This window comes from Demequina sp., assembly GCF_049841215.1.
GTDB lineage: Bacteria > Actinomycetota > Actinomycetes > Actinomycetales > Demequinaceae > Demequina.
Genome location: NZ_JASGEO010000010.1, coordinates 171,501 through 229,171, shown reverse-complemented (window position 1 = coordinate 229,171; position 57,671 = coordinate 171,501). Strand labels below are relative to the sequence as shown.

At 66.1% G+C, this 57,671-nt stretch carries 41 protein-coding genes (2 of these 41 cut by a window edge); 13 read left to right on the top strand and 28 right to left on the bottom strand.

What is annotated here, in order from left to right:
- Window positions 1-620, top strand: the 3' portion of a protein-coding gene (gene dapD, locus QM618_RS04560) for a 2,3,4,5-tetrahydropyridine-2,6-dicarboxylate N-succinyltransferase (protein ID WP_428095275.1). Its footprint begins 322 nt before the window's first position; the window shows 620 of its 942 coding nt (coding positions 323-942); its start codon lies beyond the left edge, outside the window; it ends in the stop codon at window positions 618-620.
- Entirely contained in the window at window positions 620-1,498 is an 879-nt protein-coding gene (locus tag QM618_RS04555; protein WP_428095274.1) for a hypothetical protein, read from the top strand. Before dapD ends, QM618_RS04555 begins: the two co-directional genes overlap by 1 nt.
- Window positions 1,499-1,520: 22 nt before the next feature.
- Here QM618_RS04555 and QM618_RS04550 read toward each other — a convergent pair whose 3' ends face one another.
- From QM618_RS04550 to QM618_RS04505, 10 genes are all read right to left on the bottom strand, one after another.
- On the bottom strand, window positions 1,521-1,976 hold the full coding sequence (locus tag QM618_RS04550; protein WP_428095273.1) for a hypothetical protein: 456 nt from the start codon (window positions 1,974-1,976) through the stop codon (window positions 1,521-1,523).
- Window positions 1,973-3,268: a citrate synthase gene (locus tag QM618_RS04545; RefSeq protein WP_428095272.1), complete on the bottom strand. Its 1,296-nt coding sequence runs from the start codon at window positions 3,266-3,268 to the stop codon at window positions 1,973-1,975. Before QM618_RS04545 ends, QM618_RS04550 begins: the two co-directional genes overlap by 4 nt.
- Window positions 3,269-3,308: 40 nt before the next feature.
- A complete protein-coding gene (dapC, locus tag QM618_RS04540) occupies window positions 3,309-4,421 on the bottom strand; it encodes a succinyldiaminopimelate transaminase (protein WP_428095271.1) in 1,113 nt (370 codons plus the stop codon).
- 3 nt (window positions 4,422-4,424) lie between these two features.
- Window positions 4,425-4,748 carry a ferredoxin gene (fdxA, locus tag QM618_RS04535; RefSeq protein ID WP_428095270.1) on the bottom strand — a complete coding sequence of 108 codons (324 nt, stop codon included), beginning with the start codon at window positions 4,746-4,748 and terminating at the stop codon, window positions 4,425-4,427.
- Between the two features lie 61 nt (window positions 4,749-4,809).
- A complete protein-coding gene (locus QM618_RS04530) occupies window positions 4,810-6,927 on the bottom strand; it encodes a VanW family protein (RefSeq protein ID WP_428095269.1) in 2,118 nt (705 codons plus the stop codon).
- Window positions 6,911-7,309: a hypothetical protein gene (locus tag QM618_RS04525; protein ID WP_428095268.1), complete on the bottom strand. Its 399-nt coding sequence runs from the start codon at window positions 7,307-7,309 to the stop codon at window positions 6,911-6,913. Before QM618_RS04525 ends, QM618_RS04530 begins: the two co-directional genes overlap by 17 nt.
- A gap of 71 nt (window positions 7,310-7,380) precedes the next feature.
- On the bottom strand, window positions 7,381-9,291 hold the full coding sequence (gene typA / locus QM618_RS04520) for a translational GTPase TypA (RefSeq protein WP_428095267.1): 1,911 nt from the start codon (window positions 9,289-9,291) through the stop codon (window positions 7,381-7,383).
- Window positions 9,292-9,374: 83 nt separating this feature from the next.
- Window positions 9,375-10,091: a class I SAM-dependent methyltransferase gene (locus QM618_RS04515; protein ID WP_428095266.1), complete on the bottom strand. Its 717-nt coding sequence runs from the start codon at window positions 10,089-10,091 to the stop codon at window positions 9,375-9,377.
- Between the two features lie 9 nt (window positions 10,092-10,100).
- On the bottom strand, window positions 10,101-28,967 hold the full coding sequence (locus QM618_RS04510) for a DUF7507 domain-containing protein (protein WP_428095265.1): 18,867 nt from the start codon (window positions 28,965-28,967) through the stop codon (window positions 10,101-10,103).
- A 234-nt stretch (window positions 28,968-29,201) separates the two neighbouring features.
- A complete protein-coding gene (locus QM618_RS04505) occupies window positions 29,202-30,233 on the bottom strand; it encodes an EamA family transporter (RefSeq protein WP_428095264.1) in 1,032 nt (343 codons plus the stop codon).
- A gap of 38 nt (window positions 30,234-30,271) precedes the next feature.
- Here QM618_RS04505 and QM618_RS04500 point away from each other — a divergent pair, with 38 nt between their 5' ends.
- On the top strand, window positions 30,272-30,808 hold the full coding sequence (locus QM618_RS04500) for a CGNR zinc finger domain-containing protein (protein ID WP_428095263.1): 537 nt from the start codon (window positions 30,272-30,274) through the stop codon (window positions 30,806-30,808).
- A gap of 20 nt (window positions 30,809-30,828) precedes the next feature.
- On the top strand, window positions 30,829-32,037 hold the full coding sequence (locus QM618_RS04495; protein WP_428095262.1) for a low temperature requirement protein A: 1,209 nt from the start codon (window positions 30,829-30,831) through the stop codon (window positions 32,035-32,037).
- Here the strand turns inward: QM618_RS04495 and QM618_RS04490 are convergent.
- Together QM618_RS04490 and QM618_RS04485 are read right to left on the bottom strand one after the other, a co-directional pair.
- The gene (locus QM618_RS04490; protein WP_428095261.1) at window positions 31,979-33,715 is read right to left on the bottom strand and encodes an amidase; all 1,737 of its coding nucleotides are present in this window, start codon (window positions 33,713-33,715) and stop codon (window positions 31,979-31,981) included. The two genes, QM618_RS04495 and QM618_RS04490, sit on opposite strands and share 59 nt — an antisense overlap.
- Window positions 33,712-34,719, bottom strand: coding sequence for an agmatine deiminase family protein (locus QM618_RS04485; protein ID WP_428095260.1), 1,008 nt, complete (start codon window positions 34,717-34,719; stop codon window positions 33,712-33,714). The genes QM618_RS04490 and QM618_RS04485 overlap by 4 nt, the downstream gene beginning before the upstream one ends.
- 17 nt (window positions 34,720-34,736) lie before the next feature.
- On the opposite strand from QM618_RS04485, the gene QM618_RS04480 reads away from it, so the two are divergent.
- Window positions 34,737-35,174: a hypothetical protein gene (locus QM618_RS04480; RefSeq protein WP_428095259.1), complete on the top strand. Its 438-nt coding sequence runs from the start codon at window positions 34,737-34,739 to the stop codon at window positions 35,172-35,174.
- A gap of 166 nt (window positions 35,175-35,340) precedes the next feature.
- On the opposite strand, the gene QM618_RS04475 is transcribed toward QM618_RS04480, so the two are convergent.
- The 9 genes from QM618_RS04475 to QM618_RS04435 all read right to left on the bottom strand — a co-directional run bounded on the left by QM618_RS04475 (window position 35,341) and on the right by QM618_RS04435 (window position 41,330).
- Window positions 35,341-35,676 (bottom strand): hypothetical protein, encoded by a 336-nt coding sequence (locus tag QM618_RS04475; protein ID WP_428095258.1) that lies wholly within the window; start codon window positions 35,674-35,676, stop codon window positions 35,341-35,343.
- A gap of 41 nt (window positions 35,677-35,717) precedes the next feature.
- Entirely contained in the window at window positions 35,718-36,134 is a 417-nt protein-coding gene (locus QM618_RS04470; RefSeq protein ID WP_428095257.1) for a hypothetical protein, read from the bottom strand.
- Entirely contained in the window at window positions 36,131-36,757 is a 627-nt protein-coding gene (locus tag QM618_RS04465; RefSeq protein WP_428095256.1) for a mismatch-specific DNA-glycosylase, read from the bottom strand. The genes QM618_RS04470 and QM618_RS04465 overlap by 4 nt, the downstream gene beginning before the upstream one ends.
- Before the next feature lie 62 nt (window positions 36,758-36,819).
- Window positions 36,820-39,408: a carbohydrate-binding protein gene (locus QM618_RS04460; protein ID WP_428095255.1), complete on the bottom strand. Its 2,589-nt coding sequence runs from the start codon at window positions 39,406-39,408 to the stop codon at window positions 36,820-36,822.
- Between the two features lie 146 nt (window positions 39,409-39,554).
- Window positions 39,555-39,971 carry a type II toxin-antitoxin system VapC family toxin gene (locus tag QM618_RS04455; RefSeq protein ID WP_428095254.1) on the bottom strand — a complete coding sequence of 139 codons (417 nt, stop codon included), beginning with the start codon at window positions 39,969-39,971 and terminating at the stop codon, window positions 39,555-39,557.
- Window positions 39,968-40,207 carry a type II toxin-antitoxin system Phd/YefM family antitoxin gene (locus QM618_RS04450; RefSeq protein ID WP_428095253.1) on the bottom strand — a complete coding sequence of 80 codons (240 nt, stop codon included), beginning with the start codon at window positions 40,205-40,207 and terminating at the stop codon, window positions 39,968-39,970. Before QM618_RS04450 ends, QM618_RS04455 begins: the two co-directional genes overlap by 4 nt.
- Window positions 40,208-40,260: 53 nt before the next feature.
- Complete coding sequence (locus QM618_RS04445; RefSeq protein WP_428095252.1) at window positions 40,261-40,698, bottom strand: GNAT family N-acetyltransferase; 438 nt, start codon at window positions 40,696-40,698, stop codon at window positions 40,261-40,263.
- A gap of 35 nt (window positions 40,699-40,733) precedes the next feature.
- Complete coding sequence (locus tag QM618_RS04440) at window positions 40,734-41,033, bottom strand: HigA family addiction module antitoxin (protein WP_428095251.1); 300 nt, start codon at window positions 41,031-41,033, stop codon at window positions 40,734-40,736.
- Between the two features lie 9 nt (window positions 41,034-41,042).
- Complete coding sequence (locus tag QM618_RS04435; protein ID WP_428095250.1) at window positions 41,043-41,330, bottom strand: type II toxin-antitoxin system RelE/ParE family toxin; 288 nt, start codon at window positions 41,328-41,330, stop codon at window positions 41,043-41,045.
- 153 nt (window positions 41,331-41,483) lie between these two features.
- Between QM618_RS04435 and QM618_RS04430 the strand changes: the two genes are divergently transcribed.
- On the top strand, window positions 41,484-41,846 hold the full coding sequence (locus QM618_RS04430) for a hypothetical protein (RefSeq protein WP_428095249.1): 363 nt from the start codon (window positions 41,484-41,486) through the stop codon (window positions 41,844-41,846).
- A gap of 5 nt (window positions 41,847-41,851) precedes the next feature.
- Here QM618_RS04430 and ychF read toward each other — a convergent pair whose 3' ends face one another.
- A complete protein-coding gene (ychF, locus tag QM618_RS04425) occupies window positions 41,852-42,940 on the bottom strand; it encodes a redox-regulated ATPase YchF (protein ID WP_428095248.1) in 1,089 nt (362 codons plus the stop codon).
- 250 nt (window positions 42,941-43,190) lie between these two features.
- On the opposite strand from ychF, the gene QM618_RS04420 reads away from it, so the two are divergent.
- Window positions 43,191-43,394, top strand: a complete 204-nt coding sequence (locus QM618_RS04420; RefSeq protein WP_428095247.1) for a hypothetical protein — start codon at window positions 43,191-43,193, stop codon at window positions 43,392-43,394.
- A 136-nt stretch (window positions 43,395-43,530) separates the two neighbouring features.
- Here the strand turns inward: QM618_RS04420 and QM618_RS04415 are convergent, their stop codons facing one another.
- The 4 genes from QM618_RS04415 to QM618_RS04400 all read right to left on the bottom strand — a co-directional run bounded on the left by QM618_RS04415 (window position 43,531) and on the right by QM618_RS04400 (window position 49,787).
- Window positions 43,531-45,174, bottom strand: a complete 1,644-nt coding sequence (locus tag QM618_RS04415; RefSeq protein ID WP_428095335.1) for an ABC transporter ATP-binding protein — start codon at window positions 45,172-45,174, stop codon at window positions 43,531-43,533.
- A gap of 155 nt (window positions 45,175-45,329) precedes the next feature.
- On the bottom strand, window positions 45,330-46,361 hold the full coding sequence (locus tag QM618_RS04410) for an ABC transporter permease (protein ID WP_428095246.1): 1,032 nt from the start codon (window positions 46,359-46,361) through the stop codon (window positions 45,330-45,332).
- The gene (locus tag QM618_RS04405; protein ID WP_428095245.1) at window positions 46,358-47,896 is read right to left on the bottom strand and encodes an ABC transporter permease; all 1,539 of its coding nucleotides are present in this window, start codon (window positions 47,894-47,896) and stop codon (window positions 46,358-46,360) included. Before QM618_RS04405 ends, QM618_RS04410 begins: the two co-directional genes overlap by 4 nt.
- 79 nt (window positions 47,897-47,975) lie before the next feature.
- Window positions 47,976-49,787, bottom strand: coding sequence for an ABC transporter family substrate-binding protein (locus QM618_RS04400; protein WP_428095244.1), 1,812 nt, complete (start codon window positions 49,785-49,787; stop codon window positions 47,976-47,978).
- A gap of 244 nt (window positions 49,788-50,031) precedes the next feature.
- Here QM618_RS04400 and QM618_RS04395 point away from each other — a divergent pair, with 244 nt between their 5' ends.
- The gene (locus tag QM618_RS04395; RefSeq protein ID WP_428095243.1) at window positions 50,032-51,381 is read left to right on the top strand and encodes a DNA recombination protein RmuC; all 1,350 of its coding nucleotides are present in this window, start codon (window positions 50,032-50,034) and stop codon (window positions 51,379-51,381) included.
- A gap of 91 nt (window positions 51,382-51,472) precedes the next feature.
- Here QM618_RS04395 and QM618_RS04390 read toward each other — a convergent pair whose 3' ends face one another.
- On the bottom strand, window positions 51,473-52,435 hold the full coding sequence (locus QM618_RS04390) for a 4-hydroxy-3-methylbut-2-enyl diphosphate reductase (protein WP_428095242.1): 963 nt from the start codon (window positions 52,433-52,435) through the stop codon (window positions 51,473-51,475).
- Between the two features lie 31 nt (window positions 52,436-52,466).
- Here QM618_RS04390 and xseA point away from each other — a divergent pair, with 31 nt between their 5' ends.
- On the top strand, window positions 52,467-53,735 hold the full coding sequence (gene xseA / locus QM618_RS04385; protein WP_428095241.1) for an exodeoxyribonuclease VII large subunit: 1,269 nt from the start codon (window positions 52,467-52,469) through the stop codon (window positions 53,733-53,735).
- A 21-nt stretch (window positions 53,736-53,756) separates the two neighbouring features.
- On the opposite strand, the gene QM618_RS04380 is transcribed toward xseA, so the two are convergent.
- Window positions 53,757-54,203 (bottom strand): hypothetical protein, encoded by a 447-nt coding sequence (locus tag QM618_RS04380; RefSeq protein ID WP_428095240.1) that lies wholly within the window; start codon window positions 54,201-54,203, stop codon window positions 53,757-53,759.
- A gap of 85 nt (window positions 54,204-54,288) precedes the next feature.
- On the opposite strand from QM618_RS04380, the gene QM618_RS04375 reads away from it, so the two are divergent.
- The 4 genes from QM618_RS04375 to QM618_RS04360 form a co-directional block, all read left to right on the top strand.
- On the top strand, window positions 54,289-54,516 hold the full coding sequence (locus QM618_RS04375) for an exodeoxyribonuclease VII small subunit (protein ID WP_428095239.1): 228 nt from the start codon (window positions 54,289-54,291) through the stop codon (window positions 54,514-54,516).
- The gene (locus QM618_RS04370) at window positions 54,513-55,454 is read left to right on the top strand and encodes a carbohydrate kinase family protein (RefSeq protein WP_428095238.1); all 942 of its coding nucleotides are present in this window, start codon (window positions 54,513-54,515) and stop codon (window positions 55,452-55,454) included. The genes QM618_RS04375 and QM618_RS04370 overlap by 4 nt, the downstream gene beginning before the upstream one ends.
- A 185-nt stretch (window positions 55,455-55,639) precedes the next feature.
- The gene (locus tag QM618_RS04365; RefSeq protein ID WP_428095237.1) at window positions 55,640-57,028 is read left to right on the top strand and encodes a class II fumarate hydratase; all 1,389 of its coding nucleotides are present in this window, start codon (window positions 55,640-55,642) and stop codon (window positions 57,026-57,028) included.
- 67 nt (window positions 57,029-57,095) lie between these two features.
- Window positions 57,096-57,671: the beginning of an NAD(P)/FAD-dependent oxidoreductase gene (locus tag QM618_RS04360; RefSeq protein ID WP_428095236.1), read on the top strand. It continues 747 nt past the right edge of the window; 576 of the gene's 1,323 nt are visible here — the first part of the coding sequence; its start codon is at window positions 57,096-57,098; its stop codon lies beyond the right edge, outside the window.

Below are 57,671 nucleotides of genomic sequence, written 5' to 3'. Positions count from 1 at the left end.
GGCCGTGCGCAGTGGAAGGCTTCGAAGAGGTGCGCGCGCGCCTGCGCGCGGCCGGCCACCACGTGACGGTGTTCGGTGTGGACAAGTTCCCGCGCATGGTGGACTACGTGGTGCCGAGCGGTGTGCGCATCGCCGACGCTGACCGCGTGCGGTTGGGCGCCCACCTCGCGCCTGGGACGACGGTCATGCACGAGGGCTTTGTGAATTACAACGCGGGCACGCTCGGCGTGAGCATGGTCGAGGGACGCATCAGCGCCGGCGTTGTCGTTGGCGACGGGTCGGATGTTGGCGGCGGCGCCTCCATCATGGGCACGCTCAGCGGCGGTGGCAAAGAGGTCATCTCGATCGGCGAGCGCTCGCTGCTAGGTGCGAACTCCGGCCTCGGCATTCCGCTTGGCAACGATTGCGTCGTGGAGGCCGGCCTGTACGTCACGGCTGGAGCCAAGGTGCTGCTCGTCGGTCAGAGCAATGACGACGGCACGCCGCGCATCGTCAAGGCGCGCGAGCTCGCGGGCCTTGACGGCATCCTCTTCCGTCGCAATTCGCAGTCCGGCGCGCTCGAGGCCGTGCAGCGTCAGGGTGTTGGCGTAGAACTCAACGCGGCGCTGCACGCGAACTGATGTCCCGCTCGGGAGGGTTCTGGGCCGGGGTCGTCTTTGGCGGCGCTGCGCTTGGCGCCGTGATCGCCACCGCCTACTTCGTCTCCACCAACGAGCCCGTCACGCATGACGACCTGTGCTTCGTGACAGACGCTGAAGGCGAGACGTACGCGCGCACCTCTGAGGCCGCGAACAACGCGGCGCTCGTGGCGGCCGTTGGGCACCGGCGCGGGCTCAGCACCTACGCCTCCACGATCGGAGTGGCAACGGCCATTCAGGAATCGGGCCTGCGCAACCTCGACTACGGAGACCGCGACTCCCTTGGGCTGTTTCAGCAGCGCCCCTCGCAGGGCTGGGGAACGATCGAGGAGGTCACGGACCCCCACTACGCGTCGCTCGCGTTCTACTGGCGCCTCAAGAAGACCGACGGCTGGGAGGACATGCGCGTCACCGATGCCGCGCAGGCCGTGCAGCGCAGTGGCTTCCCCGAGGCGTACCAGGACCACGCGGACGAGGGCGCCGCGTGGGCGGAGGCCATTCGCGGCGACACCCCGTTTGCGGCGGTGGATTGCGACCTCGCGGCCGTCACCGAACCGAACACCGCCGCGGCGCTTGCGGAGCGCATCTCGAAGGACTTTGGCGACGACGCGTACACGGTTGCCGTGCTCGCGAAGAATGACAAGGCAACGCTGCTGGGTATTCAGGCCACCTCTGGCGAGCCTAAGGAACTCGACGGGTTGGCGAACTGGGGGGTCGCCGTGGCTGCCGAGCAGTCCATCGCGTCCGTGCGCCTTGGAGACACCCAGTGGTTGCGCGAGCAGGGCGTGAGCCCCAATACCGGCATCGATGAGTTCGATGGCGTGCTGATTGGCGTTGTGACGTCCGTTCCCACGGATTAGCAGGCCCGACGGCGTGGCTGGGTTAGCGCGTTGCTTCCACTTTGGCGGCGCGAATGGCCTCCACCCAGCCGTCTACCGTGTCCTCGGACCCGGCCGCGCCCGACTGCATCTTGAGCGCGACGATGTCGCGCTCAACCCCGTCGCGGTAGACCATCTGCACCCCAACGAAGCGCACGCGGCCTTGCGATAGCGACTTGCGCACCTGGCGAATGTCGCTCCACGGGGTGACGTACGTGAGGCGGAACGGGTTGGGCTCCCACACTCCGTCGGCGTCGAGGCGCACGCGCAGGGTCGCAGTGCGAATGCTCATGTAACCAAAGAACAGCGCGGGAATGGCGAGCACCAACGCGAACAGCTTGAGCGCGCCGTCATAACTGACGAGCCCTAGGAGCGCCAGGAAGCTCGTGATGAGCGCCAACGCTCCCATGAGCAGCGACTGCCTCGTAGCGCGCGGGTGCCGCAGGGTGACGGGGGTCATTCGTCGCGGTCGGCGAGCGCCACGTAGTCGCGCTCCACTTCACCCACGTAGATCTGACGCGGGCGGCCGATCTTGGTGCGGGGGTCGCGCAGCATCTCGCGGTAATGCGCGATCCACCCTGGCATGCGCCCTAGTGCGAACAGCGGGGTGAACATCGACGTGGGGAAGCCCATCGCCGAGTACAGCAGGCCCGTGTAGAAGTCCACGTTGGGGTAGAGCTTGCGCTCGATGAAGTACTCGTCACTGAGGGCGATCGCCTCGAGCCGCTTGGCCATCTCGAACGTCTCACCGTCCGCGCCGAGGTGATCGAGCACCTGGTCCGCGACCTTCTTCACCACGGCACCGCGGGGGTCGTAGGACTTGTAGACGCGGTGGCCAAAGCCCATCAGGCGGGCACCCTCCGCCTTGTCCTTGACCTTGGCAACGAACTGCTCAACGGTGTCGCCGGACGCCTTGATCTCGTCGAACATGCGCAGCGCCGCCTCGTTGGCGCCGCCGTGCAGGGGCCCAGAAAGGGCGCCGACGCCTGCGGCTACAGATGCGTAGATGTTCGCGTGCGAAGAACCGACGATGCGCACGGTGGAGGTGGAGCAGTTCTGCTCGTGGTCCGCGTGGAGGATCAGCAGGAGGTCGAGCGCGCGGCGCACCACGGGGTCAACATCGAGCGCGCCCGCGTCGTTAGAGAAGCCAATGCGCAAGAACTCGGTGACGTAGTGGCCGCCCGCGATGGGCTCGATGAGGTCGCGGCCCGTCTGGCGGCGCTGCAGGTAAGCGATGACCGTTGCGGTCTTCGCGAGCAGCAGCACGGTGGCGAGCTCGATGGCGTGCTCGTCTTGCCCAACGGATTCCGGGTAGAACGTGGACAGCGCGCTGATGGCTCCCGAGAGGATCGCCATGGGGTGGGCGTCGCGTGGGAACGCCTCAAGGAAGGCCTTGATTCCCGAGTGCACGTGCATGTGCCGCGCAACGCGGTTGTTGAACGCCTGCAGCTGGTCAACGGTTGGCAGTTCGCCGTGAATCAGCAGGTACGCGACCTCGAGGAAGGTGGAGTGCTCCGCGAGCTGCTCGATGGGGTACCCGCGATAGCGCAGGATGCCCGCGTCGCCATCGATGTAGGTGATCGAACTCTCGCACGATGACGTGTTCATGAAGCCCGGGTCAACGGTCACCAGACCGGTGTCGCGAAGCAGCGTGGTGATTGCGATGCCGTCGTTGCCAACGGTGGCGCGCTCAAGCCCGAGTTCCTTTGTGCTGCCGTCGACGGTGAGTCGAGCATCAACCACGGTGCCCATGCAACCTCCCGGCCTACCTGACGCTGAATTTGTGGTTAGTTTACCTGGCGTTGGTGAGCCGCAAAGACGCGGCCAGCACCCGCTCGTCGGTAGCGGTAAGTGCGATTCGCACGTGCTTGGCGCCCGCGTCCCCATAGAAAGCGCCGGGCGCGGCCACGATACCCAGCTCCGCGAGCCACGCGATGGTGTCCCAACAGTCCTCACCGCGAGTAGACCACAGATACAGGCCCGCACTCGAGTGGTCGATGCGAAAGCCCACCTTTTCCAGGCCCGACGCTAGGGTCGCCCGCCTGCGTGCGTACAGTTCGCGCTGGGTCGCCACGTGCGCGTCATCACCGAGCGCTGCAGCCATCGCCGCTTGGACGGGGCCCGGGACAATGAAACCCGCATGCTTGCGCACCTCGAGGAGTCGCGAGATCACCCCCGCGTCGCCCGCGGCGAAGGCCGCGCGATAGCCCGCAAGGTTGGACTGCTTGGACAGCGAGTAGACCGCCACGACCCCGTCGGTAGAGCCGCCACACACTTCAGGGTCCAGGATGGACGGCGCCGTTCCGGAGCCGTCCCAGGTGAGTTCCGCGTAGCACTCGTCGGAGAACACCACGGCGCCGATTGAGCGCGCCGCGTCCACCATCGCAGCGAGTTGTTCGCGGCTCGCCACGGCACCCGTGGGATTGGACGGCGAGTTGACCCACACGAGTTTCACGCCGGCAACGTCCACCCATTCCGCGGGGACGTCCGACGGCAAAGGTGTGGCTCCCGCGAGCCGCGCCCCCACGTCGTAGGTGGGGTACGCAACGGTCGGGTGAACGATGACGTCGCCCGCGCCAAAACCAAGCAAAGCGGGAGCGAGCGCGACGAGCTCCTTGGACCCCACCGTCGGCAAGACTGCTGAAGGATCAAGGCCCTCCACGCCACGGCGTCGGGCAAACCAGGCGACCACGGCCTCCCTGAGCGCGGCCGTGCCGTGCGTCGTGGGATAGCCAGGCGAATTCGCAGCGGCACGTAAGGCCTCCTGGACCACCACAGGCGTGGGGTCTACAGGGGTGCCAACGGAGAGGTCCACGAGGCCATCTGGGTGCTGCGTGGCTCGCGCGCGATACGGGGTCAGCGAGTCCCAGGGAAAGTCCGGGAGAGCGGCGGGCTTGAGGCCCATGGCCTACTCGTGGCTCTGGAGTGGAAGCGCCTTGATGATGTCGTGATCGTGCTCGATGAGACCCATCTTGGCGGCACCGCCAGGCGAACCGATCTCGGAGAAGAACTCGACGTTCGCGGTGTAAAACTCGGCCCACTTGTCGGGGACGTCGTCCTCGTAGTAGATCGCCTCGACGGGGCACACGGGCTCGCACGCGCCACAGTCCACACACTCGTCTGGGTGGATGTACAACGAACGCTCGCCCTCGTAGATGCAGTCCACGGGACACTCGTCGATGCATGCCTTGTCCTTGACGTCCACACAGGGCAGGGCGATGACGTACGTCACTTACGGTCTCCTCGAATTGGGGTTGGCCTTGAGCCAACGGCCACCGCCATCATATCGAAGGTCAGCCAACGCACTTAATGGCGTTGTCGGGCCGGTACGTCCACGTCCACGAGCGCTTCTCCTTGAGTTCGTCTCCCAAGTACACCCAGCGCGTATTGGTGATGGTGAAGCCCGGCTCCCCCTTGCCCTTCGCCTCGCAGTTTTCTGCGCTGGACTCGGTGACGCCCGGCTGGCGGATGTTGGTTTTGTCCGATGCCTTGGTCTTCACGGTGTAGTACGGCGTTGACCAGATGTCGACGTTAAGGTACCCGCCAGAGACGTACGAGTTCATGATCATCGCGTACGGGGTGGTGTTTTCGAAGACGACGTTGATGGAACCGTTCACCACCGTGCTCTCGCGCCCCGCGGGATAGCGCGGGAACCATACTGAGTGGGGGCGGTGCTCGATGTCGTCATAGCCCGCGAAGTAGCCCGCGTTGAAGGTGGTGGTGGCCATCTGCGACAGACCGCCGCCGATGCCGGTGGTGAGCACGCCGTTCACGATGACGTGCGCGTCGTAGTAGCCGTTCTGCTTAGTGATGGGGCCAATCGTGTCCGTCAGATTGAAGCGCTCCCCCGGCTTCACGATGGTGCCCGTAACCAACTCCGCGGCACGCGCCAGGTTGCGCGTGCGGATCGGCTCGGGCGTGAGGGGGGTGCGGAAGTGCGACACCCTGTCCGTGAAGTCTTGCGTGGGAAGCTCTTCTGCGGTGACATCCGGCGGCGTCTCGATGTACGGGATGGGGGCGGACCGTGACGTGGACTTCCCCGCCGCAACCACCGCATCGCCAACGCTTTCGACGTCAAGCACGCGGCCCGGCTCGCCCTCGGTGACTTTGAGCTTGTGCGCCGAGGTGAACGTGTACGACGCGTCCACCGGATCGTTCTCAAGCTTGGGGTACTTTCCGAGCATCCACTCGGAAAGCGCCGCGCCGTCAACCTGCCATTGCAGCGCACCGTCCACGGCACCTACCGTCGAGTTGCCCGCCACCCTAGCTGCGGGGATGACCACGTTGCCGTTGTCTCCCGTGAGCGACGTTGGCCCTGCGAACACGTGCGCATTGAGGCCGGCAGCAAGCGCCTGCGCCTGACGCGTGGTGATTTGGGGCTCCTCGACCGTAGCCGTGACCTCGATGGGCTGCTTGGTTGGCCAGGCGTCGAGCACGTCGTCGTGAGCCGCGTCGCGGTCCACCGCAACGCTTTGGCTGCCGTCCGTGACCACCGCTGTGGTGCCGTCGATCGCGACGCTTGCGTCGGCGGCCGTGGAATCCAGCGCATCCGCCGCGGCGTCGATCGCCGCGGAGAACGCCGCGTCGTCAACCACCACCACAACGTCGTGATCGGTTCCTTCACCGCGCACCCGGTTCCACAACGCGGTGGGATCCAAGGTGAAGCCGCCCGCGTTCGCCACCGTGGCGTCCACGTCTACGCTCAAACCGGCCGACGCTGGCTCAAGTTCGGTGCTGTTGTCACCTGCCGTGAGGGTCACCGGGGTGCTGTTCGCGACGGCCGCGAGTTCCGTGGCGGTCTTCCTCGCCTCACCAACCGTGTCCCCTGCCGGCACGCCCTCGATGGTGGTCCCCGTAGGAACCGTGTCACGCAGCAGGAACGCCGCCACCAGGTAGGCGACCGCGATGAGAAGCAAGATGACGAGGGCAGTGACCCAACCCCGTCGCTTCTTCTTCTCAACCGGACCGGCAACCACCGCCGCGAAGGCCTCTGTTGGCGTGGGCTCCGTGAGCGGAGCGGCCGCTGGCGCCTCAACCGCGTAGGGAGAGACCGCCACCGGCTCGAGCACCTCGGTGGGCGCGTCTGCGGGCTCCGCGAGCACGGGCTCTGGATCGGGGGCTACAACTGGCGTGACCAGAGAGGTGCGGACAGGGACCGGAGCCGGCTCTGGCTCTGGCTCTGGCTCAGGCTCAGGCTCAGGCTCAGGCTGCGGCACCTCAGCGGTGACGACCGCCTCCTCAAGCACCTCCACAGGCGCCTCGACGGCCTCGGCGACCACAGCGTCGGGCATATCGCCTAACGCCGAACGCGACTGGGCGCGCTTGCGCAACCCACGGTGGGCTGGCGAGTTGCGCCGGGCGGCTACCTCACGCTCAAACTGCGCGCGCTGCGAGTCACGGGCCTTGGACACTCGTCGCCTCCCCCTCGCCGGCGGCCGGCGTTAGCGCGGGCGCTTTGGACGCCCCAAGAAGTCGCGGCGGAAGCAGGCACGCCACGATCACAGCAGCCGAGCCTCCCCACAGCCAGCTGTAGCCAAGCCCGTCACCCGCGACGAGCAACGACCCACCTGGGCCGGGCCTGCTGAACACGATGGTGAGGATCACAAAGGGCACGGCGAACGCGAGCACCCCAATCCACCCGCCCCACGTGCGAACGAAGATCATGGCGGCAAGAACCAAGGCGATGCTGAGGATCACGCCGAGCGGTGGAATGCTCCGGTGCGCGATCGCACCAACCACCGCAACCACGGCGCCAAGGATGGCCGAAACGACTATCTCGATGGCGCGGCGCATGCGGTCAAGAATAGGCGAGGCGCTTGCCCCAACCCGCCAGGCGACGTGCGCGCCGGGCGGCTTGGTTGGCGCTACTTGGCGGCCGCGTCCTGGCGCTTGGCGCGGCTTGCGGCGCGCGCGCGGTCCGTCTGGTTGAGGATCACCTTGCGGATACGCACCTTTTCCGGGGTCACCTCGACGCACTCGTCGTCGTTGGCGAACTCGAGCGACTCCTCAAGCGTCAGCTTGCGCGGAGGCGCCATGCGCTCCAGCTCTTCGCTCGTGGACGAGCGAATGTTGTTGAGCTTCTTCTCCTTGGTGATGTTCAGGTCCATGTCTTCGCCACGGTTGTTTTCGCCGATGACCATGCCCTCGTAGACATCGTCTGCGGGGCTCACGAAGAAGGTTCCGCGCTGCACGAGCTCGGTGAGCGCGTTGCTCGTGACCACACCCTGACGGTCGGCGACGAGCGAACCGGAGCTGCGGTACTCGATCGCGCCCGCCCACGGCTCGTAGCCGTGCGCGATGGAGCTCGCGATGCCCGTTCCGCGGGTATCCGTGAGGAAGGTGGAGCGGAAGCCGATGAGGCCACGAGCAGGGACGATGAACTCCATGCGCACCCAGCCGGTGCCGTGGTTGGACATCGACTCCATGCGGCCGCGGCGGCCCGCGAGGAGCTGCGTGACGGCGCCGAGGTGCTCCTCTGGAACGTCGATCGTCATGTGCTCCATGGGCTCATGAACCTTGCCGTCGACGGTCTTGGTGACCACCTGCGGCTTGCCAACGGTGAGTTCGAAGCCCTCGCGACGCATCTGCTCCACGAGGATCGCGAGCGCGAGCTCGCCGCGGCCCTGCACCTCCCACGAGTCGGGGCGCTCCGTGGGCAGCACGCGCAGCGAGACGTTACCGATGAGCTCGCGGTCGAGGCGGTCCTTCACCTGGCGCGCGGTGACCTTGGCACCCTTCACGCGGCCGGCGAGCGGGGACGTGTTGATGCCGATCGTGACCGAGATAGCAGGGTCATCCACCGTGATGAGCGGGAGCGGGCGGGGGTCGTCGAGATCGGTGAGCGTCTCGCCGATGGTGATGTCCTCGATGCCGGCGACGGCAACGATGTCACCCGGGCCCGCGGACTCAGCGGGGACGCGCTCCAGACCCTTGGTCTCGAGCAGTTCGGTGATCTTCACCTGCTTGGTGGTGCCATCCGCGCGCACCCACGCCACCTGCTGGCCCTTGCGGATCTCGCCGTTATAGACGCGCAGCAGCGCAAGGCGGCCAAGGAACGGGGAGGCGTCGAGGTTGGTCACGTGCGCCTGCAGCGGGTGGCCCTCCTCATACGACGGGGCGGGGATGCGCTCCATGATCGTCTCGAACAGGGGCTCGAGGTTCTCACCGTCGGGAAGTGTGCCGTCCGCGGGCTCTTTGAGCGAGGCGATGCCCGCCTTCGCGGACGCGTAGATGACGGGGACCTCAAGCAGCGCGTCGACGTCGAGGTCAGGAACCTCGTCGTGGAGGTCGCTCGCGAGGCCAAGCAGAAGGTCGTGGGTCTCTTCAACAACCTCGGCGATGCGGCTGTCGGGGCGGTCCACCTTGTTCACCACGATGATGACGGGCAGGTGCGCGGCGAGCGCCTTGCGCAGCACAAAGCGCGTCTGCGGCAGCGGTCCCTCGGACGCATCGACGAGCAGCACTACGCCGTCCACCATGGACAGGCCGCGCTCCACCTCGCCGCCAAAGTCGGCGTGACCAGGGGTGTCGATGACGTTGATGGTGACCCCGCCGTCGGCCGCCGCCTTGCCGGTGTACCGGATAGCGGTGTTCTTGGCGAGAATCGTGATGCCCTTTTCGCGCTCAAGGTCGCCGGAGTCCATGGCACGTTCGTTCACGTGGGCGTGCTCGCCGAAGGCGCCGCCCTGCCACAGCATGGCGTCCACAAGCGTGGTCTTTCCGTGGTCAACGTGGGCGACGATTGCGACATTGCGCAGGTCTGAGCGCAAGGGCATGCGAGGACTCGTTTCGTTTTTCAGGGGGTTGGCGGCGGTTGCCAGCAGTCCATTCTACCGGCCCGACGCTACGGACGGTAGTTCTATGGGCGCAGCGCCCTGTACGCGTGCGTTGCGTAGGGCATCTGGATTGGTCCGTCGGCGAGCGTCCCGAGCACGGTGTCCACGTCACCATCGACGCGCCGCTTGAAACCCTCATCACCCGCGATGTAGTAGCTACGTGAACGCACCATGGCGCGGATGTCGTTGCGCGACATGGACTTCTGCCAGTGCCAGATGCGCTCCTCGACCTCACCAAAAGGGGCCGCGACGTCGACGTCATCGGACGAGATCAGCGACTCCGCCGCCGAGGCTCCCATGGCCGCGCCGAGCGCAGCCACCCATGGCACGGACTCGTCGCGCACGTTCCAGATGAGGCCAAGCACTCCCCCGGGCACGAGCACGCGCGCGATTTCCGCGCTCGCGCGGGAAACGTCAACCCAATGCCACGCCTGCCCCAAGGTCACGGCCCCACACGAGCCGTCCGCGAGCGGAAGCGACTCCGCTGTACCGACAGCGCGCGGCACCTGCGGGAGGTGATCGGCCAAGGCGGCGAGCATGCCCTCGTCGGGATCGATAGCCGTGACCTGGAACCCCTGGGCCACGATCTCGGCGGTCAGCTTGCCCGTGCCCGCGCCGACGTCGGCAACGACCCCGGTGACGCCCGCGAGAAGCCATGCCACAGCGTCGGGCAGATACCCGGGCCGTCCCCGCTCGTAGTCAGCCGCTGCCGTGCCAAAACTGGTGCCGAGTGAAGCCATGCCACCAGGTTAGGCGGCGTCCTCCTCGTCGCGGCGCCTGCGCGTCACGAACATGATGAAGAAGCCTGCGATGACGAACGCGGCCGCCCACGGGATGAGCGCCATCACCGTGGCACCGGTGTGGGACAAGTGGTCGGGGACGTCGGGGACGTCGGGATCTGCGTCCTCCGCAGGCGGGTTGGCGCACAGCGCCGTTGCCTGCGGGTACTGGACGATGACGGTGACCTCGGGGTTGACCTTGAAGATCACCTCTACTCCGTCGCGCGTCCACGCGAAGTTGCCGTCAGTCTCCACATACGTGCCGTCCTCGAGCTGCATCCACCCAGGCCACTGCTGGGGATCGTCGGCAGAGGCTCCTGGCCACAGCATGGTGCCCTCGAGTGGCAGGCCCGTCACCACGTAGTCCTCGCCGTCCGGATCTGGGTTCACGAACGTGATGGTGAGCGGGTTCGCACCTTGGCTGGGGAAGCCTGCAGGAAGCGCGAGGTCCCAATCGAGGTACGGAACGTCCGCCTGGCACAGCGCGTGGGGCCGCGTCTTCACCACGAGAGGCAGATCCTCTGTCACCACAATCGTGAGAACCGCGTTCGCCTCGTCGCCGTCCTCATCCTCGATCGTGTACGGGATCTCCACGGTGCCGTGGAACCCGGGCACCGGGGTGAAGGTGAACGAACCGTCGGGGTTCAGAACGATGCTGCCCTTCGCCGGGTCCGGCTGCGTGTAGTCGGTGACCTTGATCTCGTCACCGCTGTCATTGCTGAGCACACCGTGGGTCGCGTCGACGGTGATGGGCACGCCACCGGTGGTGGTCGCGTCATCGTGCGTGGCCGTGGGGGGCTTCGGCGGCGACTGCGGCTCCGGCGGGTTGGCGCAGACGCTCGAGGCCTCTGGGTATGCGACCGTGATCGTCACCTGCGGGTTGACCTTGAACTGCACCTCCACGCCAGCGCGAGTCCAGGCGTAGTTGCCGTCGGTCTCGACGTAGGTGCCGTTCTCGAGGCGCTCCCAACCGGGCCACTGCTTTGGTGTCTCGTCGGACGCGCCCGGCCACAACAGCGACCCGGTGAGCGGGAGACCCGTCACCACATAGTCGTCGCCATCCTCATCAGGGTTGAGGAACGTGACGGTGAGCGGCGTGGCGCCCTGGCTGGGGAAGCCCTCAGGGAGCGCGAGGCTCCAATCGAGGTAGGGCATGTCGCCAACGCACATGGGCCGAGGCTGGGTCGTCACAACCAGCGGGAGGTCGTCGCCAACGGTAATGGTGAGAGTCGCGGACGTGGTCTGGTCGTACTCATCCTCGATCGTGTACGTGACCACCACAACGCCGTGGAAACCAAGCACCGGCGTGAACGTGTAGCCGCCGTCAGGCGCAATCGTGAGGCTGCCTTGCGCTGGGGTGGGGTCAGTGTGGCCGATGACCGTGATGCCCGTGCCGGAGTCGTTGCCGAGAACACCCTCGTCCGAGGCGCGCGTGATGGGCGTGCCGCCCGTGGTGGAGTCGACATCGTCGTCCGCGGCGATCGGGGGAATCTCCGGAGTGATCGTCACAGTGTTGGTATCGGTGTCAGTCACCGTGTCGCCTACCGGCGGCTTGCCCGACGCAGTGGCCGAGTTGGTCACGGAGCCCGCCTCAACATTCGCTTGCGTCACGGCGTACGTCACGTCGCACGAGACGGTTTCAGCGGGTGCGAGTTCCGCAAGTGGCGTTGCGAAGTCACACGGAGCCACGAAGGCGGCGCCCGCGAGTGCGTCGGTGACGGTCACGTTGGTGAGCGTCACGTTGCCGGTGTTCTCCACCGTGACGGTCCACTCCACGACGTCGCCCGCCTTCGTGGGCGCGCCCGACTTCTTGACCTTTGTCACCGTGAGCTCGGGGTCAGCAGCGATCGTCACCGTGTTGCTGTCCGTGTCGGTGATGGCGGGGCCGGTGGGCGGCGTGCCAGACACGCTCGCCGAGTTGGTGACTCCTCCCGCGTTCACGTTGGCCTGCGTGACGTCGTAGGTGACATCGCACGCCACGGATGCGCCAGGCAAGAGAGTGGCGATGGTGCCCGTGAACGCGCAGGGCGACTCAAAGCTCGCGTCCGCGAGGGCATCGGTCACCGTGACATTGGTGAGAGCCACGTTTCCGGTGTTTTCCACCCTGACGGTCCACACCACGGGGTCGCCCGCCTTGGTGGGCGTGCCGGACTTCTTCGCCTTCGTGACCTCGATGCCCGCGGAGCGCGCGATGGTCACGGTGTTGGAGTCCGTGTCCGTCACGGCGGGGCCGGTGGGCGGCGTGCCGGTTGCCGTGGCCGAGTTGGTCACTTCACCGTTGTTGACGTTCGCCTGGGTCACCGTATACGAGACGTCACACGCCACCGACTCGTTGGGCGCCAAGGCCGGAATCGCGCTTGCGAAGCCGCAGTCAGCGGGAACCTCCACGCCGGGCAGCGCATCCACAACGGACACGTTGGTCAGCGTCACGTTTCCGGTGTTCTTGACGGTGATGGTCCACACCACGGGGTCACCAGTGGCGGCGGGGACGCCGGACTTCTTGACCTTCGTGAGCTCGATCGCCGGGGCGGCCGCGATGAAGACCGTGTTGGTGTCGGTATCCGTCACGTTGGCGCCCGTTGGCGGGGTGCCCGTTGCGGTCGCGGAGTTCGTGACGGAGCCCGCGTTGACGTTTGCCTGTGTCACGTCATAGGTGACGTCGCACGTTGCCGACGCTGCAGGGGCCAGCGAGGCGATCGGCGTCTCGAAGTCACACGGCGAGACGAACGCGGCGCCGGCCAGAGCGTCGGTCACCGTGACGTCCGTCAAGGTGACGTTGCCCGTGTTGGTGACGCTTACGGTCCAGACCACGGGGTCGCCTGCCTTCGCAGGCGACCCCGACTTCTTCGCCTTGGTGACCTCCAGCGCAGCCGCGGCGGCGATGGTCACGGTGTTGGAGTCCGAGTCCGTCACATTGGGGCCGGTGGGAGGCGTGCCCGTGACGGAAGCGGTGTTCGTGACGGAGCCAGCGTTGACCTTGGCCTGCGTCACCGCGTAGCTCACGTCGCACGAGGCGGTCGCGCCCGGTGCCAGGGAGGGCATCGCCGAAGCGAAAGCACACGGCGAGACGAACACGGCACCAGCAAGAGCGTCGGTCACAGTGACGTCCGTGAGGGTCACCGTGCCCGTGTTCTCGATTGTCACCGTCCAGACCACGGGGTCGCCGGCCTTGGTGGGTGTTCCCGACTTCTTGACCTTGGTGAGTTCGATGCCGGCGCTCGTTCCGATCGGCACCGTGCTCGACGCGGCTTCGCTCACTGCCGGCCCGGTGGGCGGCGTGCCACTTGCGGTGGCGGAGTTGGTCACCGTGCCAGCGTTGACGTTCGCCTGGGTTACCTCGTAGGTGACGTCGCAGGTCACCGTCGCGCCAGGCGCGAGCGACGAGATCGGGTCAGCGAAACCGCACGGCGAGACGAACGCAGCGCCAGCCAGAGCGTCGGCCACCGTGACATCCGTGAGGGTGACTGTTCCCGTGTTGGTGACCGTGACGGTCCACACCACAGCGTCGCCCGCCTTTGTGGGCGTGCCCGACTTCTTGGTCTTGGTGATGTCAATCGCGGCGACAGGGGTGATCGTCACGGCGTTGGAGTCGCTGTCCGTGACATTCGCGCCGGTTGGCGGGGTGCCCGTGGCGCTCGCGGAGTTGGTCACGGAGCCCGTGTTCACGTTTGCCTGGGTGACGGCGTAGGAGACGTCACACGTCACGGAGGCGTTGGGGGCAAGCGTGGGGATGGGGTCAGCGAAGCCACAGGCGGAGTCAATGACCACGCCGGCGAGCGCATCCGTCACCGCCACGTTGGTCAAGGTCACGTTGCCAGTGTTGGCCACCGTCACGGTCCACACCACGGGGTCGCCCGCCTTCGTGGGCGCTCCCGACTTCTTTACCTTCGTCACCTCAAGTGCGGGCGCCGAGGCGATAGTCACGGAGTCCGTGGCGGTGTCAGTAACCGCGGGGCCAGTAGGCGGAGTGCCCGACGCCGTGGCGGAGTTTGTCACGCCGCCCGCGTTTACGTTCGCTTGGGTCACGGCGTACGTGACATCACACGAGGCGGAGGCGTTGGGGGCCAAGCTGGCGATGGGGTTGGCGAACGCGCACGGCGTCACGAACGTGGCGCCCGCGAGCGCGTCGGTCACAGTCACGTTCGAGAGGGTGACGGTGCCGGTGTTGGTGACAGTGACGGTCCACACCACGGGGTCGCCGGCCTTCGCAGGTGTCCCAGACTTCTTCACCTTGGTGACGTCGATGGCAGAGGTGCCTGCGATGGTGACGGTGTTGGAGTCGTCATCCGTCACGGTGGGGCCGGTGGGGGGCGCGCCGACTGCCGACACGGTGTTGGTGACCGCGCCAGCGTTGACGTTGGCCTGCGTCACCGCGTAGCTCACGTCGCACGAGACGGAGGCGTTGGGCGCGAGCGAGGCGATGGGCGCCGCGAACGCGCAGCCCACGGGGATGGCCACACCAGCGAGTCCCTCAGTCATCACGACGTTCGCGAGGGACACGTTGCCCGTGTTGGTCACGGTGACGGTCCACACCACGGGGTCGCCCGCCTTGGTGGGGGTGCCGGACTTCTTGACCTTCGTCACGCTGATGCCAGCGGCGGCACCGATGCCCACAAAGTTGTTCGAGGTGTCGGTGACATTGGGGCCCGTGGGGGGCGTGCCGGTGGCCGTGGCGGTGTTGGTGACACCACCCGCATTCACGTTGGCCTGCGTCACCGAGTAGGTGACGTCGCACGTCACCGTCTGCGCTGGGGCCAGCGAGGCGATCGGCGTCTCGAAGTCACACGGCGAGACGAACGCGGCGTCAGCCAGAGCGTCGGCCACGGTGACGTCCGTCAAGGTGACGTTGCCGGTGTTGGTGACGCTCACGGTCCAGACCACAGGGTCACCGGCCTTGGTTGGCGTGCCCGACTTCTTGACCTTGACCACGTCGATCGCCGCAGCGGGGGTGATCGTCACCGCGTTCGCGTCGCTGTCGCTGACATTGGGGCCCGTGGGGGGCGTGCCGGTGGCGCTCGCGGAGTTCGTGACGCCACCCGCGTTCACGTTGGCCTGCGTCACCGAGTAGGAGACGTCGCACGAGAGGCTCGCGCCCGGAGCGAGCGACGCAACCGTCGACGACAAGGGGCACGGCGAGACGAACGCGGCGCCAGCCAGAGCGTCGGTCACCGTAACGTTCGCGAGGGTGACGCTACCGGTGTTGGTGACCGTGACCGTCCACACCACGGGGTCACCCGCCTTGGTGGGCGTACCCGACTTCTTGACCTTCGTGACGTCGATGCTTGCGGAAGGCGTGATCGTCACGGTGTTGGAGTCCGTGTCGGTCACCACAGGGCCGGTGGGAGGCGTGCCCGTGGCGGTGGCGGAGTTCGTCACCGCGCCCGCGTCCACATTGGCCTGCGTGACCGCGTAGCTTACGTCGCAAGAGACGGAGGCACTGGGCGCGAGCGTGGCGATCGGAGACGCGAAGCCACATGGCGTCACGAGCGTGGCGCCCGCGAGGGCATCCGTAACGCTCACGTTGGTCAGCGTCACGGTGCCGGTGTTGGTCACCGTGACGGTCCACACCACCGAGTCGCCCGCCTTGGTGGGCGCCCCGGACTTCCTCACCTTCGTGACGTCAATGCCGGGCGTCACACCAATGGGAACGGTGTTCGCGTCCGCGTCGGTCACGGTGGGGCCGGTGGGCGGCGTGCCCGTGGCGCTCACGGAGTTCGTGACCGCGCCGGCGTCCACGTTCGTTTGCGTCACCGCGTACGTGACATCGCACGTGAGCGACGCGCCGGGCGCGAGCGACGCGATGGGGGTTGCGAAGGGGCACGGAGAGACAAGCGAAGCGCCAATGAGCGCATCCGTCACGATGACGCTAGACAGCGTGACGTTGCCGGTGTTGGTGACCGTCACGGTCCACACCACGGGATCACCCGCCTTCGTTGGCGTCCCAGACTTCTTCACCTTGGTCACGTCGATGCCAGCAGCGGGCGTGATTGTGACGGCGTTCGAATCCGTGTCGCTCACGGCCGCCCCGGTTGGAGGCGTGCCGGTTGCCGTGGCGGAGTTAGTGACTCCGCCGGCGTTGACGTTCGCCTGCGTCACGGAGTAGGTGACGTCGCACGTCACCGTCTGCGCTGGGGCCAGCGAGGCGATCGGCGAAGCGAAATCACAGGGCGAGACGAACGCGGCGCCAGCCAGAGCGTCGGCCACCGTGACGTTCGTGAGCGTCACGTTGCCCGTGTTGGTGACCGTGACGGTCCACACCACGGGGTCACCCGCCTTCGCAGGCGTGCCCGACTTCTTCACCTTCGTGATGTCAATAGCCGGGGCTGCCGCGATGGTGACCGTGGTGGAGTCCGCGTCCGTGACATCGGCGCCGGTGGGCGGCATGCCCACGACGGATGCCGTGTTCGTGACACCGCCCGCGTTCACGTTCGCCTGGGTCACCGCGTAGGTGACATCGCACGTGACGGTCGCCGCCGGGGCCAGGCTCGCGATGGGCGTGGCGAATGTGCACGGCGAGACGAGCGTGGCGCCAGCCAGAGCGTCGGTCACCGTGACGTTGGTGAGCGTGACATTGCCCGTGTTGGTGACGCTCACGGTCCACACCACGGAGTCGCCTGCCTTGGTGGGTGTGCCCGACTTCTTGACCTTGGTGAGTTCGATCGCAGGGGACGCGGCGATAGTGACGGTGTTGGAGTCGCTATCCGTCACGTTGGGGCCGGTGGGAGGGCTGCCCACGGCGGATGCGGAGTTGGTGACGCCGCCTGCATTGACGTTCGCCTGCGTCACGGCGTAGTTCACGTCGCAGCTCGCCGACGCGTTCGGCGCGAGGCTTGCGATGGCCGTGGAGAAGGCGCACGGCGTCACAAGCGAGGCACCCGCGAGAGCATCGCTCACCGTGACATTGGTGAGAGTGACGTTGCCCGTGTTGGTCACGGTGACCGTCCACACCACGGGGTCGCCTGCCTTCGCTGGCGTCCCAGACTTCTTCACCTTCGTGACATCGATGCTCGCGGACGGCGAGATCGTGACCGTGTTGGAGTCGCTGTCCGTGACGTGTGCTCCGGTGGGAGGCGTGCCGGTGGCGCTCGCCGAGTTGGTCACACCACCTGCATTGACGTTCGCCTGGGTGACCGCGTAGCTGACGTCGCAGCTCACCGAGGCGTTCGGCGCCAGGCTAGCGATGGGCGTGGAGAACGCGCACGGCGTGACGATCGTGGCGCCCGCGAGAGCGTCCGCAACCGTGACGTCCGTGAGGGTGACGTTGCCCGTGTTCGTGACCGTAACGGTCCACACCACGGGGTCACCGGCCTTCGCTGGCGAGCCAGACTTCTTCACCTTCGTTACGTCGATGGCTGCGGCTGCCGTGATCGTCACGGTGTTCGTGGCGGTGTCGGTGACGTTGGGCCCAGTTGGCGGGGTGCCCGACGCTGTGGCCGAGTTGGTCACGCCGCCAGCGTTCACATTCGCTTGAGTGACCGAGTAGGAAACATCGCATGCTGCGGAGGCACCAGGTGCGAGCGACGCGATCGGAGACGAGAAGTCACACGGAGTGACGATCGTGGCGCCCGCGAGAGCGTCCGTGACCGTGACGTTGGTGAGGGTGACGTTGCCCGTGTTGGTGACCGTGACGGTCCACACCACGGGGTCACCCGCCTTCGTTGGCGTTCCAGACTTCCTCACCTTGGTGATGCCTACTGCGGCAGCGGGTGCGATGGTGACGGTGTTGGAGTCCGTGTCGCTCACGGCCGGCCCGGTGGGAGGCGTGCCGGTGGCCGTCGCGGAGTTCGTGACGGAGCCCGCGTTCGAGTTCGCCTGCGTCACCGAGTAGCTCACATCGCACGTTGCAGAGGCGCCAGGCGCGAGCGAGGAGATCGCCGACGAGAAGGCGCACGGTGCCACCAGAGTCGCGCCAGCCAAGGCATCCGAGACGGTGACGTTACTCAGGGTTACAGTGCCCGTGTTGGTGACCGTGACGGTCCACACCACAGGGTCCCCAGCCTTCGTGGGAGTGCCCGACTTCTTGACTTTGGTGATGCCAATCGCGGCAGAGGACGTGATGGTCACCGTGTTGGAGCCGGAGTCCGTGACGGCGGGGCCAGTGGGAGGCGTACCGCTGGCGCTCGCGGAGTTCGTGACTGTACCCGCGTTCACGTTGGCCTGCGTTACGGCGTAGCTCACATCGCACGAAACGGACGCGTTGGGGGCAAGTGACGCAATGGGCGACGAGAAGCCGCATGGGGTCACGAGCGTGGCACCCGCGAGCGCATCCGTGACCGTCACATTGGTGAGGGTGACATTGCCCGTGTTCGTGACTGTGACGGTCCACACCACCGGGTCACCAGCCTTGGTTGGCGTTCCGGACTTCTTCACCTTCGTCACGTCAAGGCTTGGGTCGGCGGCGATCGTTACGGTGTGCGAGCCCGTGTCCGTGACGTTCGCGCCGGTGGGAGGCGTGCCGGTAGCGGTGGCGGAGTTGGTCACACCACCCGCGTTCACATTGGCTTGCGTCACCGCGTACGACACGTCACACGAGACTGCCGCGTTGGGAGCGAGCGAGGCGATCGGGGACGAGAAACCGCACGGGGTGACGATCGTGGCGCCCGCGAGCGCATCCGTGACCGTGACATCGGTGAGGGTGACGTTGCCCGTGTTCGTGACCGTGACGGTCCACACCACGGGGTCGCCAGCCTTCGTTGGCGTGCCCGACTTCTTCACCTTGATGACATCGATGCTCGCCGACGGCTCAATGGTGACGGTGTTCGAGTCCGCGTCGGTGACGTTGGGGCCGGTGGGGGCCGTGCCAACGGCGGATGCCGCGTTGGTAACCGATCCCGCGTTCACGTTGGCCTGCGTCACGGAATAGGTGACGTCGCAGCTGGCAGCGGCCGACGGAGCTAGTGAGGCGATCGGCGTGGCGAATGCACACGGCGAGACGAGCGCGGCGCCAGCCAGAGCGTCGGCCACCGTGACGTCCGTGAGCGTGACGTTGCCGGTGTTGGTGACCGTCACGGTCCACACGACTGGGTCGCCCGCCTTGGTGGGCGTGCCCGACTTCTTCACCTTCGTGACCTCGAGCGCAGGCGAGGCGGCGATGGTCACGGCATTGGAGTCAGTGTCGCTCACTGCCGGCCCGGTGGGCGGCGTGCCGGTTGCCGTAGCGGAGTTGGTGACACCTCCCGCGTTCACGTTCGCCTGAGTCACCGAGTAGCTGACGTCGCACGTGAGCGACGCGCTGGGCGCGAGCGATCCGATGACCGAAGAGAACGAGCACGGGGCAATGAAGCTGGCGCCGGGAAGGGCGTCGGTCACGGTGACATTGGACAGCGCGACGTTGCCCGTGTTGGTGACCGTCACGGTCCATTCCACGGGGTCACCCGCCTTCGTTGGGGTGCCCGACTTCTTCACCTTCGTCACGTCGATAGCCGCCTGCGAGGCAATCGTCACGGTGTGCGAATCGGAATCGGTGACGTTGGGTCCCGTTGGAGGGGTGCCCGACGCTGTGGCCGTGTTGGTGACGCCGCCTGCGTTCACATTGGCTTGAGTCACCGCGTAGGTCACGTCGCACGCCACTGACGCGTTGGGAGCCAGCGAGGAGATGGGCGACGAGAAGCCGCACGGCGTCACCAGCGTGGCGCCCGCGAGAGCATCAGTCACGGTCACGTTCGTGAGCGTGGACGTGCCCGTGTTGCGCACGGTGACGGTCCACACCACGGTGTCCCCTGCGTTCACCGGGGAGCCGGACTTCTTGACCTTCGTGACATCAATCGCTGCGGTTGGCGTGATGGTGACGGTGTTCGCATCCGAGTCCGTCACATTAGCGCCCGTTGGCGGGGTGCCGGTGGCGGCTGCCGAGTTGGTCACGCTACCGGCGTCGACGTTGGCTTGGGTCGCCGCGTAGGTGACATCGCACGAGACGGCCGCGTTGGGAGCGAGCGAGGAGATGGGCGAGGAGAAGCCACACGGTGTCACGAGCGTGGCGCCCGCGAGGGCGTCGGTCACCGTGACGTTGGTGAGAGTCACGTTGCCAGAGTTGCGCACCGTGACGGTCCACACCACGGGATCGCCCGCCTTAGTTGGCGTTCCCGACTTGTGGACCTTCGTCACGTCGACCGCGGGCGCCGCACCGATCGGCACCACGTTCGAGTCGGAGTCCGTCACGATTGGCCCGGTGGGAGGGGCGCCGGTAGCGCTCGCCGAGTTGGTCACGCCGCCCGCGTTCACATTGGCCTGCGTGACCGCATAGGTGACGTCGCACGAGACGGACGCGTTGGGTGCGAGCGCTGCCATGGGGGACGAGAAGTCGCACGGCGTCACCAAGGTGGCACCGGAGAGAGCGTCCGTCACGGTGACGTTCGAGAGCGTGACATTGCCCGTGTTGGTGACCGTCACGGTCCACACCACGGGATCACCCGCCTTCGTCGGCGAGCCGGACTTCTTTGCCTTCGTAACGTCGATGCCAGCAGCCGGGGTGATCGCGACGGTATCCGCGGCGGTGTCCGTGACGTTGGCGCCGGTTGGCGGCGTGCCGGTGGCGGTTGCCGAGTTCGTCACGCCACCCGCGTTGACGTTCGCCTGCGTGACGGCGTAGGACACATCGCACGAGAGCGAAGCACCCGGCGCAAGCGAGGCGATCGTGCTGGAGAAGCTGCACGGCGACACGAATGCGGCGCCAGCCAGAGCGTCGGTCACCGTGACGTTCGTGAGGGTGACCGTTCCCGTGTTACTGACCGTCATGGTCCACACCACAGGGTCGCCCGCCTTAGTGGGCACGCCAGACTTCTTGACCTTCGTCACATCGATGGCAGCGGCGGTGGCGATCGGCACGGTGCTGGTATCGCTGTCCGTGACGTTCGCGCCGGTGGGCGGCGTGCCCACGACGGAGGCGGAGTTGGTGACCGCTCCCGCGTTCACATGTGCCTGGGTGACCGCGAAGGCGACGTCGCAGGTCACGGAGCCGCCCGGCAGCAACGTGGAGATGGGCGACGAGAAGCCACATGGAGTGACGATGGCGGCGCCCGCGAGCGCGTCCGTCACGGTGACGTTGGTGAGCGTCACATTGCCCGTGTTGGTAACCGTGACGGTCCACACCACCGGGTCACCGGCCTTGGTGGGGGTGCCCGACTTCTTCACCTTGGTCAGGTCGATGGCGGGCGACCGCGCGATTGTCACGGTGTTCGAGTCGCTGTCCGTGACGTTTGCGCCGGTTGGCGGAGTGCCGACGGCGCTCGCCGAGTTCGTCGCGCCACCCGCATTCACGTTCGCCTGCGTCACCGCGTAGGTCACATCGCACGAGACGCTCGCCGCCGGAGCGAGCGAGGCAAGGGGTGTAGCGAACGCACAAGGCGTGACGAGCGCGGCGCCGGCCAGAGCGTCGGTCACCGTGACGTTGGTGAGCGTCACGTTTCCGGTGTTCGCCACCGTGACGGTCCACACCACCGTGTCGCCGGCCTTCGTTGGCGTCCCGGACTTCTTCACCTTGGTGACATCGAGGTGTGCCGTGGGAGCGATCGTGACCGTGTTGGAGTCGGTGTCCGTGACGTTGGGGCCCGTGGGGGGAACGCCCGTGGCGGTGGCCGAGTTGGTCACGCCCCCAGTGTCAACATTTGCCTGCGTCACGGCATACGTGACGTCGCAGCTTGCCGACGCGTTAGGTGCCAGGCTCGCGATCGCCGTGGAGAACGCGCACGGCGCCACCAGAGTGGCGCCCGGCAGCGCGTCGGCCACCGTGACATTGGTGAGCGTGACGTTGCCTGTGTTGGTGACGGTGACCGTCCACACCACGGGGTCACCCGCGTTCGTTGGCGTACCCGACTTCTTCACCTTGGTGAGTTCGATCGCCGCGGACTGGGCGATCGCAACGGTGTTCGCGTCCGTATCCGTGACCGCGGGTCCAGTGGGCGGGGTGCCCGACGCTGTGGCCGAGTTGGTCACACCACCAGCGTTCACGTTGGCTTGGGTCACGGCGTAGGAGACGTCGCAGGTCGCCGAAGCACCGGGAGCGAGAGAGGCGATCGCGGACGAGAACACGCACGGAGTGACGAGCGTGGCACCGGCGAGAGCGTCGGTCACCGTGACGTTGGTCAGGGTCACGTTGCCGGTGTTGGTGACCGTCACGGTCCACACCACAGGGTCACCTGCCTGCGCGGGCGTTCCCGACTTCTTCACCTTGGTGAGGCCAATCGCGGCGGACGCGGCAATGGTGACCGTGTTCGATTCGCTGTCCGTGACGTTGGGGCCCGTGGGAGGCGTGCCGATGGCGCTCGCCGAGTTTGTGACACCGCCCGCGTTCACGTTCGCCTGCGTCACGGAGTATGAGACGTCGCAGGTCAACGTTGCCCCGGGAGCAAGGGAGCTCACGGCCGACGAGAAGGGACACGGCGAGACAAAGGTGGCGCCCGCGAGCGCGTCGGTCACGGTCACGTTGGTGAGGGTCACGTTGCCGGAGTTGCGCACACTCACGGTCCACACCACGGGGTCGCCTGCCTTGGTGGGCGTGCCCGACTTCTTGACCTTTGTGACGTCAAGAGCGGGGCTCTGGGCGATGGTCACCGTGTCGGAGCCGGTGTCGGTGACGGCCGGCCCCGTAGGCGGCGTGCCCGTGGCGGTGGCGGAGTTGATGACGGATCCCGCGTTCACGTTGGCCTGAGTTACCGCGTAGGAGACATCGCACGAGACAGACGCGTTGGGGGCAAGCGACGCAATGGGCGACGAGAAGCCGCACGGGGTCACGAGCGTGGCGCCCGCGAGCGCGTCGCTCACCGTGACGTTGGTAAGGGTGAGGGCGCCAGTGTTGCGGACCGTCACGGTCCACACCACGGGGTCACCCGCCTTGGTGGGTGTGCCCGACTTCTTCACCTTGGTGACATCGATGCCCGCGGTCGCGCCGATGGGCACGGTGTTCGCATCCGAGTCGCTGACATTGGGGCCCGTTGGCGGCGTGCCAACGGCGCTCGCGGAGTTCGCGACAGACCCTGCGTCGACGTTCGCTTGCGTCACCGCGTACGAGACATCGCACGTCAGGGTGACACCAGGGGCGAGCGAAGCGATTGCCGCGGAGAACGGGCATGGCGACACGAAGCTGGCGCCCGCGAGCACGTCGGTAACCGTGACATTCGTGAGCGTCACGTTGCCGGTGTTGGTGACGCTTACGGTCCACACCACGGGGTCACCGGCCTTGGTCGGCGTTCCCGACTTCTTGACCTTCGTCACGTCGATGGCTGCAGCCGGCGCGATCGAGACCGTGTTGGCGTCCGTGTCAGTGACGCTGCCGCCCGTGGGGGTGGTGCCCGACGCTGTGGCGGAGTTGGTCACGCCGCCCGCGTTCACGTTGGCTTGCGTCACGGCGTACGAGACGTCGCACGTCAGCGTTGTGCCGGGCGCTAGCGAGGCCACGGTGGACGAGAACGGGCAGGGAGCCACGAGCGTCGCGCCAAGGAGTGCGTCGCTCACGGTGACGTCGGCCAGGGTGACGTTGCCGGTGTTGGTGACACTTACGGTCCACACCACGGGGTCACCCGCCTTGGTGGGGGTTCCCGACTTCTTGACCTTGGCCACATCAATGGCGGCGACTCGCGTGATCGTGACGACATTCGAGTCCGAATCCGTGACGTTCGCGCCCGTTGGCGGCGCGCCGGTGACCGAGGCGGAGTTGGTGACGCCGCCGGCGTTGACGTTTGCCTGGGTCACCGCGTAGCTCACGTCGCACGAGGCGCTTGCGCCGGGCGCGAGCGACGCGATCGGGGACGAGAACGCACACGGGGTGACGAGGGTGGCGCCGGCGAGCGCGTCCGTGACGGTGACGTTCGAAAGCGTGACGTTTCCAGTGTTGGTGATCGTGACTGTCCACACCACGGGGTCGCCGGCCTTGGTTGGCGTGCCCGACTTCTTCACCTTGGTGAGGTCGATAGCGGGGGCCGAGGCGATGGTGACGGTGTTGGAGCCCGCCCCCGTCACCGTGGGCCCGCTGGGAGGCGTGCCCGTTGCCGTCGCGGAGTTGGTAACGGATCCGGCGTTCACGTTCGCTTGGGTCACGGCGTAGGTGACATCGCACGACGCTGAGGCGGCGGGCGCCAAGGATGCGATGGGGGACGAGAAGCCACATGGGGTGACGAGCGTGGCACCGGCGAGAGCGTCGGTCACCGCGACGTTGGTCAGAGTCACGTTGCCCGTGTTGGTGACCGTAACGGTCCACACCACCGGGTCGCCGGCCTTGGTGGGCGTGCCCGACTTCTTGACCTTGGTGACGCCGATGCTCGCTGCTGAGGCAATCGTGACGGTGTTGGAGTCTGTGTCAGAGACATTGGCACCCGTTGGAGGCGTACCGGTGGCCGTGGCGGAGTTGGTGACACCTCCCGCGTTGACGTTGGCCTGCGTGACCGAGTAGTTGACGTCACACGCGACGGACGCACCCGGTGCCATCGACGCAATCGCAGAGGAGAAGGCGCACGGCGTCACGAGGGTGGCTCCGGACAGCGCATCGCTCACCGCGACGTTGGTGAGGGTCACGTTGCCCGTGTTGGTCACCGTGACCGTCCACACCACGGGATCGCCAGCCTTGGTGGGCGTACCCGACTTCTTGACCTTCGTCACGTCGATGGTCGCAACGGGGGCGATGGTGACCGCGTTCGAGTCACTGTCTGTGACGTTCGCTCCGGTGGGGGGCGTGCCCACGGCCGACGCGGAGTTCGTCACGCCTCCCGCGTTCACGTTCGCCTGGGTCACCGAGTACGAGACGTCACAGGACAGCGAGACCCCTGGCGCAAGCGAAGCGACGGTGGAAGAGAACGGGCACGGCGCCACAAGCGAGGCACCGAGCAGCGAATCGGTGACGTTCACGTTGGTGAGGGTGACGTTCCCGCTATTGCGCGCGGTGACTGTCCACACCACGGGGTCACCCGCCTTGGTGGGCGTTCCCGACTTCTTGACCTTCGTCACGTCAATCGCGGCGGCGGGCGCGATAGTGACGGTGTTGGAGTCCGAGTCCGTAGCGGCCGGGCCAGTGGGTGGCGTGCCCGAGGCGCTCGCCGAGTTCGTGACCGTGCCCGCGTCAACATTGGCCTGCGTGACCGCGTAGCTGACGTCGCACGAGGCGGAGGCGCCCGGCGCGAGCGAGGCGATCGGCGACGAGAAGGCGCACGGCGTCACGAGCGTGGCACCGGCAAGGGCATCCGTGACGGTGACGTTGGAGAGCGTGACGTTGCCGGTGTTCCTCACGGTGACGGTCCACACCACGGGGTCGCCCGCCTTGGCTGGAGTGCCCGACTTCTTGACCTTCGTCACGTCAATGCCCGAGGTACGGGCGATAGAGACTGCGCTCGAGTCCGTGTCCGTCACGTTGGCCCCGGTGGGCGGAGTGCCGGTTGCGGTGGCGGAGTTGGTGACAGAGCCGGCGTTGATGTTGGCTTGCGTCACCGCGTACGAGACATCACAGGTTGCGGTGGCGTTGGGCGCGAGAGAGGCGATCGCGGACGACAAGGCGCACGGCGTCACGAACGTGGCACCAGCAAGAGCATCGGTGACCGTGACATTCGTGAGTGTCACGTTGCCCGTGTTCCGCACCGTGAGGGTCCACACCACGGGATCGCCCGCGTTGCTCGGCGTGCCGGACTTCTTCACCTTGGTGATGTCGATGGCTGCGGCGGGCGCGATCGTGACCGAGTTCGAGTCTGAGTCGGTGACGTTGGCACCCGTTGGGGGCTCGCCTGAAGCGGACACCGAGTTGGTGACTGATCCCGCGTCCACGTTCGCTTGCGTGACCGCGTAGGAGACATCGCACGACGCGGTGGCGTTGGGCGCTAGGGACGCGATCGCTGAGGAGAAGGCGCACGGCGTCACGAGCGTGGCGCCCGCGAGAGCGTCCGTCACCGTGACATTTGTCAGCGTCACATTGCCGGTGTTCCTCACCGTGACGGTCCACACCACAGGGTCACCCGCGGCCGTAGGCGTTCCAGACTTCTTCACCTTTGTGACGTCGATCGCGGCAGACGGCGAAATGGCCACGGTGTTGGAACCCGTCGCCGTGACGTTGGGTCCCGTGGGAGGAGTGCCCGTAGCGGTCGCCGAGTTCGTGACCGACCCCGTGTCAACGTTCGCTTGAGTCACCGAGTAGGAGACGTCACAGGACACGCTCGCGCTGGGAGCCATCGACGCGATTGCGGAGGAGAAGGCGCACGGTGTGACCACGGTCGCTCCCGCGAGGGCGTCCGTCACGGTCACGTTCGTCAGGGTCACGTTGCCGCTGTTGGTGACCGTCACGGTCCACACCACAGGGTCACCGGCCTTGGTGGGCGTGCCCGACTTCTTGACCTTCGTCACAGACAGTGCCGGCGACTGGGTGGTGGTCACGGTCGACGTGGCGGTCTTCGTGATCGCGGCGCCAGTTGGCGGGTTGCCGGTGGCCTGCACGGTGTTGGTGATCGATCCGGCGTTGAGATCGGCCTGGGTGGCCGAGTAGGAGACCACGCACGATGCTGAGGCGGCGGGCGCGAGCGTCACACCGGCAACGAGAGAGCACCCCGTGCTCGGTAGGGTGGCGCCAGCGAGTTGCTCAACGGCCTTGACCCCAGTGAGCGTGACGTTGCCGGAGTTCGTCACCGTGACCGTCCACTGCACGGGGTCACCCACGTGCGACGGAGACACTCCGGATACCGGGGTCTTCGTCACGGTGAGGGCGGGCGATTGGGTGGTCGCCACGGTCGAGGTGGTGGTCTTGGTGACATTCGCTCCCGTTGGCGGCTTGCCCGTGGCCTGAACGGTGTTGGTCACGGAACCGGCATCGAGGTCAGCTTGCGTCGCGGAGTAGGAGACGACGCACGAGGCGGACGCGTTGGGCGCGAGCGTCACTCCCGCGACGAGCGGGCATCCCGTCGTCGGCAGGGTGGCGCCGGACAACTGCTCCGTGGCCTTGACGTCGGTGAGCGTGACGTTGCCGGAGTTGGTAACCGTGACCGTCCACTGCACCGGATCGCCAACGTGGGAGGGCGACGTGCCCGCGATGGGCGTCTTGGTGATCGTGAGGTCGGGAGCTGGCACGATCGTCACGGTGTTGGTGTCGGAGTCCGTCGCCGAGACGTTCTTTGGCGACACACCGGTCGCGGACGCGGTGTTCGTGACCGAGCCCGCGTTGACCTCCGCTTGCGTCATGACATGGGAGACATTGCAGTTGGCGGAGGCGCCCACCGCAAGGGTGGTGGGGAACCCACACGCCGAGATGGCGGACGCGCCCACGAACGCGTCGGTGACCGCCACGCTTGAGAGCGGCGTGTTGCCGGTGTTCGTGATCAGAACGTTCCACGTGACCGTGTCACCGGCCTTCGTGGGGACGGTGCCGACGCGAGTCTTCGTCACGTCGATCGCGGGCTTCTCCGGCCACGACATCGTGATGGGGTAGTCCTCCACCTCACCGCCGCCTGCGTAGCCGGTGGCCTGAAGTTCTGCGGTGGTGGGCGCAATGCGGAAGCGCGCGAACGAAGGCTGGACTGCGAGCGCTGGCGCACTGGACGGGGCCGTGAAGGATAGCGATACCGTGCCACCGCCGCTAGGACAGGCGGGGCTGGTGGTGGACTTCTCCCCCGCGTCAAACACGCCGTTGGCGTTGAAGTCGATCCATCCGGCGACGTACGCCGCCTGGGAGGTACTCGTACTGCACTGTATCCCTGAGACGGTCACCGTACTGCCGGGGGTTGCCGTATATGAGGACGCGAGCGTGACGCCGTCCTCATCGTCGGTGCCGGTGTTGTCATCGCCGTTGGCGGTGGCACTGAACTGTGAGGCGGCTTCGAAGTCCACGGCAGAGCCAAGGCGCATTGTCGGCTGGCCCTGGGTCGCGAGCGTGAAGCCACTCGAGAACACACCGGTGCCCGTCCCAGAGCCGCTGTAGGCGGGAACAGTGCCACCGGTGAACCCTGACTGGCTCACGGCACCGGCAACACCGTACGAGGACGGAGCGTCGCCGAAGTCGAGATTGAGCAGAACACCGAGCGCGATCGCCTCGTTTCCACGACCAGCGAGCGTCACGTTCGTTGCGGATGACACGCCATCCATGAACGCCACCGACATGGCATTCGGCAGAACCGCCGCGGTGTTGTCTTCGCACGTGGTGTTCGCCGCGCCCTGCAGCACCAACCTGCTCGTCGAAGCGGTGGGCGAGGTGCGCTGCGCGTAGTTGTCCTGGGTGCAGGACGTTCCGCGGGTCCGGTCGAGGATTCGCCACGTGCCCGCGCTCGAGATGGTGGCACCGATGTACTCCTGGAAGGAGCCGTTGTTGACCGACGACTCCGCGCTGGCCATCACCAGACCGGCAAGCGGCACCGTGGTGCGCGAACTCCCCACCACCAGTTCGGCACCACACGAGAAGTCGAACGTGATGGTGTTCGCGTTGTGGTGATTGCGGACGCCGGCGACCAAGGTGTTGTTGGTTCCGGTACCGCCGATGTTGTACAGCTCATCAAAGCCGTCGCCGCGCCACGTGCCGGAGGCGTAGGCGTCAAGCCACGGCTCGCCGGGCTGCGCGGGACGGGTCCCGTTAGCAGTTTGATCAGTGCCGCGCGGTCGAGCGAGATTGTCGATGGTGCACGTCACCACGATCTGGTGAGCGCCAATCGTGATGGTTTCCGTGGCGATGATGTCACCGCTTGCGTTTGGCGCGAGCGTTTCCCCGTTGTCGCCCCAGCTAATCCACTGGACCTGAGGGAATCTAGCGGCGCCCGCGGTGGCGGCCACAGCGTCGGCCGGCGCGACGGGAAGGGCGACGGGAGCGAGCACGCCAGCCAGCAGCGCGACGATCACGAGTGCCGCGTACCGCGGGCGCGCGAACGCACGCGTGATGGAACCGCGCATCCTAGATCTCCTCAGCTTGCGTCTGCACTTCCCTCGGTGCATCCGCCCCTCGAACCCAAATCTACCTGGCGATATCGGACAACCCAGGTATTGGAGTGACGAATCTCACGTCTGCTCGACGGCGCATTTCGCCCTTCCGCCGGACTCGGGGATTCGGCGAGTCCCGGAGCGCCACCTCTGGCAGGTAGGCGGCGGCTACGACGGGGCCGGCACGTCCGGCGGAAAGGCGAGGTCCTATACGGCGACGGGCTCCTGCAACTCGTCGCGACGAGGAACCGGGAGCGGCTCCACGGTGATCTCGTTGGGCTCCATCGGAGGCTCGCCCAGCTTGACCACAACGACGCCGGCGAGCACGAGCGCGGCACCCAGCATCTGAATGGCCGCGGGAGCCTGACCGAGCAACACCCACGCGAACACCGCTGCCGCGAGCACCTCGGTGAGCGCCACGAAGGATCCGAGGCGCGCCCCAAGGCGCCGAGTGGCGGCGATGCCCGCCACGTAGGCGATCGCAGCGGTGACCACGCCCAGCAGGCCAACCGCGAGCCACGCCGGAATCGCGAAGCTCTGGAACTGCACGTCGCCGGCCCCAAAGCCCATGGGCAGGAAGCCAACAAGAGCGGCGAGGCCAAGGGCCACCGCGGCCACGGCAAGGCCCGACGCCGCGAGCGTGATGGGAGGCAGCGGGTTGGAGTCGTCGGCGGAGACGATGAAATACACCGTGGCGCCAACCATCGCGCCGAGCGCCCAGCCGATACCAGACAAGCTGATCTGTGCGCCGCCAAAGACATTGATGAGCAGCACCAGGCCAAACGCCGCGATGACCGCGCCAATGGCGGTGAAGCGCGTGGGCTTCTGCCCCTTGCGCACCCATAGGTACAGCACCACGGCAACGGGCGCGAGGTACTCGATGAGCATCGCGATGGAGACGTCGAGCGTCTGCACTGCCATGAAGTAGAACAATTGCGCGCCGGCAACGGCGAAGAGGCCGTAGGCAACGATGGGCCCGACGCTACGGGCAAGCAGGTGCCACCGTCCCCTCAGCGCCATGGCACCTGGCACGGCGAGCACGAGGGCGGCGATCGTCACGCGCAACAGCACGGCAGAGCCTGCAGTCCAGCCGAGGTCCATGAGGCCCTTGGCGAGCGAGCCGGAGACGCCAAAGGACATGGCCGCGAGAAGGGCGAAACCGATGCCAGACGCGAGGCGAGAGTTGGGTGCCGCGGCCCCCGCGGTCGCCGTAGGTGCGTCATTAGTCATCGTGCTCATGACTCATTACGATATCGGAAACGTGGTAATGTGTCAAAATGACGTTCGCACATGACACCGTGGAGGCTCTCGAGTCTGCCGTGTTCTTGTCGAACTCGGAACTTGAGCCCGACACGATGACCACTCTGGGCGAACTCCGCAGCTATTTCAGCGGCTTCGGCTACACCGGCCCGGCACCCACAAACAGAGACCTTGAGCCCGTTCGTGCGATCCGCGCGCAGTTGCGAGAACTGTTCCTCGCCACGCGCGACGAGGCCGTCCCCATCGTCAATCGCATCCTTGAAGAGCAGCACGCGCTCCCCCAGCTCGTGCGCCACGGAGATGTCGATTGGCACATCCACGCCACCTCCGATGACCGCCCTATCGCGGAGCGCATCCTCGTGGAATCCGCGATGGCGATGATCGACGTGATCCGCGCGGACGAGATGAGCCGCTTCTCCCATTGCGGCATGGACGACTGCGAAGGCGTGGTCTTCGACATGTCACGCAACCGCTCCAAGAAGTACTGCACCGTGACGTGCACCAACCGCGCGGCCCAGATAGCCTTCCGCGCCCGCCAGGCCGAGGACGCTTAGCCGAGCCCTACTATCGGGACATGAGCGCAAACCTAGCCACGCCGTCGGGCCGCTGGCGGCTCATCCCCATGCGTCCGCGCGACAGCGAAGAAGAGGGCCGCGCCGCCACTCCGCTTGAACTGTTCTTTGACCTCGTCTTCGTGATCGCGGTGAGTATCGCGGCCGTGAACCTGCACCACGCGCTGAGCGAGGCGCACTTCTGGCACGGCGTCACGTCGTATCTGGTGGTGTTCTTTGCCATCTGGTGGGCGTGGATGAACTTCACCTGGTTCGCCACCTCGTTCGACACTGACGACTGGCTCTACCGGACCGTAACCGTGGTGCAGATGGCGGGAGTGCTGACGCTCGCCGCGGGCATCGGCGACGCTTTCGAGAACGACGATTTCGCGATCATGATCGCGGGCTATGTGCTCATGCGCGTGGCGATGGTGGCGCAATGGCTGCGCGCCTCCCACGGCGCAGGCGAGGCCAGGCGCACCACCCAGATTTACGCGTGGGGCATCGCGGGGCTGCAGGTGGCGTGGGTTGCGTGGCTCGCACTGCCCGACGGCGTGGTGAAGACGGCGGCTTTGCTCGCCTTGATCGGGGCGGAGTTAGCAATTCCCGTAGTTGCGGAGCGCCGAAACCAGACCCCATGGCACCCACACCACATCACCGAGCGCTACGGGCTGTTCACGATCATCGTGCTGGGCGAGAGCCTGCTGGCATCTGCGAACGCGATCATCACGGCCCGGCATGATGAGACGGAGATCGGTGAACTTGTCCCTCTCGCTGTGCTGGCTCTTGTGGTGACGGCAAGCCTGTGGTGGATCTACTTCTGGGCGCCGCACCACGAGCGCATCGGAGGCCTGCGCCAGTCGCTACGTTACGGCTACGGGCACTACATCATCTTCGCCGCCGCCGGCGCCCTGTCCGCCGGAATCGAGGTGGAGATCGATGTGCTCACCGGTCACAGCGAGCTAAGCGATGTTGTCGCGTCGCTATGCGTGACCGTGCCCGTGGCAGTGTTCATCGCCGCCGTGTGGTGGATCGTGATTCGCCCCCACGCGAACCGGCTCGTGAACACGGCGGTGCCTCTTGGCGCATTGGTGGTGCTCGTGGATCCGCTGATTCCGATCCCCATCGCGATCACCACACTCGTCGTCGTGGCGATCGTGGTCGTGCTGGTACTTAACCCGCCTCGGTCTGTCGAGGGAGAGCACGCTCCGCAAGAGCTAGCCGAGGCGTGAGCGGCGGCTCCGTACGCCTCGGGGTGCCACGGCGCAGCCCGGTCGCCTCGAATGCCGCCGCGAGCGCCAGCAGTGCGTTGTCGTCGTAGGCGCGGCCCGCGAAGGTCAGCCCCACGGGCATGCCGTTGCCAACCATCGTCCCCATGGGAACTGTCACCGTGGGGATTCCCAGGTGCCGGATCGCAAGGTTGCCGTTCGCCACCCACACGCCGTTGCGCCAGCCCTCGTCCGCGGAGGACTCGTTGACGTCCATGTCTGCGCGACCCACGTCGGCGACGGCGGGGAACACGACCGCATCCAACCCAACGCCGTCCATCCACTCCTCGAGGTCAAGGCGACGGGTGCGCTCCAACCCAGCCAGGCCGTCGGGCAGATGCGCAAAGTCGCCGAGCGCTCGCGGCAACCCTGCGCGCACCATCCCCGGATACTCGGCGATGTCGTCGTCGAAGCCCGTGTAGCGATGCGGCAGCGCGCCCGGCGGCGGCGGGAAGATCGTGACGCCATCTACGTTCGCGAGAGTGTTGAGCGCGGGGTCGCCATTAGCTGCGAGGAAGTCCTCCCAAGCCCAAGCGCTTAAGGCTCCGATCTCTTCGGCCAGGAACTCGGGCGTCACGAGCCCCCTAGTGCGAATGGTTGGCGCTCCTGCACGGTCACCTTCGTAGTTGGTGATGACCGGGAAGTCCGTTTCGATGACGGTGGCGCCCGCGGCCTCGAGGTCCGCGCGGGCAGCCTCCCATAGGGCAGTCACGTCCGGATTCGGCACAATCCGCTGCCCTGTAGGGCCACCAATGCCGATTCCCGTTCCCGCGTCCTCATCCGTGCCCAGATACATGCGTGGGACCCCAAGCCGCTTGCCCGCAAGGCTGCCCGACGCTAGGGCCCGGTAGTTCGTGGGCCGCACCTCGGAGGGGCTCGGGATGGGCACCCACGGCTGGGCGCGCCACAGATCTCCCCTGGTCTCGGGGTCGTCGGCGACGATGGCGTCGAGGACTTCGAGAAGGTCGGCCATGGTGCGGGCGTGAGGCACGACCACGTCCATGGTGGGGACCAAGGGCCAGTTCCCGCGCGTGGAGATCACTCCACGGCTTGGCGTGTAGGCGCACAGTGCGTTGTTGCTCGCCGGCCCTCGGCCAGAGGACCACGTCTCTTCGCCGAGTCCAAAGGCCGCGAAACTCGCGGCGGTGGCGGTGCCAGAGCCGTTGCTCGATCCCGAGGCGAAGGGGGCCGTGAGGTACTGCGCGTTATACGGGCTCTCCGCGCGCCCATAAAGGCCGCGCTGCATTCCGCCGTTGGCCATAGGCGGCATATTGGTGAGGCCAAGGCAGATGGCGCCCGCCGCACGCAGGCGCTCGATCGTGAAGGCGTCGCGTTGGGCCACGAGGTCCGCGAAGGCCGGCGAGCCCGCCGCGGCAGTGAGTCCCGCTACTAGGTATGAGTCTTTGGCCGTGTAAGGGATGCCCTCAAGAGGGCCCCAGCTGTTCCCCGCCGCCCTTCGCGCATCGGACGCCGCAGCCTCATCCCGTGCGCTGGGGTTGCGAACCACGATGGAGTTGAGCTCTCCGTCGTAGGCGTCGATGCGGCCGAGGTACGCCTCCACTAACTCCAGGGCCGTTGCCGCGCCTGACTCGAGCGCGTGCCTGAGCTCGGCAATCGTGGCCTCAACGACGTCGAACGTCATGCCGACACCGCGGGCTGTTGCTGCGTGATGCAGTGAATGCCGCCGCCGCGAGCGAAGATCTCGCGTGCATCGACGGTGACCACGTCGCGCCCCGGGTAGGCGGCGGCAAGGATCTCCCTGGCCCTCGCGTCTGCCGCGTCTTCACCAAAGCCACACGCGATCACTCCCCCATTGACGACATAGTGATTGACGTAGGAGTAGTCGACGAAGCCGTGCACGTCGCTTAGCGTGGCGGGTGCTGGGAGCGGGATCACGTCGAGCCCCACAGACTTGAGTAGTTCTACTAGGTCGAGGCTCACCTCGTAGTCCGGATGCTCCGGGTTTTCTTGGGAATGCAGCAGCACGCCTCCCGCGTCCGCGAAACACGCGACGATGTCCACGTGGCCGCTCGTGCCGAAGTCGTCGTAGTCCCTTGTGAGGCCGCGTGGCAGCCAGATCGCACGAGTGGCACCGATGGTGCGCGCGAGCTCGCTCTCCACCCGCTGAGGGGTCCACGCGGGGTTGCGCCTCTGTCCCAATTGCACCGTCTCCGTGAGCAACACCGTCCCACCGCCGTCAACGTGAATGCCGCCGCCCTCGTTGACGAGGTCGCTCGAGATTAGCTCGGCGCCTGCCGCCTCAGCGATGAGGCGCCCCAACACGGCCGACTTGTCCCACTGCGCCCACTCGTTGGCGCCCCATCCGTTGAAGACCCAGTCGACGGCACCCAGTCGCGGCCCGTCCACCACGAAGGTGGGGCCAACGTCGCGTGCCCAGAACTCGTCGACGGGCGCCTCGAGCAGTTCGATGTCGCTGCCAAGCATGTCCCGCGCCCGAGCGGTCTCGCTCGGGTCAACCACCATGGTGACGGGCTCAAACTCGGCGACCACGCGCGCTACCGAAACCCACGCCCCATACCCGGCCGCGCGTTCGGCCTCACTGGACCCCAGCGTCGGGCCTGCGCATGGGAAGACCATCCATGTGCGCGAGTGCGGAGCGGACTCCGCGGGCATGAGCCAGGGCATGCGCCTAGGGTGGGGGCATGGCTACCTCGAAAGCAAGTGCAGCGTTCAGCGACGATGAGAAGGAGGCGATGAAGGCCGCCGTTGCGGAGGCGAAGCGGGCCAAGCAAGCCGACGCCGCTGCGGCCGACGCCGCGGCCGTCGCCGACGCGATCGCCGCGATGCCAGCGAGTGAGCGGGAACTCGCTCAGAAGGTGCATGACCTGGTGCTCGCGGCCGCGCCGATGCTCGCGCCCGCGACCTGGTACGGCATGCCCGCGTACAAGCGTGACGGCAAGGTGGTGGTGTTCTTCAAGCCAGCCGCCAAGTTCAAGAGCCGCTATTGCACGCTCGGATTCGAGGAGAACGCCGCGCTCGATGACGGAACGTTCTGGCCCACGTCGTATGCAGTGACGGGAATCGGTGCCGCAGAGGAGAAGGCGATCACCGCGATGCTGAAGAAGGCGATTGGAGCCTAGCCCCGCGAACACCTCTCCACACACGGCGAATGCCTCTCCACACAGTCAGTGAGACGACCTCACGTTTGCCCTGGTAGATGCCCTGGACTTAGCCGGATGGGACCGCCATCCCTCATTTTGTGTGGAGCAGCACCCGGCGTGTGTGGAGGGGCATTCGGCTGGTGAGTTAGTCGTCGAGCCACTCGAGCGGCTCGGTGCGCCATTCACTGCCAGGACCGGTGCGGCGCGCCATGAACCCGGGCGGCATCGTGGCGAGCTCGGCAATTGCGCCGTTGCGCTCTATCGCATGTGCAAGGTGCGTCACCGTGCATGCGCCGGGAAGGTTGGGGTCGTTGACGCCGTCGCCAACGAGCCATTCACCGGCCTCGGTGTGGACCACCTCGCGAGCGGGTTCAAGCCCGCTGAGCACGGTGTTCTGGACCACGCCCCCTAGGCCCTGCGGGAACTGGTCGTTCTCAAACGGGAACGGGAGGCTCCGGAATATCTCGCGCGGATCGGTCACGACTTAAGCCTCTCAGACCGCGCGATGCCGCGCCCGCCACGTCACCACCACCGCCAGCGGACGCGCACCTTGCTGTCTAGGTTGAGCTCCCGCACCATTCGCACGGCCGTCAGGATGCTGCGCGTGGATTCCACCCGCTCTTCGCCCGTGGCGTTGTCATGAACGATGACGTGCCACGGGATGACGCCAACGAAGCGGGCGATCAAGAGAAGTGCCGCAAGCGCCGCCGCAATCGGCAACTCCACCGAGAACAGCAGCCCCGCGAGCACCAGCACAATCACCGGTGCGGCGATGAGAATGAAGATCCACAGGCCAAGGCCTATGAAGAAGTCCGCAAGCCCATCACCGTACGTTGCGGACGTATTGGTGACCTCGTTCCGCAGTTTGTCCGCATCCATCACGCGCGTCTTGACGCGCCACGGAAACACCCGGATGTCGAGGAACGCGTGGTGGTTCACACGTCAGATGATGCCTCCGCCCACACCTCAGACCACCGCGCCGCGAGCGTGTCGATGCTCTCGTGGGCGTTGAGTCCGCTTGGTTGCGGCACCACGAACAAGGCGACGTGGGGCGGCCACCCGGCCACAGCGTCGGGCGGCTGCAAGCCAAGCGACGCTTTGGGGAGTCCATATGCCGTGCGGAAGGCAGTGATGCCGGCGATCGCGACGACGCGTGGTTGCAGCTCGCGCACGCGCGTCACGAGGTTCGCGCCGCCCTCGCGCAGCTCCGCGGAGCTGAGTTCGTCTGCGCGAGCGGTGGCGCGGCCCACGAGGTTGGTGATGCCGATGCCGCGCTCCGCAAGGTGGCGCTCGTCCTCGTCGCGAAGGCCGCGCGACGCGTCAATCTCGTGCTCCGTGAGGCCCGCTCTGTGCAGAGAGGGCCAGAAGCGGTTCCCCGGCCGCGCGAACGGCGCGTTGACAGCAGCAGTCCACAGGCCCGGATTGATGCCAACGATGAGTAGCTTCAGCCTGCCCGACGCTGGGAGGACGTCGTCGATCGCGTTGGGGTCGTCGGTGGCAAAGCGGGCGAGATCGGCCCGGGTTGGGCGCTCGCCGTCCAGCGGGGAGGGGCGGCGAGGCATGCGTCCATCATGGCCGGGGGCAGGGCGCCGCGCATCTTTCTCGCGCGACGCCCGTCCCGTCGCTAGCCGATCTGTTCCCACGGGCCCCACTGGGAGGCGCCGGGTGCTTGGTTGCGGGTCCACCACTTGGAGCGCCATAGGTGACCGTCGTGCGTAACGATGTCACCGGTGTCGAAGAGGCGGCTTGGAGTCCAGATCGCAACCCCAGGCGGCTCCGCGGCGATCTCTTGCCACGGCCCCCAGACGTCGCCCGGCCGTTGGTTCTGCGTCCACCACGTGGCCACCCAGACCTTGCCGCCGTAGGTGACAACCTCGCCTTCGGTGTAGACCGTGGAGGACTTCCATACGGAGGGCGCGGTTGCCGCCGAGTCGTCGCCCACGACGATGCCGCGGCCGTTGGTGGCGATGTAGACGCGACCAAAGACGTCAGGGTCTCCCTCGATGTCAGCGCCGATCCAGCCCCACTGGTGCTCATCGTCGTTGATGCGCGTCCAGGTGGTGCCGCCATCGATCGAGCGGTAGACGCCGCGCTGGCCGTTGCGCTCGGCCGCCGTATAGATCGCCGCCGTGGTGGCTCCGGGCGCGGCCTTGCCGAACCCGACCGTGTCGGCCTCGTCGAAGCCCTTGACCTTGGTCCACGTGGCACCGCCGTCGGGGGAGCGCCACATGCCGTACGCGCCCTCGTCTTCGCCGCCCGCGAGCCACAGCTCGCCGATGGTTCCGGGCATCGCGGCGAACCGCACCGGCCCCTCGGCGGGGAGTTTGCCAGTGCTCACCGTGGTGAAGGTGGCGCCGCCGTCTGTGGAGCGATAGAAAGTGCCCGCAGCGAACGCGTAGAGCCGCGTGGAGTCCACACGGTCGGCCTCGACCCTGGCGTTGTGAGGCAAACCGGAGGTGTCCGCCCAGGTGACCCCGCCGTCGGCCGAGTACCGGGCCGTGGCCCCAGCGGGAGCCCAGATGACGTGCGTGCCGTCGGCGCCAACCGCGATGGTGCCGGAGCCGCTCGCGCCGGTGGCCGCGGGCGAAGTCGCCCACGTGTGACCGGAGTCGTGAGAGGTCGCGGCGACGATCGCGCCTGAGCCGTCGGTGCCCGCACGTACCAGCGTGGATGCGTCCAAGCCTGCTGCGTCGACGCTCGTGGCGCCGCCGAAGTACGGATCCTGGAAGGTGTTGACCACGGTGGCGATGTCGTCGTGAACGAAGCCGCCGAGGTCGAGCATCGCGGACACCAGGTCCACGTCTCCAGCAGGCGCCACAAGGTCCTGGATGGCCGTCTCCTCGATTCCGGTGGCCTCGGGGGTGATGTGGATGACGCCGCCTGGCTCATCCCAGTTGGTGAGGTCGCTCGAGCGGTAGATCGTGGCGCCGGTGCCGTACATCATCTCGGTGGAATCGAACGGGTTGATCTCGAGGGCAGAGACCATCCAACCCACCTTAGGCGCGGGCTCCACCCACATCTGAGGCGGGCCCGGCTGCTTGCCGAACGCAAGCCACGGCACCTCGTCGATATTCTGCGAGTAGCGCACCACGAAGGGGTTGGACTGAGACCAGTCGTAGTCCCAGATGGACGTCCACGTGGCGCCGCCGTCGGTGGAACGGAAGATCAGCACGTCCGGCCACCACTGGATCTGCGACGCCACCATGATCGTGTCAGGATTGGACGCATCCACCGTGAGCCCGCTGAAGCCGAAGTCCACGCCCACGGGGCGTTGGGGCGGGGTGATGTTGGTCCAGGTGCCGTCGTCGATGCCGTAGCGCCACACCTCCCCGTCAGAGCCGTCGTACGGGCCAGAGGTGTTGGACGTCGCGATGTACAGGTAACGGCCCGCGATCACTCCGTCGTGGGGAAGGAAGCCGGTAGGCGCACCCTCGACGGCCGTCCACGTGGCGCCCGCATCGTCCGAGCGGTAGAGGATGTCGCTCGTGTCGGCGACCGCGGTGAAGATCGTTTGCGTTGGGTCACCGGCCGTCGACGAAGCCTTGTCGAACGCGGTCCACAGCACGCCCAAGTTCGAGGTGAGGTACGAGTTGTCTGAGCCAGCGTCGGGCACAAAATCGCCCACGTTGGGCAAGCTGGCCACATGGGACCACGTGACACCGGCGTCCGTGGAGCGCCACAGGCCCTCACCCTGCTCTGCACCAAAGTAGAGGATGTCGTTATCGTTGGGATCGATCTGTAGGCGCTCGCCAATGCCTCTGCCAGGCATGTTGCCGCCCACCTTGAAGGGCAGAGCGGTCGCATTCCAGGTCTCGCCGTAGTCGCGAGAGCGCAGAATCGCGCCGTTGTTGGGGTCCCAGTCGTTCGTGTACATGCCCACGGCCGCGTAGACGTTGGCGGTGTCCACAGGGTCGGTGGCGAGACTCAGCACGCCGAGGCGGTTCCACTCGTCCCAGCCAATGTGGTCAAGCAGCGGCACCCACTCGTCGGAGTCCCGATCCAGCCGATAGGCGCCACCAATGTCGGTGCGCGCGTAGACAAGGCCCGGTTCCGTCTGGTTGTAGATGATGCCGGGCACGTAGCCGCCGCCGCTGATGGCGACGTTTGACCACTCGTAGTCGCTGCCCGACGGTGTGGTTGCCTTTCGCGTGCCCGCGTCGGCAGGCGTTGCAACCGCGAGTACTGCAAGAGGAAGTGCGAGTGCCGCGACCATCCCCGTCGTTCTGGATCCTGCACGAAGTCTCACTGCCCACACTCCCTTGTGTTTGCTGAGGGCCGCCCCCGGCCCGCTCCGAAACTATCGAAGCGCTTCGCTTGTCGCAACATTTAGGGCAAATCTCTCAATTGTGGGCGCGCCGCCTAGCCCCAGGGGTTGACTACGGCGACGCCCATCGGGTCGAAGTCACCGCTGTTGCGAGTGACTACCGTGAGGCCGTTGACCAGAGCCGTGGCAGCGATGAGCGCATCTCTCTCCGGACGCGGATCCGGAACGTGGAGCCGCGCGGCGCGCCGTGCCACAGCGGTGTCAATGGGCAAAATGCGGCCCGCGAAAGCATCGATCAGGTCATCCTCAAGCCACGCGCGCAGGCGCAATCCCAGTGCACTGTCGCGACGCTCCACTCGGGCGATGCCGAGCTCCACCTGGAAGATCGTCATTGCGGCGAGGTAGAGCTCGTCAGGGTGACGTTCGGACACCCAGCCCCGCACATGTGCGTCGGAGCGCGCGAAGGGCTTGCGAAGCTCGCTGACGACGTTGGTGTCGAGTAGGTAGCTCACAATTCGGGAATCTGGGCGTGAAGGTCAGCGGGCTCGAACTCGATCTCAATGTCGTCGGGCATGCTCAGCCGCGTCACGAGCGACGCGCCGGACCCCTCACGACGTCGATACTCCTGGACCGTGAGGAGTACGAACGCCGGCTCCCCTCGGTCGGTAATGAAAACCGGACCATCGCCAGCAGCGCGCTTGGCAGCGCTGACGTCGCGGTTGAAGTCTCGCGAGGAGATCGTTTGCATCGGGTCACCACCTAATGTAGGTACGTACCTACATTAGGGCGCCTGCGCACTCTTCACAGGGCAGCAAGGGGCTTGACCATGATGAGGCACGGCGTGTCCTCACCCCAGAGCTCGGTCTCTTCGAGCGGCAGGAACCCGACCGACTCGTGGAACTGTCTGGTGCGCGCGTACTCGGGGTTGGAATCCGATGCGCCGAGCGTCTTCACCTCAAGCCGCGCGACGCCACGCTCGCGCGCGTCCTGTTCGAGCGCCGCGACCAGCGCCTTTCCCACTCCCCGCCCCTGGAGGGTCCGCTCGACGACGATGAGATGGACCTCGGCCACATGAGCGAAGTGCCGGTCTACCAGGAGCACGCCAACGACCTCGCCTTGGGCGTCGCGCACCGTCCAGGTCTCTATGGAGCGCGCGGCTTCGATGTACTCGGCGTTCGACTCCGGTCGGCCAAACCACTCCCGAACGGTCGCCAACAGGCGCTCGACTGCGTGAGGCACGGGTTCGTCCCGATGGGCGGCCCACGGGATGTGCGTCATGCAACCCTCAGCGGAGTGATCGCGGCCACCTGATCGACGAGGCGGTCGCGCGCCAACTCAAGGTCGTATTGCGTTTGCAGATTCAGCCAGAACTGGGGGTCAACGCCAAAGTAGCGTCCCAAGCGCAGCGCCGTGTCGGCGGTGATGGCGCGCTTGCCGTGCACGATCTCATTGATCCGGCGGGGCGGCACCCTGATCGACACGGCGAGCTTGTTCTGAGTGATGCCGAAGCCGTCGATGAAGTCCTCCATGAGGATCTCGCCAGGGTGGATCGGCGGATACAGCTTCTGGGCCATCGTCCCTCCTCAGTGGTAGTCCACAATCTGTACCTCATCGGCCCCCGCCTCTGTCCAGCGGAAGCAGATCCTCCACTGGTCGTTGATGCGAATGCTGTGCTGGCCAGTGCGATCCCCCTTGAGCGCCTCCAGGTGGTTGCCCGGCGGCACTCGCAGTGCGTCGAGCGATGTCGCTGCACTGAGCATGTGCAACTTCCTGTTCGCCGCCTTGTGGATCCTAGGATCGATCCGCTTCGAGGGCTGCCGGAGCCACACTCGCTCGGTGTCGCGATCACCGAACGACCGAATTCCACTCATCGAGTATAACGCCATTCGTTAATAACGCAACGCGTTACATTGGTCTCGACCATGCTCATCCCACGATGATGATCGATCGCGACGTCGCGCGGTAAGAGATACGGCAAGCTGTGGATAGTCGGTGGCGGAGACCCGCGCTCTAGGCTTGCGGACGTGCACCAGTACTACAACCCGGATCTGACTCCCGAGCAGATGAACGAACTGGACCGCCGCAACTTGGTCATGCTGACGGCCGTGCAGGCATCAATAGGGAACTTGCATCCCGCCATTCGCGCAGTCTTCGTGGAGTTACACGGCAGCGAGGTCTACCTACACTTCATCGTGAGCCAGGGGGTCGACTCCGAGTGCGAAGAGGATATCGATGACACGGCATCGGAGTTCAACGCAATGACCTGGAACATTGCGGACGTCACTGCGGTCGCCGTGCTTCACGTTGACGAGGCGCCGAGAAACTGGGTCGAACTAGGTTGGCATCCCATCTTTTGGGCCAAGGGCTGGAGTGCTTGGACCGACTAGCGCTCCTAGACGTTGAACCTAAACTCCACGACGTCGCCGTCGTGCATCACGTAGTCCTTGCCCTCGATGCGCAGCTTGCCTGCTGCCTTAGCCGCGGCCATCGACCCGGCATCAAGCAGGTCCTGGAAGTGCACCACTTCGGCCTTGATGAAGCCTCGCTCAAAGTCGGTGTGAATCACGCCGGCTGCCTGGGGCGCCGTGGCGCCCTTGCGGATGGTCCACGCGCGCGCCTCCTTGGGCCCGGCGGTGAGGTACGTCTGCAGGCCAAGCGTGTCAAAGCCAACGCGTGCCAGCTGGTCCAGCCCGGACTCCGTCTGACCGTTGGCCTCGAGCATCTCGCGCGCCTCGTCTTCGGTGAGGTCAACCAGTTCCGCCTCGAACTTCGCGTCAAGGAAGATCGCCTCCGCGGGCGCCACCTGCGCAGCGAGCGCGGCCTTGCGGTCGGCGTCAACGAGCCCAGCGTCGTCCGTGTTGAACACGTAGATGAACGGCTTGGCGGTCAAGAGGTTGAACTCACGGATGTCCGCGAGCTCCAGCTTGGCTGCCGCAGCACCCGCGGAGACTGCGGTGCCGCTCTCGAGGATCCCCTTCACGGTCTGTGCCGCCGCGAGCTGCGCGATGGCCTCGCCCTTCTTGACCCGTGCCTCCTTCTCAAGGCGCACGATCACCTTCTCGATGGTCTGCAGGTCCGCGAGGATGAGCTCCGTGTTGATCGTCTCGATGTCTGAGGCGGCGTCTACGCGACCGTCCACGTGCACCACGTCGGGGTCTTCAAACGCGCGCGTTACCTGGCAGATGGCGTCCGCCTCGCGAATGTTGGCGAGGAACGCGTTGCCGAGCCCCTCCCCCTCGGAGGCGCCCTTCACGATGCCAGCGATGTCCACGAAGGACACAGTCGCCGGGACCTCACGCTCAGAGTGGACGACCTCGGCCAACTGACCCAACCGAGCGTCGGGCAGGGGAACGACGCCAACGTTCGGTTCGATCGTCGCGAACGGGTAGTTCGCCGCGAGCACCTCCGCACGGGTCAGCGCGTTGAACAGGGTGGACTTGCCAACGTTTGGCAGACCGACGATTCCAATAGTGAGAGCCACGGGCCGCAATTCTACCGTTGTCACCCTGCGCGGTCATGCCGCGCGGGCCGCCCCACCCACCCATCTCTTCCCCTGAGTTCCTGAGTGCTGGATCTCTTGCGAATCCGACCGCGAGGCACTCAGGGGGCGCAGGGTCCCTGCGATCACTCGGCAGTTTCGCGGATGCTGCGGTCTTCCACGGCGGGCGCGGGTACCGGCCCGACGCTCCGCTCACCTTCCCCACCAAGCGCCCCTCGCGTACGGTGAGGGCATGAGCGAACTGTCGAACATCTTTGGTGGCGGTGCCGAGCACGCGCACGAGCAGCAGGCACGCGAGAAGATCCTGCCCGCGCCGGCGCCGATCGCGGGTGACGGCGAAGCGGGCGAGGCGAAGGTCGAGGGCGTGACGATTCCCCCAATCGGGCTGCCCGGTCAGGCCATGGAGTACGAGCCGTTCGGATCGGACGACGAGTAAGTGCGGACCTGAGGTACCGCCAGGAGCCAGGGAACCGCGAAAAACGGACCTCGTGTACCTATAGGGAGCCGCGTTGGCTCTCACGGCAAGCGAAGAGCCCCGGAGCCGAAGCTCCGGGGCTCTGTCACATTGCAGACTAAGCGTTCGCCGCAGCGCGCCTGCGCTCCTGCTCCGCAGGATCCGGAACTGGAACAGCCGCGATGAGCTTCTGCGTGTACGGATCCTTGGGGTTCTGAATGATGTCCGCCGTGAGGCCCTGCTCCACGATGAGGCCATCCTTCATCACCGCGATGCGGTCCGAGAGCTGCTCCACCACCGCAAGGTCGTGGCTCACGAACAGGCAGCCAAAGCCATGCTTGCGCTGCAGATCCGTGAAGATCTCCAGCACACGCGCCTGCACCGACACGTCGAGTGCAGACGTGGGCTCGTCTGCGATGAGCAACGTCGGCTCAAGCGCCAGGGCACGGGCGATGCCCACGCGCTGGCGCTGACCACCGGACAACTCGTGCGGGTACCGGTTGCGGAACGCGCGCGGCAACTCCACCTGGTCCATGAGCTCGGACACGCGCGCAGTGCGGCGGTCCTTCTCCCACCCGGCAAGCTGCATCGGCTCCGCAATGGACTGGCCGATAGGCCAGCGCGGGTTGAGCGACGAACCCGGGTCCTGGAACACGATGGAGAACTTCTTGCGCAGTTCCGCGAGGTCATGACGCGAGATGTCCTTCATGTCGGTACCGACGACGTTCAGCTCGCCCTCAGCCACCGGCAGCAGGCCAACCGCTGCGCGGCCAACCGTGGTCTTGCCGGAGCCTGACTCGCCAACCAGGGAGACGATCTCGCCTTCCTTGATGACGAGGTCGATGCCCTTGACCGCACGGAACGCGGGAGTGCGCCCCTGCTTGGGGTAGTCGATGACGAGACCCTTGGCCTCGAATACCGCCACGGCCTTCTTGGGGACGCGGTTGGGGTCCTTGTCCTTGAGCGTGGAGCCAAGGTGCGGGACCGCCGCGAGCAGCGCCTTCGTGTACTCGTGCTGGGGCTTGGTGAAGATGTCGCTCGAGGTGCCCTCTTCGACGATCCGCCCATCCTTCATCACGATGATGCGGTCCGACATGTCCGCGACAACACCCATGTCGTGCGTAATCAGCACGATGCCAGCGTTGATGCGGGACTTGAGGTCGCGAATCAGGTTGAGGATCTCCGCCTGCACCGTCACGTCAAGCGCGGTGGTGGGCTCGTCCGCGAACAGCAGCGCGGGGTCGCAGGCGAGCGCCTGCGCGATCATCGCACGCTGACGCTGACCACCAGAGAGTTGGTGGGGGTACGAGTCGAACCGGCGCTCCGGCTCGGGAATCTCCACCAGGCGAAGCAACTCGATGGCACGCTCTTTCGCGTCCTCTGGCCGCATGCCGGTGTGCTCACGAAGCACCTCGACAATCTGGAAACCCACCGTGAGCACGGGGTTCATGGCCGTCATGGGCTCCTGGAAGATGACACCCACCTCGGGCCCGCGAACCGACGTCAGCTTGCGCTGCGGCAGTCCAACGAGCTCCCGCCCACGCAACTTCGCCGAGCCGGAGGCACGGCCGTTGCGGGGAAGCAGGCCGATGATCGACATCGAGGACTGCGTCTTGCCGGAGCCCGACTCACCCACGATCGCCACGACCTCGCCGGCCTTGACCTGGTAGGTGACGTCAATCGCCGCGGGCACCCAGGTGCCGTCCACGTAGAAGTCGACGTTGAGCTCCTCGACGTCGAGAACGACGTCGCCAACCTCCACCGCGTGCGACGCACCGATGACGGGAACCTCACCAGCCTCGGGAACCGCGCTCGGCGTCACCTCGCCGCCAATCACCTCGGCACTGTCCGACGCTGTGGTGACCTCTTCTGCCGAGGTGACCGTAGCGTCGGGCTGAGTCTTTACCTTGCGGGGGCTCACTGTGCCACCTCCGTCTCGGCCTTGGTGACGGCCTTCTTGTTCATCTCCCTGGTCTTGGGAACCCTGCGCTGACGCGGGTCAAACGCGTCGCGCAGACCATCACCGATGAGGTTGATGGTGAGGGCAAAGATGATGATGAAAATGCCGGGCCACCAGAAGAGCCAAGGACGCGTGGAGAACGACGTCTGGTACTCGTTGATGAGCTGACCAAGGGACACGTTGGGGGGCTGGATACCGAATCCGAGGAAGGACAGTGCCGCCTCAAGGATGGTCGCCGTCGCCATCAAGAGCGTGGCGTTGACGATGACCACACCGATCGCGTTGGGCAGGATGTGCTTGAACATCACCGCGCGGTCGCTAGCGCCGGCCACACGGGCCGCGTCGACGAACTCGCGTTCGCGAAGTGACAGGTACTCGGCGCGCACGAGGCGCGCGAGGCCTGGCCACAGCAGCAGTCCAAGGACGATGCCGAACAGCGCGGGGTTGTCGGCGCCGTACTTGTGGCCGATGACAGCGGTCACGACGATCGTGGGGATCGCGATGAATACCTCGGTCACGCGCTGCAGCGTGAAGTCCGTGCGGCCGCGGTAGAAGCCGGAGAACGCGCCGATCGCCACACCAACAGCCGTGGCGATGATGCCCATGAGGAACATCACGAGCAGCGAGACTTGAGCGCCCTGCATGGTGCGCGCGAACACGTCGCGGCCGATCTGGTCCTGGCCAAATGGGTGCTCACCAAACGTGGGGAACAGTCCGTCCCAGGCCATCGTTGGCCGTCCACCGTTCACGATGGTGGGATCAATGTCCGTGGGACCCCAACGCCACCAGCCGGGAATGGGGCCAACGCCGATCGAGCTGAGCACCACGACGATGGTCACCGCGAGCACCACGGCGGACACCATGGCCGCCTTGTGCCGCACGAAGCGGCCCCACACAATCTTGCCAAGCGAGAGACCTTCGGTCTCTTTCGCATTAGCGGCAAGCTTGAATGCCACCTCGGGTCCGGGATTGGGATTGTTACTTGTCATGATTCCACCCGGATTCGCGGGTCAAGCACGACGTACAGGACGTCGGCGATGATGTTGCCGATCAGCAGCAGGATGCCCGTCACAAGGAAGTAACCCATCAGCACGTTCACATTGACCGTGTTGAGGGCGTCCACGAAGAGGCGACCCATGCCGTTCCAGCCGAAGACCGTTTCCGTGATGATCGCGCCACCGAAGAGGGCGGCAAGGTCAAGCGGAATGATCGTGGCGATGGGGATCAGCGCATTGCGGAAGCCGTGGCGCATGACCACGGTCCGCTCCGGCATGCCCTTGGCGCGCGCGGTGCGGATGTAGTCAAGGTTCATCACCTCGAGCATCGATCCACGCATGTACCGCGTGTAGCCGGCGAACGAGATCAGGATGAGCGCGGAGATCGGCAGCACCATGTGCGTGAACGTGTCGATGGTGCCGATCCAGTAGCCCGAGCCAGCAAGCTCAGGAGTGGACGAGCCGACGGTGGCGATGGGGCGGCCGTTGATCGCGGACGTGTTCGAGTACTTCTCCCACCAGCTCATGAGGTAGTCAAGCCAAATGAACACGTACATGAATCCACCGACGATGCCGCCCACGCGGGCGCTGATCCACTTGTCGGGCCCCTTGAACAGCAGGCCAACGACGATGCCGAGGGCCACGAAGCCAAAGAAGAAGCCGATAGCGGCCCAGAAGCCCGTGTAGGCGAAGGCGCCATTGAGTTGGTCCGCAGCCATCGGGAACCACGCGATGACGCCAAGCACCACCACGGTGAGGGCGGTGTACAGCGCGCGACGGTTGTTAAGGCCCGTCACCAAGAAGACGGCGATGTACGCGACACCAAGGCCAAGGAACAGGATCACGACAGGGCCAAGGCCCGGGTCCGTGAACCATCCGGTGGCAGACATGATGCCGAGGATGCCTGCCGTCATGACGGCGGCAATGCCACCAAACATCAGGCGACGCTTCCACTCGCCACCGAGGGCAGCGCCCACGATGACGCCCATGACAAGGCCTATGAGTATCAGCGCCCCCGGTGATATCACGGGGTCCGCTAAGAAGTCGTTGAAGCCGATGGCGCCCCACTGCTTGAGGAGCACGGCAACCCAGAAGGACGGCAGCGAGTACATGAGGAACGTCATCAACGTGATGCCGTAGTCAAAGCCCGAGTACTGACGAAGGGCGGAGATGATGCCGACGAGAACACCGAGCACGATGGCCGCCACGGAGGCGAAGCCGACGAGCTTGATGGTCTGCCCCATCGCGTCGCCCACCATTGTGGTGACGGGCTGGCCGGTCTTGTAGTCGTTGCCGAGGTCGCCTTTGACCGCGTCAGCGAGCCAGTAGAAGTACCGGATGAACGGGTTGACGTCGAGGTGCAGCTGCTCAGTGCGCTGCTCGATCAGATAGTCACGATTGGGCTGGGTTGAAGCCCTGAGGTCCTCAAGCGGGTCACCAGCGTTGGCCGCGAGGATGAAGAACAGGTAGGTGGCTGCGAAGAGCACACCGATGGCCGTAAGAAGACGGCGCGAAATGAACCGAAGCATGTAGTTTCCGATGAAAGGGACGGTGTGGGGCCGCCGCCGCGAAGGCGACGGCCCCACACCATCATGGCCTAACGGTCAGTTATTCCTTGACCGGGGCCTTCCAGTCCCAGTAGTTCCAGAAGAACGTCGGCGACAGGCCGGAGGACGAAATGCCCTCGAGCTCGCTGTTGTACGCCGTGATCTGCGGGAACGCGAACACCGACACACCGTACGCGTCTGCGTACAGCGACTTGTCGATGGTCTTGAGGATCTCCTGCTGACGGTCAGCGTCGAAGGTGGAGGAGAGCTCCGCCCACAGCTTGTCCGAGTCAGTGTTGGAGTAACCAGTGAAGTTGTTGCCACCCTCGGTGTCGAAGGTTGCACGCGAGCTGGTCACACCCGTGGACGTCGACTGCCATGCGAACAGCGAAGCGTCGTAGGTGCCGGAGCCCAGGAGGGCGCCCCAGTTGTCGTCGCCACCGTCGATCAGGTTGAAGCCAGCCTTCTCGACCTGTGCGGCGTACAGCGCGTACTCCTGCGCACGGCGGGTGTTGGACTTGCCGTAGAGGAAGTTCACGTCGATCGGCGTGGTAACGCCGGCGTCCGCGAGGATCTTCTTGGCGGCCTCAGCGTCACCCTTACCGAACGCTGCGGAGCCATTGGCCTCGGCAGAGGCGTCGTAGCTCTCAGCACCCGGGAGGAACAGCTGCGAGCCGAGCGGCTTCGCGTCCGGGTTGAGCGGGAGGATCAGCTTGTCCACCACTTCCTGCGTGTCGATCGCGGTGAGGAACGCCTGGCGCACAGCCAGGGCCTTTGCCTCGTCGCCACCGTAGGTTGCGGGGTCGAACGGACCACCGTTGTTGAACACCAGGTCAAGGTGCTCGTAGGTCCACTCTTCCTGCTGGATGATGCTCACGCCGTCGATCTTCTTCGCGGCGTCGAGGACGTCGGTGGTGGCCTGCGGCTGGGTCACTGCGACCTCGCCGTTCTGCAGGGCGGTCACCGAGGCCATGGCGTCGGGAATGAAGCGGACCGTCACGGTCTCGACGGAGGGCTGGGGGCCAGCCTTGTAGTCGTCGGTACGCGCGGTGAGCGTGATGTACTCGTCCTTCTTGAAGTCGGTGACCGTGTAGGCACCGTTGCCGAGCGTGATGTCAGCCTTGTCGCCAGTGGGCATCTCAACGGCGTCGAAGCCGATGCTCCAGAAGTCCGCGAGGGGCTTCAGCTTGGCGGTGTCCTTGTTCTGGATTGCGTCAAGGACGGCCTTCTTGGCCTCAGCGGGGTCCGAGATGTTCAGACCGTGCTTGGCGACCACGTGTGCGGGAACGCCAACACCCGTGAAGAGCAGCTCCCAGTCAACCTGAGGGGTGTCGTACACGAGGGTGATGGAGCGGCCGTCGTCGCCGACCTCAGGAACCTGCGTCACCTGCTCGATGCCGGTGCCGATGGCAACGGAGTCGAACCAGACGTTGGAACCAGGGATGAGAACACCGGTCTCTTCGTCGTACGCGGGCTCGCCCTCGTTGAGCGAGCCAGAAAGGCCGGCCCAGTTGAGCAGAAGGTCGGCGGCGTCAACAGCGACACCGTCAGACCAGGTAACGCCCTCGTTGATGGTGTACTTCACCGTCAGCGGGTCGTCGGAGACCTTCTCGTACGTACCGAAGTCCGTGTTCTTCTGAAGCGTGAACTCGTTGTCGTAGTAGTTGAAGCCCTGCTGGGTCAGGTTGAGGACGATCGCGTTGGCCGTCGCGTTACCGGTCGTCGTGTTCTGGTTGAACGAATACAACGGCTGGTTCCATGCGACGGACATCGTGGTGTTCTCGACCACTCCCGTCTGTGCAGAGCAAGCTGCCAGGGACAGAGCCGCGACTGTCGCGACGACTGCTCCCTTGCTCAAAGCGCCGAGCTTCATACTCGACTCCTTCCTGTCGGTCACGCGTCCTCTGTGTCTTGTTGACACCCTGCCAAGACGCGCGTGAACCCCGGGGAGTTTCCCCGTAGTACCTGAATGGTATGAAACCTTAGGTAACAATCACATTACGCGTGGTCACGAGTTCGCGTCGAGTCAGACGAAATGTGACCCACGCCACAACAATCCCGCGTCTGCGAGGGTTGCCACGCACGATCGTGTCAGACCCCCATGAAAGGCTTTCCCCATGACAGAGGCAATCATCGGTTTTGTGGCCCTCGCGGTGGGCTTGACAATCGGGTTTTTGGTGGCGCGAAACGCCGGCGCGGGGGCCCTGTCGAAGGCCCACGCCGACGCCTCGGTTGCCCAAGCACGGGCCGACGCTGAGGCGGCTCGTGCCGCAGAGGTCACCGCAGCGTCGGACAGGCGAGAGCAAGAACTGAGGGCCGAGCATGAGCGGTACGTCTCCCAAGTGCGTGCCGACCACGAGGCGTTGAAGACCGAGTTCAAGGCCCTGAGCGCCCAAGCTCTCGAGGCGCAGTCGCGCGAGTTCCTCGCTCGCGCCGACGAGCGGTTCACGCGCGCCAACGAGGCCAACAAGGTGGAGCTTGAGAAGCGCGAACAGTCCGTCAAGCAGTTGGTGGAGCCAATGAAGGTTGCGCTCGATGAGGTCAAGCGGCAGACCACGGAGGCCGACAAGGCGCGGGCGGAGTCGCAAGCGCAACTTTCTGAGCAGATCCGACGCATGCTCGATTCCACGGAGTCACTTGGGAAGTCCACGGAGAGCCTGCGCTCGGCGCTGCGCCGCCCAGAGGTGCGCGGACGCTGGGGCGAACTCCACCTGCGTCGGGTGGTTGAGGTGGCGGGACTCGTCAACGGCGTGGACTTCGCGGAGCAGAGTTCGGACACCACGGCCGATGGCAATCGGTTACGGCCCGACATGATCGTGACCCTGTCCGGTGGTCGCAAGATCATCGTCGATGCGAAGACCCCGCTCGACGCGCTGCTGGACATCGACACGGATCCGGAGCACGCGGAGGAACACGCGGCGCGGCACGTGCGTAACGTTCGGCAGCGCGTCAAGGAACTCAGTTCCAAGGCGTATCGCGAGCAGTTCGGCTCAGATGTGGACTTCTCCGTGTTGTTCCTGCCTGCAGAGTCCTTCCTGCAGGTGGCAACCGAGCATGACCCCAACCTGCTCACCGACGCGTACGAGAGCGGCGTCATCATCGCGACGCCCACCGTGCTCGTCGCGATGCTGCGAACGGTCGCGCACACGTGGCGCGCTGAGGCGCTCGCCAAGAACGCCCAGGATGTGCTCGAGAACGGACGGGAGCTCTACAAGCGACTATCGACGATGGGCGCGCACCTTGCCAAAGTGGGGGCCGCCATCGATAGGGCCTCGAGCGCGTATAACGACACCATCGGGTCAATGGAGCGCCAGGTGCTGCCTCAGGCACGGCGGTTTGCGTCACTGCAGGGGATCGAGAAGGAGATCGAGGTGCAGGTGATCGATGGCGAAACTCGCGCGATCACGGCGGCCGAACTGGCGCCAGCCGATGACGACGAGGATCTGGCGCACCTACAGGAGACCTAGATAGGCGAAAACCGGACCTGACGTACCTATAGGGATCCTGCGATCCGCTTCGCCGCCGCAGGATGACAGATGCGCGGCCGCAGGATGACAGTTAGGACGCGGCGCGGGCCTTCATGTCGGCGCGGATCTCGCGCGGCAACGAGAACATGAGGTCCTCGGTGGCCGTGCGCACCTCTTCGACGGAGGCGTAGCCGCGCTCTGCGAGCGCATCCAGCAGGTCCCGCACCAAAATCTCAGGGACCGAGGCACCAGACGTCACACCAACGGTCGTCACGCCCTCAAACCACTCCTCTTGAAGCTCGGTTGCGCGATCGATGCGGTGCGAAGTCCGCGCCCCCGACTGCAACGCTACCTCCACAAGCCGCACAGAGTTCGAGGAGTTCGCAGAGCCAACGACGATCACCAGGTCGCACTCGGGGGCGAGCTTCTTCACCGCCACCTGACGGTTCTGGGTGGCGTAACAAATGTCGTCGCTTGGCGGATCCTGCAGTGCGGGGAAGCGCTCACGCAAGCGGCGCACGGTCTCCATGGTCTCGTCCACGCTCAGCGTGGTCTGCGAGAGCCACACCACGTTCTCGGGATCCGGCACCTCGATCCCATCGACGTCGTCCGGCGAGTTCACGATGATCGTGTGCTCTGGGGCCTCACCCGCCGTGCCCTCCACCTCCTCGTGGCCCGTGTGGCCAATGAGCAGGATGGTCTGGTCCTCGCGAGCGAAGCGCACCGCCTCCTTGTGCACCTTGGTGACCAAGGGACACGTGGCATCGATCGTCAGCAGGTTTCGAGAGTCGGCCGCTTCGCGCACCGCCGGCGAAACGCCGTGAGCGCTGAACACCACGCGGGCCCCTTCGGGCACCTCGTCGGTTTCGTTCACAAAGATCGCGCCACGTTCGCTCAGCGTCTCCACCACAAACTTGTTGTGGACGATCTCCTTGCGCACATAGATCGGAGCGCCATGCAGCTCGAGCGCCTTCTCCACCGCAATGACGGCGCGATCCACCCCTGCGCAATATCCACGGGGGGCGGCGAGCAGCACACGCTTGTCGGTCGCCATGGTCCCCATTCTACGTGGCACCCTGGTGACCATGACCCTGCCCGACGCTGGTGCCCCACTCCCCGAAGCGTCGGCCAGTCTCCCCGCCACGGCTTCGGAAACGACCCGCGAGCGGCCCTGGCCCGTGCGACACCTCAGCCCCAAGATTGGTGACTACATCTCCAAGATGTCGCCGGTGTGGGTGGAGGGGCAGCTGCTCAACGTGCGGCGCTGGAAGCACCTCGTGTTCGTGACCCTGCGGGATACCGAGCAGAACATGTCACTTCGCGCCACGGTGCAGGGGTCCCAGTTCGATGCCTTGGGGCCGGACGTGACCGACGGTTCCCGAGTGGTGCTGTATGCACGTCCCACCTGGTACCAGCGCGATGGTTCGCTCACGATGGACACCAAAGAGATCGCCACGGTTGGCATCGGCGACCTCCTTGCGCGCATCGAGGCACTCAAAGAGGCACTCGCCGAAGAGGGCCTGTTCGCGCCGGAACGAAAGGTGCCGCTGCCCTTTGTGCCGCGCCTCGTTGGCCTCATCTGTGCCAACCAGGGCGACGCGGAACACGATGTGGTGGAGAACGCCCAGCGCCGCTGGCCCGCGGTGCAGTTCGTGATCCGGCGCGTGACGGTGCAGGGCGCGCGGTGCGTTCCGGAGACCACCGCGGCCATCCGCGAGCTCGACGCGAACCCTGAGGTGGACGTCATTGTGGTGGCGCGGGGTGGCGGCTCCTTCGAGGACCTGCTCCCCTTCAGCGACGAGACCCTCGTGCGCGTGGCTGCGGCGTGTGAGACGCCGCTCGTCAGCGCGATTGGCCACGAGAAGGACAGCCCGCTGCTGGATCTGGTGGCGGACTACCGCGCCTCCACGCCAACCGATGCCGGCAAGCGCATCGTTCCGGACGCCGCCCAAGAGCTCGCGGGCATCGAATGGGCTCGCGAGTCCATGGCGCGATCTGTTCTGGCCTATGTAGAGCGCGGGACTCGGGAGCTTCACTCGTTGCGCTCTCGCCCGGTGCTCGCGCGTCCCGCCGCCCTCCTCGCACCGTTTGCGGACGCGGTCGCAACACTCCACGAACGTTCCGGCAGGGCGTTGGTTGGGGTGCTCGCCGCGGCCGACGCGCGAGTTCGAGAAACGGTGGCAACGCTCCGCGCGCTCAGCCCTCAGGCAACCTTGGAGCGCGGCTTCGCCGTGGTGCAGGACGCATCGGGTGCGGTACTCAGAGACCCAGCTGACGTAGCCGAAGGTGCGCCTTTGCGCCTCCGGCTAGCGCGCGGCGAACTCGCCGCACGTGCCGTCAAGAAGGGCCGCTAAGCCAGCCCAGCGTCGGGCACATTAGCGAGGCTGAACCACCGAAACGTTGAGCTCCACGCCTGCCCGAGCCGCCGTCTTGCGCGTGTTCAGGGCCTCCTTGGCCGCGATCGCGTAGTCACGGTGGAAGGAACGCGTGAACTTGCTCAGGATCGAGTCAGGCGTTGCGGGGTTGTCGATGACCGCGTACACAACCTCGGAGGACTTGTCCTTCGCGAGGTCCTGGCGCAGCTCGACCGGCATGTCGGGACGGGGGTTGCGGGCAACCCCAGCGCGAACCGCGGGCGCCACGTCCTGCGCAAGGAGCAGAAGCGACGTGAGCGGGGTGTTGGGGCGCTCGGCAACTGCGGCACGCACCTTGGCCTCCTCGGAGCGGGCGAGCGTTGCGAGCTCGTTGTCCGTGAGGTCGGCGGCGAGAACCTTGTTAACGCCTGCGAGAGCCGTCTGACGAGAGTAGTTCTCTGAAAACATGATGATCACTCCATTGTGGCCAAAAAACCGTTGCACCCCTTGAGAGGGACCAACGTCCTGGTTATGACGCTGTAGTTTGAGGATCGTGCCAGAGAAAGACATTGCTGCCTACAGTTTTGAGGCCGCGCGTGACGAACTTCTCACGATCGTCTCGCGCCTTGAGGAGGGAAACGTCACCCTCGACGAGTCCCTGGACCTCTGGGAGCGGGGCGAAAAGCTCGCCGCGCGGTGCCAAGAAATCCTCGAGGGAGCACGCGAGCGGATCGCTGCGGACCGTGGCGATGACGCCACTGCAGCGGAGGATGACGAGTGAGCGGGCACGCGCTCGTCATTGGCGAGGCCCTGGTAGACGTGGTGGTGCGCCAAGACGGGACGACGGACGCTCACCCAGGCGGTTCGCCCGCCAATGTAGCCATTGGGCTTGGGCGGCTTGGGCGGGACGTCGAACTGCTCGCCTACCTGGCCGATGACGACAACGGTGGCCTTGTCCGCGAGCACCTCGCGGCGTCTCAGGTGTCTCTCGCTGATGGCTCCCTAGGAGCCCCGCACACCTCCGTGGCCACCGCGCACCTGGATGCGTCTGGGGCGGCGACGTACGAGTTTGAGCTTGAGTGGGCGGTAGCTGACTCGGCGGCGCCGAGGCCGGAGCCTCTCGTGGTGCACACGGGCTCGATTGCAGCGGTGCTGACCCCCGGCGCGGCCGACGTGCGCCGCATCGTCGCGTCCGTGCGGGACACCGCAACCGTGACGTACGACCCCAACGCGCGGCCGTCCTTAATGGGTTCGCCTGAGGAGGCTACGGGCGCGATCGAGGAGATGGTGGCACTCGCCGACGTGGTCAAGGTGTCCGATGAGGACCTCGAGTGGCTCGCGAGCACGTGGGACGTGGATGCGGTGGCGCGCGGTTGGCTCGAGCTTGGCCCCGCGTTTGTGGTGGTGACGCGCGGCGGCTCAGGGGCTACCGCGTTCCTGCCCGGCGACCGCACGGTGTCCGTTGAGGCTCCGTCCGTTGAGGTCGCGGACACCGTTGGTGCCGGCGATTCGTTTATGGGCGGGCTCATCGACGGGCTGTGGAGCGCGGGAGTACTCGGCGCCTCTCGCCGTGCGGAACTGCGCGCGCTCTCCGACGAGGCGATCGCCGCGATCCTCGAACGTTGTGCGCGGATCGCGGCCATCACCGTCTCGCGCCCTGGGGCCAACCCTCCCGGATCCGCCGAGCTCGACGTGCCGCCAGAGGACACCCAGCCGTAGCGTCGGGCCTTATGTGTGCGTCAGCACCACTTCTTGTGGTGCCAATTGCGCTGCGTGTGGCTCAGCGCGAACGCCGCACGCGCACGCACACGCAGGACAGTTCAGACCGCAGAAAGTGGTTCTGACGCACACATACGGCGGGGATGGGGCCAGTGGGGCGTCACCAGCGCTGACACAATGGGCGCATGACCGATTACCGCATCGAACACGACACGATGGGCGAGGTCCGCGTGCCTGCGGACGCCCTGTACCGCGCGCAGACGCAGCGCGCCGTGGAGAACTTCCCCATCAGCGGCATCACGCTTGAGCGTCGCCACATTGAGGCGCTCGCGCGCATCAAGAAGGCGGCCGCTCGCGCGAACGCGGAGCTTGGGGTGCTTGACCAGGAGGTGGCCGACGCTGTTGTCGCCGCTGCGGACGAGGTTGCCTCTGGTGCGCACGACGCGCACTTCCCCATCGACATCTTCCAGACGGGGTCAGGGACGTCGTCGAACATGAACACGAATGAGGTCATCGCGACGCTCGCGACGCGCTCGCTTGGGCGAGACGTGCACCCCAACGACCACGTGAATGCGTCGCAGTCCTCGAACGATGTGTTCCCCACATCGGTGCACGTGGCCGCGGCGTCGGCCCTGGTAGGCGACCTGATCCCCAAGCTCACGCTGCTCGCCTCGTCCCTGGAGGCAAAGGCCGGCGAGTTTGCTCAGGTCTACAAGAGCGGCCGCACTCACCTCATGGATGCAACTCCCGTGACGCTCGGTCAGGAGTTCGGCGGCTACGCGGCCGCCATCCGCTATGGCATCGAGCGCCTCGAGGCGGCGCTCCCCCGCGTGGCCGAGGTGCCACTCGGCGGCACGGCCGTTGGCACCGGCATCAACACCCCGGCCGGGTTCCCGCAGCGGGTCATCGAGCTGCTCGCGGAGGACACGGGGCTGCCGATCACCGAGGCGCGCGACCACTTCGAGGCGCAGTCCGCGCGCGACGGGCTTGTGGAGGTCAGCGGCGCGCTCAAGGTGATCGCGGTGAGCCTCACCAAGATCTGCAACGACCTGCGCTGGATGGGCTCCGGCCCCAACACGGGCCTTGGCGAGATCGCGCTTCCGGACCTCCAGCCGGGCTCAAGCATCATGCCCGGCAAGGTCAACCCGGTTGTCCCCGAGGCCGTGCTCATGGTGTGCGCTCGCGTGATCGGGAACGACGCGACGGTGGCGTGGGCGGGAGCATCCGGGGCGTTCGAGCTCAACGTGCAGATTCCCGTCATGGCGCTCGGCGTGCTCGAGTCGATGCGGCTGCTCGCGAACGCCTCGGAGGTGCTTGCCGTCAAGACCGTGGACGGCATCACGGCCAACGTGGAGCGCGCGCGCTTCCTCGCGGAGGCGAGCCCGTCGATTGTCACGCCGCTCAACCGGGTCATCGGCTACGAGAACGCCGCCAAGATCGCCAAGCATGCGGTCAGGGCCGGGCTCACGGTGCGCGAGGCGACCATCGACCTTGGCTTCGTGGAGCGCGGTGAGATCACGGTGGAGCAGCTCGATGCGCTCCTAGACGTGACCACCATGGTCGGGGAGAATTAGTCAGGAACACCGGCCGTCGTCCCGCGGTTGCACTAAACAGTTGCACTAACCCCAGGAGATGGTTGCTTTGAGCACGCGGGTCCTCATTCTTGGCGGCGGCTACGTTGGCCTGTACAGCGCCCTATCGTTGCGCAAGCACGCGAAGGACGTCGAGATCACCGTCCTTGACCGCCGCCCCTACATGACCTACCAGCCGTTCCTTCCCGAGGCCGCGGCGGGGTCAATCGAGGCACGCCACGTGGTGGTTCCGCTGCGCCGTACGCTCAAGGGCGTCAAGGTGATCCAGGCCAAGGCCACCAAGATTTCCCACAAGGCCCGCAAGGTCACGGCAGAGACGGACTTCGGCGAGAAGCTCACTCTCGAGTACGACCACATCGTCGTAGCGCTCGGCGCCATCCCCCGCACGCTTCCCATCCCGGGCCTCGCGGAGATGGGACTTGGCTTCAAATGGGTGGAAGAGGCGATCAACCTGCGCAACATTGTGCTGGGCCGGATCGCACGGGCCGCAACCACGCACGACGCGCACGCGCGCCGCAAGCTCCTCACCTTCGTGTTCGTCGGGGGCGGCTTCGCGGGCATCGAGGCCTTCGCGGAGACAGAGGACATGGCCCGTGCCGCCCTCCGCTACTACCCAGAGCTCTCC

Excerpts from the sequence above, each read along its gene's own strand:
- QM618_RS04555 (WP_428095274.1), top strand. The coding sequence starts at position 620 with ATGTCCCGCTCGGGAGGGTTCTGGGCCGGGGTCGTCTTTGGCGGCGCT.
- QM618_RS04550 (WP_428095273.1), bottom strand. The coding sequence starts at position 1,976 with ATGACCCCCGTCACCCTGCGGCACCCGCGCGCTACGAGGCAGTCGCTG.
- QM618_RS04545 (WP_428095272.1), bottom strand. The coding sequence starts at position 3,268 with ATGGGCACCGTGGTTGATGCTCGACTCACCGTCGACGGCAGCACAAAG.
- dapC (WP_428095271.1), bottom strand. The coding sequence starts at position 4,421 with ATGGGCCTCAAGCCCGCCGCTCTCCCGGACTTTCCCTGGGACTCGCTG.
- QM618_RS04525 (WP_428095268.1), bottom strand. The coding sequence starts at position 7,309 with ATGCGCCGCGCCATCGAGATAGTCGTTTCGGCCATCCTTGGCGCCGTG.
- typA (WP_428095267.1), bottom strand. The coding sequence starts at position 9,291 with ATGCCCTTGCGCTCAGACCTGCGCAATGTCGCAATCGTCGCCCACGTT.
- QM618_RS04515 (WP_428095266.1), bottom strand. The coding sequence starts at position 10,091 with ATGGCTTCACTCGGCACCAGTTTTGGCACGGCAGCGGCTGACTACGAG.
- QM618_RS04510 (WP_428095265.1), bottom strand. The coding sequence starts at position 28,967 with ATGCGCGGTTCCATCACGCGTGCGTTCGCGCGCCCGCGGTACGCGGCA.
- QM618_RS04505 (WP_428095264.1), bottom strand. The coding sequence starts at position 30,233 with ATGAGCACGATGACTAATGACGCACCTACGGCGACCGCGGGGGCCGCG.
- QM618_RS04500 (WP_428095263.1), top strand. The coding sequence starts at position 30,272 with ATGACGTTCGCACATGACACCGTGGAGGCTCTCGAGTCTGCCGTGTTC.
- QM618_RS04495 (WP_428095262.1), top strand. The coding sequence starts at position 30,829 with ATGAGCGCAAACCTAGCCACGCCGTCGGGCCGCTGGCGGCTCATCCCC.
- QM618_RS04490 (WP_428095261.1), bottom strand. The coding sequence starts at position 33,715 with ATGACGTTCGACGTCGTTGAGGCCACGATTGCCGAGCTCAGGCACGCG.
- QM618_RS04485 (WP_428095260.1), bottom strand. The coding sequence starts at position 34,719 with ATGCCCTGGCTCATGCCCGCGGAGTCCGCTCCGCACTCGCGCACATGG.
- QM618_RS04480 (WP_428095259.1), top strand. The coding sequence starts at position 34,737 with ATGGCTACCTCGAAAGCAAGTGCAGCGTTCAGCGACGATGAGAAGGAG.
- QM618_RS04465 (WP_428095256.1), bottom strand. The coding sequence starts at position 36,757 with ATGCCTCGCCGCCCCTCCCCGCTGGACGGCGAGCGCCCAACCCGGGCC.
- QM618_RS04460 (WP_428095255.1), bottom strand. The coding sequence starts at position 39,408 with ATGGTCGCGGCACTCGCACTTCCTCTTGCAGTACTCGCGGTTGCAACG.
- QM618_RS04450 (WP_428095253.1), bottom strand. The coding sequence starts at position 40,207 with ATGCAAACGATCTCCTCGCGAGACTTCAACCGCGACGTCAGCGCTGCC.
- QM618_RS04440 (WP_428095251.1), bottom strand. The coding sequence starts at position 41,033 with ATGGCCCAGAAGCTGTATCCGCCGATCCACCCTGGCGAGATCCTCATG.
- QM618_RS04435 (WP_428095250.1), bottom strand. The coding sequence starts at position 41,330 with ATGAGTGGAATTCGGTCGTTCGGTGATCGCGACACCGAGCGAGTGTGG.
- QM618_RS04420 (WP_428095247.1), top strand. The coding sequence starts at position 43,191 with ATGAGCGAACTGTCGAACATCTTTGGTGGCGGTGCCGAGCACGCGCAC.
- QM618_RS04410 (WP_428095246.1), bottom strand. The coding sequence starts at position 46,361 with ATGACAAGTAACAATCCCAATCCCGGACCCGAGGTGGCATTCAAGCTT.
- QM618_RS04405 (WP_428095245.1), bottom strand. The coding sequence starts at position 47,896 with ATGCTTCGGTTCATTTCGCGCCGTCTTCTTACGGCCATCGGTGTGCTC.
- QM618_RS04400 (WP_428095244.1), bottom strand. The coding sequence starts at position 49,787 with ATGAAGCTCGGCGCTTTGAGCAAGGGAGCAGTCGTCGCGACAGTCGCG.
- QM618_RS04395 (WP_428095243.1), top strand. The coding sequence starts at position 50,032 with ATGACAGAGGCAATCATCGGTTTTGTGGCCCTCGCGGTGGGCTTGACA.
- QM618_RS04390 (WP_428095242.1), bottom strand. The coding sequence starts at position 52,435 with ATGGCGACCGACAAGCGTGTGCTGCTCGCCGCCCCCCGTGGATATTGC.
- xseA (WP_428095241.1), top strand. The coding sequence starts at position 52,467 with ATGACCCTGCCCGACGCTGGTGCCCCACTCCCCGAAGCGTCGGCCAGT.
- QM618_RS04380 (WP_428095240.1), bottom strand. The coding sequence starts at position 54,203 with ATGTTTTCAGAGAACTACTCTCGTCAGACGGCTCTCGCAGGCGTTAAC.
- QM618_RS04365 (WP_428095237.1), top strand. The coding sequence starts at position 55,640 with ATGACCGATTACCGCATCGAACACGACACGATGGGCGAGGTCCGCGTG.